This window comes from Gemmatimonadota bacterium (genome assembly GCA_009835325.1).
Classification (GTDB): Bacteria; JAAXHH01; JAAXHH01; order JAAXHH01; family JAAXHH01; genus JAAXHH01.
The window spans coordinates 1-41,753 of record VXWP01000101.1 but is presented as its reverse complement, the minus strand read 5'-3'; the positions used below and the strand labels follow the sequence as shown (position 1 = coordinate 41,753).

31 protein-coding genes and 1 tRNA gene are annotated in these 41,753 nt (G+C 61.5%); 8 read left to right on the top strand and 24 right to left on the bottom strand.

Annotation, left to right across the window (positions count from 1 at the left end):
* Nucleotides 1-47: 47 nt before the first annotated feature.
* The 5 genes from F4Z81_14260 to F4Z81_14240 all read right to left on the bottom strand — a co-directional run bounded on the left by F4Z81_14260 (nt 48) and on the right by F4Z81_14240 (nt 6,635).
* Complete coding sequence (locus tag F4Z81_14260; GenBank protein ID MXW06208.1) at nt 48-656, bottom strand: heme-copper oxidase subunit III; 609 nt, start codon at nt 654-656, stop codon at nt 48-50.
* Nucleotides 657-659: 3 nt separating this feature from the next.
* Nucleotides 660-3,026 (bottom strand): response regulator, encoded by a 2,367-nt coding sequence (locus tag F4Z81_14255; protein ID MXW06207.1) that lies wholly within the window; start codon nt 3,024-3,026, stop codon nt 660-662.
* A 367-nt stretch (nt 3,027-3,393) separates the two neighbouring features.
* Nucleotides 3,394-3,491: transfer RNA gene (locus F4Z81_14250), tRNA-Sec, on the bottom strand.
* Between the two features lie 25 nt (nt 3,492-3,516).
* Complete coding sequence (selB, locus tag F4Z81_14245; GenBank protein MXW06206.1) at nt 3,517-5,472, bottom strand: selenocysteine-specific translation elongation factor; 1,956 nt, start codon at nt 5,470-5,472, stop codon at nt 3,517-3,519.
* 47 nt (nt 5,473-5,519) lie between these two features.
* Nucleotides 5,520-6,635: an NDP-sugar synthase gene (locus F4Z81_14240; GenBank protein ID MXW06205.1), complete on the bottom strand. Its 1,116-nt coding sequence runs from the start codon at nt 6,633-6,635 to the stop codon at nt 5,520-5,522.
* A 112-nt stretch (nt 6,636-6,747) separates the two neighbouring features.
* Here F4Z81_14240 and tatC point away from each other — a divergent pair, with 112 nt between their 5' ends.
* Complete coding sequence (gene tatC, locus F4Z81_14235) at nt 6,748-8,058, top strand: twin-arginine translocase subunit TatC (GenBank protein ID MXW06204.1); 1,311 nt, start codon at nt 6,748-6,750, stop codon at nt 8,056-8,058.
* Nucleotides 8,059-8,111: 53 nt separating this feature from the next.
* Here tatC and F4Z81_14230 read toward each other — a convergent pair whose 3' ends face one another.
* From F4Z81_14230 to F4Z81_14205, 6 genes are all read right to left on the bottom strand, one after another.
* Complete coding sequence (locus F4Z81_14230) at nt 8,112-10,922, bottom strand: TonB-dependent receptor (GenBank protein MXW06203.1); 2,811 nt, start codon at nt 10,920-10,922, stop codon at nt 8,112-8,114.
* A 32-nt stretch (nt 10,923-10,954) separates the two neighbouring features.
* Complete coding sequence (locus F4Z81_14225) at nt 10,955-13,756, bottom strand: TonB-dependent receptor plug domain-containing protein (protein ID MXW06202.1); 2,802 nt, start codon at nt 13,754-13,756, stop codon at nt 10,955-10,957.
* A gap of 201 nt (nt 13,757-13,957) precedes the next feature.
* Complete coding sequence (locus F4Z81_14220; GenBank protein MXW06201.1) at nt 13,958-15,349, bottom strand: alanine:cation symporter family protein; 1,392 nt, start codon at nt 15,347-15,349, stop codon at nt 13,958-13,960.
* 64 nt (nt 15,350-15,413) lie between these two features.
* A complete protein-coding gene (locus tag F4Z81_14215; GenBank protein MXW06200.1) occupies nt 15,414-16,241 on the bottom strand; it encodes a hypothetical protein in 828 nt (275 codons plus the stop codon).
* Nucleotides 16,238-17,119 carry a hypothetical protein gene (locus tag F4Z81_14210; protein MXW06199.1) on the bottom strand — a complete coding sequence of 294 codons (882 nt, stop codon included), beginning with the start codon at nt 17,117-17,119 and terminating at the stop codon, nt 16,238-16,240. Before F4Z81_14210 ends, F4Z81_14215 begins: the two co-directional genes overlap by 4 nt.
* Before the next feature lie 39 nt (nt 17,120-17,158).
* A complete protein-coding gene (locus F4Z81_14205) occupies nt 17,159-19,498 on the bottom strand; it encodes a tetratricopeptide repeat protein (protein MXW06198.1) in 2,340 nt (779 codons plus the stop codon).
* A 199-nt stretch (nt 19,499-19,697) separates the two neighbouring features.
* On the opposite strand from F4Z81_14205, the gene recA reads away from it, so the two are divergent.
* The 3 genes from recA (at nt 19,698) to F4Z81_14190 (ending at nt 22,707) form a co-directional block, all read left to right on the top strand.
* Entirely contained in the window at nt 19,698-20,777 is a 1,080-nt protein-coding gene (gene recA, locus F4Z81_14200; protein ID MXW06197.1) for a recombinase RecA, read from the top strand.
* A 377-nt stretch (nt 20,778-21,154) separates the two neighbouring features.
* Entirely contained in the window at nt 21,155-21,955 is an 801-nt protein-coding gene (locus tag F4Z81_14195; GenBank protein ID MXW06196.1) for a site-specific DNA-methyltransferase, read from the top strand.
* On the top strand, nt 21,952-22,707 hold the full coding sequence (locus F4Z81_14190; protein ID MXW06195.1) for a hypothetical protein: 756 nt from the start codon (nt 21,952-21,954) through the stop codon (nt 22,705-22,707). Before F4Z81_14195 ends, F4Z81_14190 begins: the two co-directional genes overlap by 4 nt.
* 79 nt (nt 22,708-22,786) lie before the next feature.
* Here F4Z81_14190 and mutY read toward each other — a convergent pair whose 3' ends face one another.
* From mutY to F4Z81_14135, 11 genes are all read right to left on the bottom strand, one after another.
* A complete protein-coding gene (gene mutY, locus F4Z81_14185; protein ID MXW06194.1) occupies nt 22,787-23,917 on the bottom strand; it encodes an A/G-specific adenine glycosylase in 1,131 nt (376 codons plus the stop codon).
* Nucleotides 23,918-24,114: 197 nt separating this feature from the next.
* A complete protein-coding gene (locus tag F4Z81_14180) occupies nt 24,115-24,507 on the bottom strand; it encodes a hypothetical protein (GenBank protein ID MXW06193.1) in 393 nt (130 codons plus the stop codon).
* Nucleotides 24,504-24,785, bottom strand: a complete 282-nt coding sequence (locus F4Z81_14175) for a hypothetical protein (GenBank protein MXW06192.1) — start codon at nt 24,783-24,785, stop codon at nt 24,504-24,506. Before F4Z81_14175 ends, F4Z81_14180 begins: the two co-directional genes overlap by 4 nt.
* A gap of 200 nt (nt 24,786-24,985) precedes the next feature.
* Nucleotides 24,986-26,236 carry an FAD-binding oxidoreductase gene (locus F4Z81_14170; protein ID MXW06191.1) on the bottom strand — a complete coding sequence of 417 codons (1,251 nt, stop codon included), beginning with the start codon at nt 26,234-26,236 and terminating at the stop codon, nt 24,986-24,988.
* Nucleotides 26,237-26,239: 3 nt separating this feature from the next.
* The gene (ytxJ, locus tag F4Z81_14165) at nt 26,240-26,614 is read right to left on the bottom strand and encodes a bacillithiol system redox-active protein YtxJ (protein ID MXW06190.1); all 375 of its coding nucleotides are present in this window, start codon (nt 26,612-26,614) and stop codon (nt 26,240-26,242) included.
* A 36-nt stretch (nt 26,615-26,650) separates the two neighbouring features.
* Nucleotides 26,651-27,856, bottom strand: coding sequence for an MFS transporter (locus F4Z81_14160; GenBank protein MXW06189.1), 1,206 nt, complete (start codon nt 27,854-27,856; stop codon nt 26,651-26,653).
* The gene (locus tag F4Z81_14155; GenBank protein ID MXW06188.1) at nt 27,853-28,503 is read right to left on the bottom strand and encodes a DUF1028 domain-containing protein; all 651 of its coding nucleotides are present in this window, start codon (nt 28,501-28,503) and stop codon (nt 27,853-27,855) included. Before F4Z81_14155 ends, F4Z81_14160 begins: the two co-directional genes overlap by 4 nt.
* The gene (locus F4Z81_14150; protein MXW06187.1) at nt 28,500-31,415 is read right to left on the bottom strand and encodes an anaerobic glycerol-3-phosphate dehydrogenase subunit C; all 2,916 of its coding nucleotides are present in this window, start codon (nt 31,413-31,415) and stop codon (nt 28,500-28,502) included. Before F4Z81_14150 ends, F4Z81_14155 begins: the two co-directional genes overlap by 4 nt.
* Nucleotides 31,416-31,565: 150 nt before the next feature.
* Nucleotides 31,566-32,372, bottom strand: a complete 807-nt coding sequence (locus F4Z81_14145; GenBank protein ID MXW06186.1) for a phytanoyl-CoA dioxygenase family protein — start codon at nt 32,370-32,372, stop codon at nt 31,566-31,568.
* 24 nt (nt 32,373-32,396) lie between these two features.
* Nucleotides 32,397-33,725, bottom strand: coding sequence for a glycerate kinase (locus F4Z81_14140; GenBank protein ID MXW06185.1), 1,329 nt, complete (start codon nt 33,723-33,725; stop codon nt 32,397-32,399).
* A 102-nt stretch (nt 33,726-33,827) separates the two neighbouring features.
* Entirely contained in the window at nt 33,828-34,058 is a 231-nt protein-coding gene (locus tag F4Z81_14135; GenBank protein MXW06184.1) for a twin-arginine translocase TatA/TatE family subunit, read from the bottom strand.
* 315 nt (nt 34,059-34,373) lie between these two features.
* Between F4Z81_14135 and F4Z81_14130 the strand changes: the two genes are divergently transcribed.
* On the top strand, nt 34,374-34,982 hold the full coding sequence (locus F4Z81_14130) for a hypothetical protein (protein MXW06183.1): 609 nt from the start codon (nt 34,374-34,376) through the stop codon (nt 34,980-34,982).
* Here F4Z81_14130 and F4Z81_14125 read toward each other — a convergent pair.
* A complete protein-coding gene (locus tag F4Z81_14125; GenBank protein MXW06182.1) occupies nt 34,945-36,441 on the bottom strand; it encodes a HupE/UreJ family protein in 1,497 nt (498 codons plus the stop codon). The genes F4Z81_14130 and F4Z81_14125 overlap by 38 nt on opposite strands.
* Entirely contained in the window at nt 36,420-37,631 is a 1,212-nt protein-coding gene (locus F4Z81_14120) for a hypothetical protein (GenBank protein ID MXW06181.1), read from the bottom strand. Before F4Z81_14120 ends, F4Z81_14125 begins: the two co-directional genes overlap by 22 nt.
* Before the next feature lie 347 nt (nt 37,632-37,978).
* Between F4Z81_14120 and F4Z81_14115 the strand changes: the two genes are divergently transcribed.
* The 3 genes from F4Z81_14115 to F4Z81_14105 are packed head-to-tail and all read left to right on the top strand — an operon-like array spanning nt 37,979 to nt 41,611.
* Nucleotides 37,979-39,514, top strand: a complete 1,536-nt coding sequence (locus tag F4Z81_14115; GenBank protein MXW06180.1) for an aminotransferase class I/II-fold pyridoxal phosphate-dependent enzyme — start codon at nt 37,979-37,981, stop codon at nt 39,512-39,514.
* 28 nt (nt 39,515-39,542) lie between these two features.
* Nucleotides 39,543-40,424, top strand: coding sequence for a phytanoyl-CoA dioxygenase family protein (locus F4Z81_14110; GenBank protein MXW06179.1), 882 nt, complete (start codon nt 39,543-39,545; stop codon nt 40,422-40,424).
* Entirely contained in the window at nt 40,421-41,611 is a 1,191-nt protein-coding gene (locus F4Z81_14105; protein ID MXW06178.1) for a mandelate racemase/muconate lactonizing enzyme family protein, read from the top strand. Before F4Z81_14110 ends, F4Z81_14105 begins: the two co-directional genes overlap by 4 nt.
* The last annotated feature ends 142 nt before the right edge of the window (nt 41,612-41,753 follow it).

The following is a 41,753-nucleotide window of genomic DNA, read 5'->3' as shown; positions in this document are numbered from 1 at the left end:
GGGCACGCTCGATGTCGACCGGTCCATTCACGTTCAGTTGCCGTGCTTCACACAAGGTAGACCAGTACGTAGAGGATGGGCCAGATGAGGACGACGAAGAGCCAGAACATGTAGCCCAGCACCACGCCGGTGTGCTTTTCGGCGGTGTATGCGCCGGCGGAGGATCGGACCCAGAGGTATAGCAGCACGAGGACGGTTACGAGCACGTGGACGGCATGCAGTCCAATGATCGTGTAGAACATGGCGCCGTACAGGCTCGAGGTCATGCTCAACCCGAATTGAATCAGCCGGATCCATTCGAACCCCTGGACCGTGAGGAAGATGACGCCCAGCACGCACGTGATCATCAGCCAACGGGTCAGCTGGCGGGACGCGTTCCGCTTCACGGCCCGGTACGCCCGGTGCATTGAGTAACCGCTCACCAGAAGAAACAAGGTGTTTATGCCCGTGATCCCGATGGGCAGCCGAGGCTGGTCGGGCGGGGGCCAGTCCGCCACGAGACCGGACCGCAGCCAGAACAGGATGAACAGCAGCGTGATGAAGAGGATGAGTTCGCTGGCGATGAAGAGGTACATGCCCAGGATTTCCATGGGCATGCCCGGCTGCGTTTCCGGTTCGACTGATCGTGCCGGCGGTTGACCAGGCTGCTTCGTCAAGGGTTACTCCTTGCTCTGTACCGGCGCGGGTTTGGCCATCCGGTAACCGACGCGGGATTCCGTGAAGATGTACCGGGGGTTTCCTGCTTCGTCGCCCAGTTTGCGCCTGAGGTTCTTGACGATGGACCGTACGACCCTCAAATCCCCTGAATTCCGCGACTGCCAGACGTTCCTCAGAAGCTGGTCGTAGCTGACCACCTTGCCGGCATGGGTCGAAAGAACCCGGATCAAGTCGTACTCGGTGGCCGTCAGGGTCAACGGCCTGCCCTCCAGGACAACCCTTCGTTCATCGTAATCAATGACCAGATCGTCAACCTGAAATGGTGCGGGCGGTCCGGCGTTCTTGCGCAGTGCGGCCTGGATCCGCGCGATCAGTTCCGTCGGCGAGAACGGCTTTACCACGTAATCCGCCGCACCAATCTCCAGCGCCTTGGCGATCGTCTCGTCTCTGCCGTATGCCGACAGGAAGATCACCGGACGTTCCGACAGCGCCGTCACGTTCTGCATCAATTCGATGCCGTCGGTACCGGGCAACAGCAGATCGAGCAGGACAAGATCCGGCTGCCGGTCGTTCACCAGGTTTTCGACCTGTTCGGGCTCTCCGGTCAGTATCGGACTGTAACCCGCGTTCACCAGAATACCCCTGATGTATCCCAATGCCTGTGGGTCGTCATCCACGACGAGTATGCTCGGCTGTTGACCACCGGGGGGTGAGGAGCCGGCAAGCCTGCCGTCCGGTACGGCCACGGCACTCGCCGGGATCTCTTCGGCCACGGGTATCGTGAAAGTAAACCGCGTTCCAAGCTCCATCCCCTCGCTCTCGGCCCAGATGCGCCCGCCATGGGCTTCCACCAGCCCCTTGCAGATGGACAGGCCCAGGCCCGATCCCAATCCGGCTTCGTCGCGGCCGCTCCGGGCATACTTCCTGAACAGGTGAGGAAGCCGTTCCGCGGGAAAGCCCCTGCCTTCGTCAACAACCGACACCTCCACCTGATAGTCCTTCAACTCAGCCTGCACGGTAATGGTGGACGAGTCGGGCGAGTGACGGGCAGCATTGGAAAGGAGATTGCACAGCACCTGTACGACCCGCTGCTGGTCCGCCCGCACTCTCGGAAGATCCGGCGGCAGGTCGATCTTGACGATCTGGCGATGCTCCCCGCTGAGGAATGCGCTTCTGGCCTGGTCCACGATTGCCGCCAGGTTCGCCGGTTCAGGAGATACGGAGAGCGAACCCGTCTCGATCTGCGCCGCGTCCATCAGATTGCCGATCAACTCGCTCAGGTTGTCGACCTGCGCGTCGATGATTCGAAAAAACTGTTGAGATACCGCGGGCTGTAGAACGGAAGCGTTTCCGAGGGCCGTGGCCGCGCAACCCTTGATGGATGCAAGCGGAGCCCTCATTTCATGACTCACCGTGCTCAGGAACTCGGCCCGTTGGCGTTCCAGGTCTTCCAGCGGCGTCATATCCTGCATGGTGACCACGACCGACTGTACCTCGCCCTGCTCCGATACGATGGGCGTGGCGTTGATCAGCGTAGTGACTTTTCTGCCATCGGGGACCTCGAGTACGATTTCCTCGGCGCGAACGGTTGTCGCCTCGCGCAGCAGCCGTACCAGCGTGTATTCCTCCAGTTCGATTTCACGCCCGTCCGCACGCTTCACGTTGATGACGTCAAGCAGATCCACGATCGACAGGCCCGGAGTCTCCAGGTCGCCGACGATTCGGCGCGACTCCTGATTGAACGACACGGCCTTCCCGGTCCGCGCGTCAAATACCGCCACACCGACGGGGGAAGTGTCGATCAGCGCCTCCAGGTCAGCCCTTGCCTGTTGCTCATCACGGTGTTTCTTGGCGTTGGTTATCGCCGCGCCGGCCTGTGAAATGAACATAGAAATGATCCGCTCGTCTTCCGCGGTGAACTGCTGCCCGGATTCCTTGTCGAGCAGGTAGAAGAATCCTACCTGGACGCCCTGGTGGCGGATCGGAACGCCCAGGAGAACATGTTCCATTATCGGATGAATGGTAAGACCGAGCGACTTGAAATGAGCCGACATGTTCTTTAACCGGAGGGGCTGCGTAACGCCCTTCAAATACTCCCAGATTTCGGACCCCTGCGGCAGATCCATGAGCTCCTGATACTCGCGTTCACTCAGACCATGGGCGACGAAGTCCAGTAACTGTCCCGATTCGTCCATCATGGTGATTCCGCCCATCCTTGAACCGGTCAGCGCGCAGGCTCCCGCGACGACTTCCTGCAGGACCGTGTTGACGTCAAGACTCTCGCTGATACGCAGGCTGGCCTCGCTCAGTTTTTCCAGCTGCTCCTGCAGCTTCCTGTTACTATCCTTTAACCTGTCAGCGTCCGGCATCGATCTGCTCCTCTGTATGCACGGTATCCGAAATCGCTCTGCTGACCGGCTGAACCGGCATCGCCCGCGCCCAGCCGAATACGACCATCCTGATCCTGACCGGATAGATGATCATATTGAATTTACACGATATGAATAGATCATCATATGAAATTCATATACCGTGACTTTTTATTCACAATCTTTCCACTACCCGTGTTTCGTCACCATAATTTCAACACCGTGAATAACAACGGGATGGTCGTTGAGACGGGCGTCCGGGTTCGCGGTGGATACCCATAAAGGAGGAGATGGCGGCGGTGAATAAAACGAGGGAGAAGAAGGCGCCGGAAGTTCGGTATTCAACCGTCAATCGTGATGCGGATTCTGGGGGGAGCGTGTGGGAATCGAACCCACCACGGACCTGTTTAGGGCCCGCCATCGGATTTGAAGTCCGTGAGGCGCACCAGCAACCCATACACTCCCCTGTGTGCTGCTTCTGTATTCTTTTTCAGTCCCCTTGCGCCAGCCTGTGGGTGCCGGATTCCCGGTTGGTAACTCCCAGGTCGCAGAAGTAGTCCAGCAACGCGGTGGCGTGCGCCCTGGAAATGCCCAGGTGGCTGCGGAACTCGGACGCACGCACGGTGCCGTGGGACTCCAGGTAGGCCACCAGGCGCTGCCTGACCGACTCAAGCGCCCGGTGATGCATGATTTGCCGGTCCGCGAATTCGACGAAGACTTCCTGGTCCAGGGCATACCCGGCCATGCTCCTAATCATATCCGCGTCCGCGTCCTGATCAACCTGTAATTCCTTCACGATTATCGACCGATCTTCCATGACCTGCGGCAGATCGTTCATGTTGAAGACAGCGGGAGGTACGGACTCGCCCAGTTCCTCGAACGCCTCGAGTGTGCGTTTTTCCCGGGCGTTCAGCTTGACCGTGTGGGTGGCCAGCCGGACCGACCGGCCGGACAGCACGATCCGGCCTTCCGCGTCGAGGTCGTTGAGCAACCCGTCATAGACGGTGTTGGGAGGTTCCCAGGACAGCTGCTGCCTCGGGGCGTCCTTGGGCAGCGTTTCCTTCAGCCGTTGGGTGCGGTGCATCTTTTCGAGCAGTTTGACCAGTTCGTCCATCAGGCCCGCGTATCCTTCCCGGTGCAGATACCGGTGGTCCGGGAACCGGACGAGTTCGCCCCTTTCCACCAGCCGCATCAGGCTTTGTTCCAGCACTTCGGCATTAAGGTTCGTGAAGCGAACGAGGTCCTCCATGGACTTGAGTTGCTGTGCGCCGTGTGCGTGCCCCATGACCCGTTCGATCAGGACATCCGGTTCCGCGCCGGTCACCGCTTCCAGGTAGTCCAGCACGGGCCGGCGGAACCGGCGGTTCTTCTGGGGATAGACCTCCACGAACCGGCCGCCGCCGAGCAGCCGCATGGATGAGAACCCGCGGATGATGAAGCGCTCGTTGCGTTCGGCCACGATGGGTTTCTCCAGGCGAAGCTGCACGTAACCCGTCTCGCCCGGTGCGAGTTCGTCCCGGTCGAGCAGGATCAGCCTGCCGATGGTCTCGCTCGTGCCCTTGTGCAGGCGAACGCGCTGCCTGTTCTTCAGCGGCTCTTCCAGAGACTCCAGACACTGCATCGTGGCATCGGTCATCATGGTCGGGAGCAGGTAACCCGGCGCGCCCAGCTCATCGCCCCGCTGAATGTCAGCCGTCCTGACATTCGAGACGTTCAGCGCGACGCGCTGTCCTTTGACGGCACGTTCCACGGTGTCGTTGTGGGTCTGCATGCCCCTGATCCGGAGCGGCGTCCCGGCCGGAAGCAATTCCGCGTCCGAATCCCGCGAGAGGCTTCCCGACAGGACGGTACCGGCAATGACCGTTCCGAAGCCCTTCATGCTGAACACCCGGTCCACGGGCATGCGGAAGTATCCTGCGTCGTCTTCGACCGACAGTCCCACCAGCCGGTCTTCGATGATCTCCTTCAGCCGGCCGATCCCCTGGCCCGTTACCGACGAAACCCGGACGACCGGTGCGTCCTCCAGGAACGAGCCGGTCACGAGCGACTTCACGTCGTCCTCCACGAGCATCAGCCACTCTTCGTCGACCAGGTCGCATTTCGTCAGGACGACGATGCCCGCTTCGACCCCCATGTATCTCACCGTACCCAGGTGTTCGACAGTCTGGGGCATGACGCCCTCGTCCGCGGCCACGACGAAAAGAACAAGATGTATGCCGCTCACTCCGGCGACCATGGTCTTGAGAAACCGCTCGTGGCCCGGGACATCGACGATGGGGACTTCCCGCCCGTCGCCCAGCGGCATGAAGGCGAAACCGAGATCGATCGTCATGCCCCGGTCCCGTTCCTCCTTGAGGCGATCGGGATGAACGCCGGTCAGCGCTTCCACCAGGGCGCTCTTGCCGTGGTCGACGTGGCCGGCCGTGCCTAAGGTGAGATGAGACATAGTTGCTTGAGGATCGTGGTTGTGAAAGCAGTGTGAACGGGCGTTCGTCAGGTTCCAACACTTGACGCGTGCCTGGACCGGACGACGATTACGCGGTCCGCGCTGCCATGCAGGATGGCCCGGTTCTCGATGCCGGCGTATTTGCCAATGACTGCATAGGAGATCGATGCGCCGTCGCCGACATCGGCGCCCGTCATGATCACGCTGTGTTCGATGGCCGCGCCGTGTCCTATGCGTACACCGGGGCCGATACTGACGCCGGGGCCGATGCGGCAACGTTCGAGTTCGGCCGTGTCGTCGACGATTACCGGCGGTCGCATCACGAGGTTCGGAGAAGAGAAGTTGTCGTCCATGATTTCCGGCAATGCCGACCTCGTGCTTTCCGGGCCTGAAGCGAGCATCCGTTCATTCGATGCCAGGTACGCCTCGGGCGATCTCACGTCGAATGGCGGATGTTCGAGGTCCAGATTCAGCACGGTTTCGCCGCGGCCGGCGAGATCAACCAGCGCCGCGCCAAACAGGCCATTCAGTGTATGGTCATGGGTGCTTTTGTTTACCAGGACTTCGCAGGTCCGGGCCGTCATCAAATAGATACGGGTATGCTCAGCGATATAACGCGACGTGCCGGAGGTGTGGCCGGTGATTCGCCCCGCACGGATCCCACATGGGCGGTGCTCTCGGTACGACTGAACCAGTTGCGCGTAAACCTCGGATTCCAGCAGTTGAGGACCTGTTGATACCAGAAACGGCGCATCTTTCGTAAACGCCGTCACCTCCCGGACGAACCGACAAAGACGCTGTCCGGCCGGTGCGTCCCGGGCGGTCCGTGCATCCCGAGCTTCCCATGCATCCCGCGAGTCTCTTTCTTCCCAATACGCCAGGGACATGCCCCACCGCGCGCCGTCGCCACAAAACTCCGCGATCTCCCCGGTGTCCCGCCCGGCCGCGATCAGCGATTCCCGGACCCCGGCCCGAGCGTATTCCGCCAGCATCCATTCGACAAGCGGCTTGTTGGCCAGGGGAAGGAGCAGATCCGGGCAGCTATCCCATTCGGCAGGCCCGGCCGCATCGCGATCTTCGGTCAGAATGACGCCTCTAACCAACCCGTTGTCGTCCATGCTTCGGCGGCTCCCGGCGGCAGGTCGCGACCTGTCAAAACCCATGGTCCGCAACCCGCTGCGACTCCTGCGGAATCCTCTGAAACGACTCGACTAAACTAAGTTTGGAACCCGCCTTCGTCAAGGCCATTGGAGGCGGAGGACACGGGGGATTTGCTTGACAGGAACGATGGTCCGGACTTACTTACCGCCCGTTGTTTGGAAGTACCTACCGGCGAGAGGAACAGTCATGTCCCCAGCGAAAGGCCGCAGCGGCGAGATGTCCTTCCTGGAACATCTCGAAGAGCTTCGCCGGGCCATACTGAAGTCCGTCCTCGCCATCCTGGTCGGCATGGTCCTCTGCTTCACCTTTGCCGATTACATCATCAATTTCCTGCTCTCGCCGACCTTCCAGGAAAACCTCAAGACCGAGATCGAGATTCAGGCCATCCGGCCGGCCGGCATGTTCACGGCCAGGGTAAACATCTCGCTGCTGTTGGGATTCGCCCTCGTACTGCCCTACGTCCTCTACCAGCTCTGGACATTCATATCGCCCGGTCTGCTCGACAAGGAGAAGAAGTACGTTCCCCTCGTCATCTTCTTCTGCTGCGTGCTTTTCCTAGTCGGCGCGGCCTTTGCTTTCTACGTCCTGATCCCGGTCATGGTCCGGTTTTTCGTGCAGCTCCATGTACCGGACATCAAGCCCCAGTGGGACATTGGGTTCTATATCGGACTCGTAAACAAGATGGTGCTCATCATGGGCGTCGTGTTCCAGATGCCGGCGGTGGTGGCGTTTCTGACCTGGCTTCGCATCCTGAACGCAGGCGTGCTCAAACGGGTGTGGCGCATCGCCCTGGTCGTCATATTCATCGCCGCGGCCGTCATCACGCCCACGGGCGATCCCTACACGCAGACCCTCGTGGCGATTCCGCTGGTGGTGCTCTATTTCATCAGCATGGGGATCGCCGCACTGATCGGCCGAAGCCGGAGGAAAGCCGAAGAGGCGGAAGATGAGGAGGAGGGGGATGACGACGGTGACGGTGGCGGAGAAGACGGAGGCGGTGAAGACGAAGGGGAGCGGCCCGCACTGACCACCGGCGAGCCCGATACCCCGACCCTTCCCCGGGATTCGTCGACTCCGGCTGGCGAGCAGCGCACCGGCCGAGGCTACTGGCCCGATGACGACGAGTTCATCTACGACTACGATGTAGAGATGGGGAACTCCGAAGAGCCGGATGAGGATGAGAAGGCGGATCGCAAGGGTGGCGAGGATTCCGAGGGGGCGGACCAGGACGACCGTAAAGGCGATGGTGATCCCGCGGATAGTGACGCGGGAGACCAGGAAAAGGCGGAATCGGGCGAGATCGGCGAGTCGGACGATTCCGGCGGGGAAGACTCCAGCGAATCGGACGATTCCGATGACGCGGGCAAAGAAGATCGGCAGGATGCTACGGACTCAGACCGTTCAGACGATGGCAAGAAGAACTGAAACTCTGGGAATCAGACAGGCCGGAAGCTGAAACCGACCAGCATGCCCACCGCTCACAGAAAGTGCGACACCCGCAGGTACAGGTACCGGCCCATGTAATCGTAGGTGGAGAAATCCGACGTCCCCAGCAGCCCGTTGAAGATCACCGCGGGCGGCTGGTTGAACACGTTATTCATCCCCAGGGTCAGCACGGTGCCGCCCACCCCGGTAAACAGCCTGTACGTTCCACGAATGCCGAGCACGCTGTTGGACGCCACGTCCCTGTAGGCCGGCGTCTCGACGACGTCTGCCCGGTACAGGCCCTTGCAGTCGTTGTCCTCGCACTCCACGAAACCACCGATGTATTCCCACGTGAGTCCCGCCGAGGCGCGCCGCCACTTGAGGTCCAGCGCGGCACTGTGGCGCCACCGGGGGAACACGCCCACGTCGTAGTATCCCCTGGCCTTGATCACTTCCGTGCCGCCGGCCGCGGGAATGAACTGGTCGTACCGGAACAGCAGGTTGGCCTCCACCCGTGCCGACAGGATGCCCAAGGGGGTGTTGCCGTTGTAGGCGGCCTCCAGGTCCAATCCGGCGGTCTCGGTCTCGCCGACGTTGGTGTTGGTCTGCACGATGTGGGAGATCAGCTTCGTATCTGCGTCCCGGACGATCTGGCCGCAACTGGCGGGGTTGTCCTGTGAGTAGCAGTTGCTCAAGATGACCCCCGCGGGGAGGGATCCGATTTCGTCCTCGATCCGGTTCCGGTAGTAGTTCAGGTCGACCTGGAGGTCCGGTGCGAAACCGGGACGATAACGCATGCCGGCCGTGATCATCCCCGCGCGCTCCGGTTCGAGCTCGGTCGACCCGCCCTCCCGTGCCCGCAATTGGGCGCGGGTGTCCCTCAACCCGGACGGGACGCCCGCGGCGGCGCAGTTCCGCCGCTGCTGCGAGGTTAGTTCTCTCGGGTTGCCCGCTTCGTCCACCACGCTGCAGGGATCGCTCACCAGGGGAAACACATCGTTCGCACCCAGGAACATCTCGGCGATGCCGGGGGCGCGGAAGGCGTTGGACCATGTGGTCCGCAGCGTCAGACCCCGGGGAAGTTCCACCCCCGCCCCGGTCTCATAGGTCAACCCGGCACCGAAGGTATCGTAGTGAAACACTCTTCCCGCCGCGTTCAGGTGCAGCCCGATACCGTTCCCGTGGTAAACCGGCAGCCGGGTCTCGCCATACAGGGCGCGGACCGAAAAGCCTCCTTCGGTCGCTTCGGTTCGAAACCCCGTCGTGTTGCCCGAAGCCGTAATGGGGTCGGGCGTATAGGCGCCGGACTCCCAGCGCGACGACACGCCCGCGGCCACGGACAGCGGTCCGTGCGTGAGTTCCGCCAGGTCGCCCGCCAGGTTCCACTGCAGGATCTTCTGCCGCGTGTAGCCCCTGGCAACGCCGGTGTACTGGATGTAGGCCAGCATCTCGGGCGTGATGGTCCCGGCGCCGTGCAGGATATCGAGGGGGACGCAGTTCCCCGTGCATGCCTCGTCCGGACCCAGCGCCCGCATTAGGTTGCTCCGGATGAACCGGCCCCGGTTGACCGTGGTTCCGGATGTGCGTCCGAAGGCATAGAAGACGTCCGAGTCGAAACTCGCGAGGCGGCTCTTGAGGCCCAGTACGATCCGGAAGGTGCTGAGGTCCTGGTTGAAGATGCGATTCCCGGCTTCCACGAAGCGGCGCCGCACGTCCACGAAGTCCCGCCCGAACGCATTGTACCGGTTGTCCGCCGAGACCGGGGTGCCTTCTTCGATGGTGAAGAGCGGGGTTGGTGCGAGTTTCTGTTCGGATTGCCGGTTGGTGTACACCACCTCGAAGAACGGCCGCAGCCAGTCGCTCAACCGGTGCGTGCCGCCGAGGAACGTGGTATACCGTTTTTGTGGCGTGAAGATGTAGTTCTCGGGCTGGTAGTTGTAGAGGTCGCCGGTGCCGTCCAGCGAGTTTCCCGCGTAATTGAAGGGCCGCCAGCCCATGGACGGATCGAGGAAGTAGTCGCCGGCCTCGTCGCCCGCTGCCGCGTTGACCGCCTTCCAGGCGTCGTTCCCCGCCGCGCCCGACCGGTCGACGATATGGCCTTCCGGCGTCGCCGAGCTGCCGCTCGTCGTGAAGGATCCGTCGTTCCTTCCCCAGTCGTAGCTCTTGTCGGATTCGCTGAAACCACGCTCGAAGGTCCAGACCGGCCGCTGGTCGTGATATCCGGCGGAAAAGAGGATATCGCCCCGGTCTCGTCTAAGGCCCGCGGTAAAAGCCAGGTCTATGGCCGCGCCGTCCCCGGCGCCCGATACGCCCTGGTAGGCCTCGAATTCCACGCCGTCCAGGTCCGACCGCGTGATGATGTTGACGACCCCGCCCACGGCGTCGGAACCGTAGACCGCGGAGGCGCCGTCCTTGAGTACTTCAATCCGTTCGATAACGGTGGAAGGAAGGGCGTTGAGATCGACCGCGGCGTCCGCGCCGAGGCCGCCGGGCACGAACCTGCGGCCATTGACCAGGACCAGCGTCCTGTGAGCGCCGAGTCCGCGGAGGCTGATGCGGGTGGCCCCGTCACCGCTGTAATTCGCCTGGGTATTGGTGGCGTTGGACTGGACCGTGAGCGACTGGAGGACGTCCCCCACGGAGGCGAGCCCCCGGGCCCGGATCTCCTCGCGGGCGAGGATGACCACCGGGGCCGTCGAGCCCTCCGCTTCGCCCCGTATCCTGGACCCGGTCACCGTCACTTCGTCGAAGACGTAGTCGATCTGAAGGGAGTCCGGTCCGTCCGCATCCTGGGCGAGGATCCCGGTACTGGTGGGCGCCACGAATAAACACGCCGCCAACAGCCATGTTCGTCCGTCGATCAATACCGGGACCCATCTGTTTACCGTACGTCAGTCTACAGGAAGTGGGAAAGCCTGATGTACAGGTACCTGCCCAGGAAGTCGTACGACGCCGCGTCCGACGTGCCCAGGAATCCGTTGTAGATCACCGCGGGCGGGGTGTCGAACACGTTGTTGACACCGACCGTAATCACGGAACCGCCGGCTCCGGTGAACAGTCGGTAGGACCCCTGGATACCGAAGAGGTGATGCGCATCCACGTCTCGTACCGCCGGGTTTGTCCCCACATCGTCGCGGTACAGGCCCTTGCAGTCATCGTCCTCGCACTCCTGGAAACCGCCGGTGTACTGCCATGAGACACCCGCTGATGCCCGGCTCCACTTCAGGCCGACATTGGCGTTGTGCTGCCAGTTCGGAAACACGCCCAGGTCGTAATAGCCCTTGCCCTGAACCAGTTCGAAGCCACCCGCAACGGGCAGCATTACGTCGTAGGCGAAGAGGTAATTGGACTCGAGCCGCGCCGAGAGCAGGCCGAGGGGCGTGTCGTCGATGTAATTCAGTTCGATGTCCAGCCCGTTGGTTTCCGTCTCGCCGATGTTAGTGGCGGTCGAGAAGATATTGGTGATCAGGTTGTTCGCGTCACGCTGTACCTTCTCGCAGTCCGTCGGGTTGTCCTGGGAGTAGCAGTTGCTCAGGATCAGACCCGCGCCGAGCGCGCCGATTTCATCCTCGATCTTGGTGGCGTAGTAACTCACCGCGATATCGAGGTTATCGATGAATTCGGGCTGGTACACCAGGCCGGCCGTCACCGTGTTGGCCCGCTCGGGATCGAGATCGGTGGAACCGCCGACCCTGGCCCTGAGCTGCGCCCTGGAATCTTCGAAATCCCCCGGGACGCCCGCGGAAGCGCAGTTGCGCATCTGCTGCGAGGTCAGGTTGCGCGGATTGCCGGCCTCGTCCACGACACTGCAGGGATCACTGACCAGCGGAAAGCTGTCGCTCTGGCCCAGGAACATCTCGGCGACGCTTGGTGCTCGGAAAGCCTTCGAGTAGGTCGACCGGAAGGCCAGGCCTCGCGGCAGTTCGAGACGGGCGCCCGCCTCGTACGTGAAGTCCGACCCGAAGGTGTCGTAGTCGAACAACCGGCCCGCCGCCGTAACGTTTAGGCCGCCCATATCGTTCTGGTAGACCGGAATACTGGTTTCGGCGTATATCGCGCGCACCGAGTAATCACCCTCGGTCGCTTCTTCCTTGTTGCCCGTGGTGTTGCCCGTGGCGGTAATGGGATCGGGAATGGAGCCGCCCGCTTCCCACCGGGACGAAGCACCTACGGCTACGCCAACGGGCCCAGCCGGCAAGTCGTACAGGTCGCCGGTCAGGTTGTACTGAAGGATCCGCTGCGTAGTATAGCCCCTGGCGATACCGGTGTACTGGATGAACTTCAGCATGTCTTCCGTGATCGTACCGGGACCGTGCATGATATCCAGGGGTACGCAACCTCCCACACAATCCGCATCGGGTCCCAGGGCCATCTCGACATTACTCTTGATGAACCGGCCCTCGTTGACATTGGTTCCGCTCGTACGGCCATAGGAAAAGGCAAGGTCCCCGGTAAAGCCCCGGAACTCGTGCTCCATGCCCAGTACGATCCGGTAGGTGTCGAGGTCCTGCAGGAAGTTGCGGTTGCTCGCCTCGACGAACCGCCGGCGCACGTCGATGAAGTCGCGGCCGAAGTCGTTGTACTGGTTATCCGCCGATACACTGATCCCTTCGCTGATGATGAAGAGCGGGGTCGGCGCCAACTTCTGGTCCGATTGCCTGTTGGTATACGATACTTCGAAGAAACCGCTCAGGTTGTCGTTGAACAGGTAGTTGCCGCTCAGAAAAGCGGAGTAACGGGTCTGCGGCGTATACAGGTAGTTCTCCGGCTGGTAGTTGTACAGGTCGCCGGAGCCATCGTCCGAGTTCCCGCCGAGATTCATGGGCCGCCATCCGCCTGATGGGGCGTTGTAGAAAACCCTGGCGTCCGGTCCGGCTCTTTGAATAACAGCCTGCCAGGCCTCGTTGCCGTCCTGCCCCAAGCGGTTGATAATGGTGCCCTGGGGTGTCGCCGAACTTCCGTTCGTCGCGAAGGTCCCGTCGTTCGCCTCCCAGTCGTAGGCCTTGTCCGCTTTACTGAAATCACGGTCTCCGGTCCAGACGGGCTTGCGGTTGTGGTATCCCGCGGAGAACAGGATGCTTCCCCGGCCGCTTCGCAGACCGGCGGTTAAGCTGGCGTCGATCACGTCACCGTCGCCCGCGCCCGAGACCCCCTGGTAGTACTCGAACTCCACGCCTTCCAGGTCGGACCGCGTAATCACGTTTACGACACCTCCGACCGCATCGGAACCATACACGGCCGAAGCGCCGTCCTTGAGCACCTCGATCCGCTCAATGACGGATGCCGGAATGGAGTTCAGGTCGACCGACGAGTTCGCACCGGTTCCGCCCGGTACGAAACGGCGGCCGTTGACCAGAACGAGTGTTCGGCCGGCGCCCAGTCCACGGAGGCTGATCCGGGTGGAGCCGTCGCCGTCGTTATTGGACTGGGTATTGATGGCGTTGGATTGGACGGTGAGGGTCTGGAGCACGTCGCCGATGGACGCGAGTCCCTTTTCCTGGATCTCGGTCTTGGCGAGGATGACAACGGGTGCGGTGGATTCGGCGGCTTCGCCCCTGATTCGGGAACCGGTCACGGTCACCTCTTCAGCGACGAAATCTATGTCTTCCAATTCCTGGTCTTGCTGGGCCATGGCATCGGTCGAAACCAGGGCGAACAGCCCAATGGCCAACCAGGAAAGGCACTTGCGGTATTTCATGGCGAATCTCCTTACGATTAGATGGTGGAATCGATAGTATTCCTCCTCCTATTTGTGTGGGTGAATTGGCGTGGGAGACAGGTAGTAACTACAATATGTCGTAAAGGGGTGAAGTAGTAAATACAAAATGTTTGGTTTTTTTAATAAATGGACAATCAGGCGTAATTGACCAAATCTACCGTTCTACCCGAATGTATTTCGTTATGCCGGAGACGGCCGGCCGGTCTGCGTTCCACCAGGTGACGCGGAAGTGCTGTATTTCCGGAACGCGTTCATCACCCGGGGCGCGAGCCGCAGGGTGGAAGTCATGGTCGGAATCGCCATGAGGGCGAACAGGCCATCGGCGAAGCTGATCACCGCGTCGATCGAGGCGACGGAAGCGACCACGACGAAACCCACGTAGGCCGCGTTGTACAGTTTCACATACCTGGCGCCAATCAGAAAGCTCAGGCACTTGGCGCCGTAGTAGGAGTAGGTCAACAGCGTGGTAACGGCGAAGAAGAACACGCACACGGTAAGGATATACGCACCGTAACCGGGCATGGCCGCTTCGAATGCGCTTGCGGTCAGCGTTACCCCGTTGTCCGCGGTCGTCTGCCAGACGCCGGTCATGAGGATCACGAGCGCGGTACAGGTGCAGACGATCATCGTGTCGATGACCGGTCCCATCATGGCGACCAGGCCTTCTCTAACCGGCACTCCGGTCTTTGCTGCGCCGTGGGCCAACGCTTCCGTACCGATGCCGGCCTCGTTGGAAAAGGCCGCGCGTCTGACTCCGGTGACGATGGTCGTGCCGACTACTCCTCCCGCCACCGCCGCACCGGTAAAGGCGTCCGTCAGGATGAGAGACAGATACCGGGGCACATCGCCCAGATTGTACAGGATGATCCAAAGCGCTGAGACCATGTACAGTACCACCATGGCCGGAACGGCGCGGGAGGCGACTTCAGCGATACGTGTGATCCCGCCGAAAATCACGGTGGCCACAAGACAGGACAGGATCAGCCCGGCGACGAGATCGAACCGGAAGTGGCCGTATTCGAAGGACAGGTACGGCGCGAACACGACATCCCGGACGATCTGTATCAGTTGGTTGGGCTGCAGGAGCGGGAGGCAGCCGATGACTCCAGCGACGGCGAAGAGGACGGCCAGCGGTTTCCAGAGGCCCCCCAGGCCTTCTGAAATCACGTACATCGGCCCACCCTGTATGCGCCCCGCGGTATCTCTTCCCCGGTACATGACGGCCAGCGAGCAGGTGAAGAACTTGGTCGCCATGCCGACGAACGCGCTGACCCACATCCAGAAGATCGCCCCGGGACCGCCCGTGGTGATGGCGATGGCCACGCCCGATATGTTCCCCATGCCGATCGTGGCGGATAGTGCGCTGACCAGCGCCTTGAAATGGGAGACGTCGCCGGGGTCGTCGGGATCATCGTATCTGCCGCGCACCAGGTCGATGGCGTGCTTCACGTACTGGAACGGCATGAAGCGGCTGTAGAGCAGCAGGAGGGCTCCGCCGCCGATGACCAGGTAGAATACGTAGGACCAGGCCAGGTCGGAAAAGGCGATTACGTAGGGCTCTATGAAGTCCATGCCTGGCACTCCGGGCTTCAGGTCTTGCGCGACCATACGAGCGTAACGCTTGATGGACGCGGGCTCAGCCCGTGGGCGCGTCCTGCCTGAAGCCGCGTACCATCTCGATATAGTCCCGGGAGAATAGCTGGTCCGGACGCTTGTCGTAGCTGAAGATCGCGATTATCCGGGGCCGTTTCGTCGGACCGACCGGTGACACCCGGTGCAGGGCGTACTTGCCGTTGAACAGCACCAGCGTTCCCGGCCGGATGGCTGTGCGGCGAACACGTTTTCCAGGCGCTTCGAAGACGGCGCGCACGTCGTCGTAATGTTCGTCGTGGTCCGCTCTGAGGTCCGGTACGTATTCGAATACCCCGCCGGCATCGGGCGCCTGGATCAACAGCGTGATATTGCCGTTATTGGAATCGAAGTGCCACCCGTTGCTATCTCCCTCGTGCGCGATCTGAAGCGTCAGGGCGAGATGGGGACAGGCGCTCGTATACAGGGTATCGAACCCGAGCACCCTTCGCACGAATTCGGTCAGGGCCGGCCAATGGAATACGCTGCGCACGAGACTGTCGTTTGGGATCTGGTAGTTGAGGACCTGGCGGTAGCGGTTGACATGCTCGACGGTCCGGGGATGGCCGGGAGGCCAGGTCCGGTCGACGTGGTCGTTTCCCTCGTAGCTCGTGCGCGGCCGGTCGTAGTAGAAACCGATCGAGGTCAAGGCGCTGGTCTCCCGCACCATGCCGGCCAACGCCGCGGGATTCAAAAACCCTTCGAGTACGCAGATGGATTGCTCCTCGAGTCCGGATCGGCAGGAAGCGAGGAATGCCTGGCCGTCGCGGCTGTCGAGGTTCTCCAGCGGATACCGGTCGACATCAACCAGCGTGTCGGGACTCGCGGGTTTCACAGGCTGCGGATCTCCCAGAGTTCCACCACCATTTCCGATGGATATCCGATGGGATCGAAGTCGTCCGTCTCCCTGGCGTCGTATCCCACTTCGCCGAACAGGTTCTCGATGGTTCGGGAGGAATGATGCTGCGCTTCCCCGATCGTGTGGTAGAGGTAGACCGCGGAGGGCAGTATGACGGGATAGCCCATCTCGTACAGCGCGTAGGCCAGATCGCCTTTCCCCAGACGGGAAATGACGTCATCGGCATGCTGCGTGATTCGAGATGCTCCCTGCTCTATGTCCACGTCGAATCGGAAGGCGAAGTGACTGCGGAGATATCCCTGGTCGTGCAGGAAACGGCCGACGCGATCGATGGCGGCGGACAACTGTCCGAGCTGGCCCGGCGTGTTCAGGCCGTCGGGCAGGTCCAGCGCGAGGTGACGATTCAGGTGGTTGAAGAACAACTTGCCCACCCGGATGGTAAACAGACGGCGTTCCCGTTCCAGTCCCTCATCGAAGCGATCCGGATGCCTTTCAATGTGCCGGAAGGCCGACCGGTAGAACGCATAGGAAAGGGCGTCGAATTCGCCCGACTGCAGCGCCGTTTCACTGTCCGGGTGAACGAAGGCTTCCAGTAACTCCTGCCTGGCCGGCCTGCCGTACACCGTCCTGATGTACTTTTCCGCGTCTTCCCGGACGTCGTCCAGCGCGCCGCTGTCGGGGTCCAGCGCGCCGCGGTCGGGTTCCAGCACGCCGCTGTCGAGTTCCAGCGCTCTCCATTCGCTGACGATGGCTTCGGACATGAACGCGGTGAAAGCGCTCCCTACCGGCCACCAGGCGGCATACTCGCGGAACGGCCTTTCCCCGACGACCTGTTCGAGCGTTTTTTCCGTCATTTCGCGCAGGTTTCTCTTCCGGGCATGCAGCGGCGCCGGTTATCCCGATCTGTTCAAAAAAGTCTCCACCTGGGGAAGCAGCATGGGGTCCTCGGAGAGACGAATATACGCACGTAGCGAATCCCGGGCCTTCTCGAAATCGCCTATCCGGAAGTACGCGATACCCAGGCGGAAATGCCCGGCGCCCAGCTCCGGAGCGAAGCGGACGACTTCCCGGTAGCTCAGTATGGCCTGATGGTAGCGATGAAGCATATCGTTGACAAGGCCAATATTGAAATGCGCGGTCGTGAACCGCGGACGCAGCGACACAGCCCGGTCCAGGGCGCGCAACACCCGGTCCGCGGCCTCCGTTTTCGCACGCATCGCCGTCAGCGCCTCGAACGGAGCGGAGCCGTCCCGCGCGCCGGACAGGCGTACCGCACCCTCCCATGCTGTGAGCGCGGACTCGAAGTCGCCGCCGGAAGCCCTTGCGATGGCCAGGATGGCGTTGGGCAGCGGGTCCGCGGTCTCCGGGTCAATCGCCTGCTCGACCGCTGTCGCCGCCTCCTCCCACTTTCCTTGGGCCAGCAATACAGCGGCCACGGCCAGCTGCGCGGCGTTCCAGCCAGGCCGTGCCGCAAGGGCTTCCCGAAAGTGTGAAAGCGCGGTTTCAAGATCGTAACCGAAGGCGGCTTCGACCCCTTCCCGGTACGCCGACCGTGCTGCACCGCCCACGGCGGAAGAACGGGCGGCCACCCGCCGGAGCGGCATCCAGTCGAAGCCCGCGCGGTTCGAGGTATCGCGGCCGGCCCATCCGGCCGCGAGTCCGTGCCAGGTCTCGATCACGTCGTCCAGGGCGGCGTCCCGGCTGTAAGAGAGCGCGAGGTTGTTGTAGGCTTCCGGGAAATCGCCGCGAAGCGCGATGGCCCTGTTGAACTGTTCGCTGGCCTCTTCATCCTTCCCCTGCCTGAGATAAACGATGCCGAGGTTGTTGTGGACCTCGGCGATGCCTACTTCGGCGCGGATGACCTTCTTGAACTCCTCGACCGCTTCGTCCAGCCTGCCCGCCTCCGCGTACAGCAGTCCGAGGTTGGTACGGGCGTCGTAGAAACGGTCGTTTAACGCGAGCGCCTTCCCGTAGGCGTCCATGGCTTCTTCTGTGCGGTCCGTGTTGGCATACACGGTGCCCAGGTTGTTGTAGGCTTCGAAGAACTGCCCGTCGACGGCGATCGCCGTTTCATAGGCTTCGACCGCCTCTGCCTGGCGGTCCTGCAGTGCAAAGATGTTTCCGATGTACAGATGGGCCTCCGCAAGCCCGGGATCCTCGGCCAGGGCCTGTTCGAAGGCCTGCATCGCCTCCGCGTACGCGCCCTGTTCGTAATAGGTCAGCCCCCTCACATGGACATAGGGCGGTGGCCGGCGTCCCTGCCGGCTGCCGGGCGACGGGGGTCCGCCCATCCTCCCGAACCTGGCGCGGTAGGCCGTGATGCTCTGGGTCTTCGACCGGTCCACGGCGCTTACGGTACTGCCTTCCAGTGCGCTCTCGAGCCGCCGGTCCAGCACGGGGTTGTCCGCCAGCAGTCCGAAGGCCTCGTCGTATCGCCCCGACCGGGAATAGACCAGCGCCATATTGTACCTGGCCACGGAATGCGTGGAATCCTGTGCCAACGTCCGGTGATACGACGCCTCGGCCTCCTCCAGCCGTCCCTGCCGGAAGTATATGTTGCCGACCCCGGTCAGCAATGCCACGTCATCGGGTGCAAAAACCAGCGCTTCCTCGTACGCGTCCAGCGCCTGGTCGTACGCACCGGACAGTTCGCTGGACCGGCCCAGGCCCATCAGGGCATTCCGGAGTTGATAGCGGTTCTGCTCCGGCAGGTCGCGGGCGATACTCACGGCCGCGCTATAGGCTCTCGCCGCTCCTTCGTGGTTCCCCTTGCGGGTATAGATCGCGCCCAGGTTGAGCCGCCAGTTGATTTCTTCGGGCGACAGCACGACGGCCTGCAGCGCTTCCCGCAACGCCTCGTCGTATCTGCCCAGGTAGTAATAGGCCACGCTCAGGTTTCCAAAGGCCTCGGAGTCCGTCAGGTCCAGGGCCAGCGCCCGGCGGTAGAAGGCGATGGCGCCTTCGTAGTCGCCTTCGTTCATTAGTGCGAGACCGGATGCTTTCACGCTCGCGCTGTCGGCGTCGTCGGAAATGGTTCTCGGCGCACCCGCTCCCGCACAGCCCGATGATGCCCACTGGAGGCAGACGGCCGCTGCTCCGAGACAGATGATTTTCCTGAATGCATTCATTTCACGCTCCGTAAATGTCGACGGGGCCAGCGACGGAGACGGGGGTGTATAGTCATAATATACGGCTTTCGAAGCCCTTCCTCTCCAGTTTTTTACCATGTGCACGGCAACAGGCCGGATTGGCGCGATATTTCTTTACTTTCGGGTCGTTCGGGAATACATTTTTCCAAGTTTCCTCACCCGGTTTACGACCATTTCATTATAGTCAGGCGAAATTCGCTTGACACTACACAAATGTTTGGCATATTGGACAGGGTATGCCAAAAAGACGTTCACTTGCATCAACGAAGGGGAGATCGCGGACATGAACGATAACGATCCGGGAAGGGAGAAGGCGCTGAGCGGCGCCATATCGCAGATTGAGCGGCAGTTCGGCAAGGGTTCCATCATCAGGATGGGAGACGAGAACCCCCAACTGTCCGTCGAGTCCATACCAACGGGATCGCTGACCCTCGATCTGGCGTTGGGCATCGGCGGCGTGCCGCGCGGCCGCGTGGTGGAAATATACGGTAACGAGTCCTCCGGAAAGACCACGCTGGCCAAGCATATCGTGGCCGAGGCCCAGAAACTGGGCGGGATGGCCGCCTTCATCGACGCGGAACACGCGCTGGACATCCGCTACGCGCGGGCCCTCGGCGTGGACATGGACAAACTGCTCATCCATCAGCCGGATACGGGCGAGCAGGCCCTCGACGTGGCCGAGATCCTGGTCCGCAGCGGCGGCGTGGACGTGATCGTCATCGACTCTGTCGCCGCGCTGGTCCCGAGGGCCGAAATAGAAGGAGAAATGGGTGATTCTCATGTCGGCCTGCAGGCCCGCCTGATGTCGCAGGCGCTGCGAAAGCTGACCTCGGTGATCAACCGGTCCAGGACCTGCCTGATCTTCATCAACCAGATCCGCCAGAAAATCGGAGTAATGTACGGCAATCCGGAAACGACGACCGGAGGGCTGGCCCTGAAGTTCTATTCCTCGGTCCGGATCGAGGTGCGCAGGATCGGGAACATCAAGGGAGACGACGCCTCGGCGGGGATCCAGGTACGGGGTACCGTGAAGAAGAACAAGCTGGCGGCGCCCTTCCGCGAGGCGCAGTTCGATATCATCTACGGGGAAGGGATTTCCAAAGAGAGCGACCTGATCGAACTCGGGGTCAACAACGGCATCATTGAAAAGAGCGGGACCTGGTTTTCCTACAATGACGAAAGGCTCGGGCAGGGCCGCGAGAACGTGCGGCAGTTGCTCAGGGAACAGGGGGACCTCGCCGGGGAGATCGAAGAGAAAGTCCGTGCGATATTCGCCCCCCCGGGCCAGGACGAATCCGTCGAAAACAACGGCGTCGCCGGGAAACCGGCCGCCCGTCCCGAACCCTCTGTGAAGCGGCGCTGAATCGGCGGCGGCGCCCGGCAGCGCCCGGTAGCGCCAGGTAGTATGCCGTGCCGGACGGGATTGCGCCGGATGGGTAGTACCCGTCCGGCGCGCACGTTATGTGGGTGCCGAAAGCTAAATATACATTTGGACTACATTTAAATGTTGGGCATCACAGAAACATTTAGGCAAGCAGCTTCCACAGGCTCATCGAATCCTAAAAATGTGGGTGGAATGTGAACGACGAAAACCTGCAGGCGATGTTATTTGAAGGGCACCAGATAGCGCGTTTCGAGCGATCCCTTCAACGGTGTCCACAAGCAGGGAATGAGCGGCGAGAACCGCATATTCGAGTGAACTCACCTAACGGTACGCCATTTAAGACTATAAAGCGCCCTATGGTGATTTGCGGCGATGCCACGAAAGCTCTGAAGCTACTCCCTGATAAATCCGTACAAACAGTTGTCACTTCACCTCCGTATTGGTCATTACGTGATTACGGGGTTGCTGAACAGATTGGGCGGGACGACAGCTTACGAGGCTTTGTTAAGAGCATTGTTTGCACCTTCGAGCAGATAAAGCGTGTCCTGCGCGACGATGGCACGGTTTGGCTGAATGTTGGTGACTCCTACACCTCCGGCAACCGGAGATATCGAGCACCAGATCGTAAAAACCGTGCACGTGCGATGGCAGTTCGGCCGCCGACGCCGAAAGGACTCAAGCCAAAGGACTTGATAGGTGTTCCCTGGAGACTGGCGTTTGCTCTTCAGGATGCGGGTTGGTGGGTTCGCAGTGAGGTCATATGGTACAAGCCGAATGCCCATCCAGAGTCCGTTCGAGACCGCCCGACTAAAGCGCACGAAACTGTTTTCCTCTTGTCCAAAGAAAAGGACTATTACTACGATCACGAAATCGTCAAGGGACCGCATAATCGTCGCCTGCGAACGGTTTGGGAGATCCCTACTGAACCGTTGAAGCGAGTTAATGGGAAAGCAGATGATCATCCCGCAATGATGCCTCTTTCGCTTGCTCGATGCTGTGTAGCCATCACAACCCGCGACGACAGTATCGTACTTGATCCGTATGCGGGTTCGGGGACTACTCTTCTTGCGGCAAGTGAACTCGGTCTTAGTTGGGTTGGGATTGAGATAAAGCCCGACTACGTAGACCTGATTGAACGAAGGTTGAGTGCGCCATGACGCTTGATGAACTCAAAGCGACGCTCGATTCGTTTTCTCCTGTCAAGATCGAATTTGTTGCAAGAGTCATGGAGTCTTTGGCGAATCCTCCGAGTGCAAACATTCGATCTAGTGGGACATGGCTGACAAGCGAACCGAATTGGATTGAGTACTTTGGGCTTGCGTTATCGGTACACCATGGGGCTACAACCGAGCCATTGGGACTTTCGTCCTTTGAAACAGTGTTTAGAAACGCCTGTGAACACCTGCACTGGTCAGTCGATCCTCCAGGCTCTCAAACTCAGCGATTCATTGATATGGTCGTTCGTCCGGCGTCGGGCAACCAGCGGAGATTGTCTCTTAAGTCCACCGCCGCCATGGGCTTATCCGATACGACATTGCACATTTCCAAACTGACGGAGGCCGCGTGGATTCAGGACACTCGCACCGCAAGAGATCGGCGAGACCGTACCCTTGAATTGTTCAGACAATACCAGGAAACCGTTGATCAAATCGTCATGATACGAGCGTTTCGGGATGACGTAGGCAACGCGCCGCAGAAATACCAGCTTGTTGAGATTCCGGTCAGCATCTTTGACTCTATTCAGCAGGCTCCCTTACAGGTCTTCGAACGTGACGCGCCAGTTATCGAATGTACCGTAGATGAACGTGTGGAGGCCGTGGTGGCAATTGACCGGTCCGATGCCAAGATTACTGTAAGGCGAGTTCAGCTTTCGGCCTGCACCGTTCACGCGGAGTGGGATAGAGCTTAGACGGGGATACAGAATGGATGTTGACCTATTGGTCTCGACCTCACGCCTCGAGTTTTAGGAACGAGGTAGTTTACGTTGTTCATTCCACTACCGTTATGGATTCGATGAGTCGTATATGCGCTTTGGGGAAGGCATACCGTTCAAATTCACCGAACCGAATCCAGCAGAAGTCATTACCGTCGCGATGTCGCGCTTCTCCACTGAGGTACGTACAAAGGTAGCCCTGTAGCGTCATCTCGAAATGGGTAAAGGCGTGCTTGACGGTCGCGAACACGTGGCCGACACGGATTTCGATGCCCAGTTGTCGTTTGATTTCGTTATGTAGTATCCTCTTGCTGACTGCCTTTTCCTTCGAAATCCCGCCCGGAAACTCCCACAATCCACCCAGCAGGCCCTCCGTCGGCCGCCGGACGATCAGCACCTTGTCGTCCCGGCGTACGATGGCGGCGGCGACATGATGGTGAGGCCGTTGCTTGCGCGGCTGTCTACGCGGCAGCACCGAAGGGTCCGGCAGCAATTTACGGGCTTCGCAAAACGGGTTCACGGGACATGCACCACAGCGGGGCTTGCGCGGCGTGCAAATCGTGGCCCCCAGCTCCATCATGGCCTGGTTAAAGTCGCCCGCCCGCCCCCGGGCGAGGAGTCGACCGGCGATACCATCTATTCGCTTTCTGGCCGCAGAGGAAGCCGGGTTGTCGGTCAGGTGGAACAGGCGGCTCAATACGCGAACGACATTGCCGTCGACGACCGGGCAGTCCCTCCCGAAAGCAATGCTCAATATGGCGGCAGTCGTGTAGGGTCCGATGCCCGGCAGGTCCGAGATTCGCGCGGGATCTTCGGGTATCTGCCCACCGTGTTCGTCGACGATCAGGCGGGCGGCACGATGTAGGTTCCTCGCCCTGGCGTAGTACCCCATGCCTTCCCATGCCTTCAGGACGACCTCGAGCGGGGCCTTGCTGAGGTGCTTTACCGTGGGGAAACGATCCATGAATCGGTCGTAGTAAGGCCGAACCTGGTCTACCCGCGTCTGCTGGAGCATGATTTCAGAGACCCAGACCGCGTAGGGGTCTTTGGTCTGCCTCCACGGCATGTCTCTCCGATAATTGCGGTACCATTCGATCAGTGATTGGCGAAAACACTCCAGTCTACTTGAATCCAAATGCTGTAATAGTTTAGTACTTCTAGTTATGTTCTGCGTAATTGGTCTCATTTAGTGGCGTTATTTCAGTAATTTAAGTAACAAGGGCAGAGACCTGATAGATAGGATTTGAGTTCCAAACACAATGCTTGATTTGCCTGTACTTCAACCATAAGACCTAGTATTAGGATCCTGTCTCATGTATAAACAGAAGAGGCCCTACTAACTAAAATAGGGCCTTAGCGTTCTAGTGTTTTTAAATGAACTATCTATTTCAATATTTGCACAATGGTGTTTAACACTAAACCTGTAGCTGCGATCCAAAGAGCAATCATGGTGTTTCTATTACTTTTCTTTAACTGACGGTTATCAGTGTACATCCGATAAAGTTCTGTTGCCGCGTCAAACATCATTCCTTCTTGATACTTGATGTAAAAGCATGTTTCGTTTCTGTCTTTGGTTAAAGTCTCCTGAAACTTTGCGGGTGCTAAAAAAGATCTGTCTTCGCCTGCATTCCATACGCCTTTAAAACAACAAGGTAAATACTGTTCAGGTATTTTCTTTTCAACACGTTCGTCTTCAGTCCAACAAAAATGGCGTCTGATACCCTCAATATCGATATGGTACTTACTTAGAAAGTGGCAATCTAGGCAACGCTTCACGTTATAACCTCTCCTTTCAATTCGTCGCCTGTATCCCAACCTCTTAGAGTCAATTCATAGCTCGATCCACTTGGTTCTATATACCCTTCATTAAGGAGATAAGATACTATAGCTTCAAACTGTTTCTTCCACCTACCAATCAAAGCGGAAGAATGCCAGTCTCCAATACGAACATACTGACTGCCAAATTGATCATATTGAAGACTGATATATCCTTCTTTAGTGTTGTGAGCTTTTAGAAGTAACTCCATAGCTTCTTCTTTAATGTTAAATGCCATTTTCTGCTCCTTCTCCGTTTGTTTAAAAACCCCTAAGGCACAAAATAGACGCTAAACATTTCGTTGTGTCAACTTTTTTGTATTTAAAGGAATGCTTGCACTTCTTTCCACGATTATTTCTTTCAACCCAACAAATCAAGATACATTAGTAGTGGAAATAAACTGGTGGAGAAAGTCCTTAGGAGTTAAAACAACACTCTTCAATGCCTACGGGATTGCCCCGGCAGGCTGTATTCGCCGTGTGTGATCCGGTTCCGGTTGTAGGCCTCCGTCTCCTGGGGATCGAACCGACTCGGCGAGAAGTCCCCGATATCGATTTCGGGCCGCCCGTCCGCGACGCATCCTGCCAGCAATTCCCCGGACGCCGGGTTGTAGGCGAAGCCACCGGAATGAAAGGCGACGCCCACGTACAGCCCCGGAAAACGCTCCACGGGTCCGAGGACCGGTTCGCCGTCCGCGGAGAAGGACAGCAGGCCCGCCTTCTCGATTTCCCAGCCGGTATGGCCGGTATGGTTGGCGCGGTCCGTCTGACCCGTCCGGTCTGTCCACCCGGCCACGGGGACCAGCGGGAGCAGGTTTTCCCGCGCGGCCTCGTCGAGCCCATGCGGCGGGGTAATCGTCGACATCAGGAAATCGCGGCCGGGCACGTGAAACTCAGGCGCCTCGGGGTTCTCGATGCCCGCAAGCAAGCGCTGCCCGTAATGCGGCCGAAGGTATCCCCCGTAGGGATTGGCATTGACCGCCGGGATCCGGACCGGGGCGGGCAGCGGCGCCGTGACGTAACGCTGGTGCACGAAGGACTTCAGGGGCAGCTGCACCCCGATGGTTTCCAGTACCTTCAGGGTCCATACGTGAACGGTACTCACCACGGCATTGGCTTCGATGCGCTTTCCATCGATGACAACGCCTGCCATGCGTCCCCCATCCACGATGAAGTCGGAGACCATGCATCCCTCCCTGATCTCCACGCCCAGGGCACGGCAACCGTCCGCCAGGGCCGGGAGGTAGTGATCCGGCTCGCTGTAGCCGCCCAGGGGATCGAATAGCCCGACCGGTTCACCGGTCAGTGCCAGGTCCGGCCAGGCCGCGGCCATCTCGGTACGGTCCATGATGGTGTATTCCACACCCAGGCGGTCGTACAGGGGCAACAGCCGTTCCCTTTCCGGCCAGCTCGCCGCGTCGAACAGGTTCAGACACCCCACATCCTGGTACCGGTAGCCATCCAGTTCCCCGGACATTTCCCTGAACCGGGTCAGGCTGATCTTGCGGGCCAGGATGCCGGTTTCCGACCAAAGCAGTCCCGTAATGATCCCGGCGGCCCGGCTGCTGGCGCCATCTCCCACGCGTCCCTTTTCGACGACCGTGATGCTTCCATACGACTTGAGGGCGAGATGATAGGCCGTGCTGAGGCCGGTCACCCCCGCGCCCACGATGACTGCGTGTCTCGACAATGCTCAGTCCTCCAGTGCGTTCTTTATGTCCTTGCCCGTGATGGAAAAATGGGAAGCGTGCCAGGTCACTTTCCCGTCCCGGAGCAGCAGCAGCTGCGGCGACTCGTGCGTGATGCCCAGGCGGGATTCGATCTCATTGGAGAGATCCCGGTTCTCGATGACCATGACCTGGGTGAACAGCGGCGTGGACGGGTCCGTGTCCATGTCCTCGTCCACGTTCTCGAAATCGTCCGCGAAATCGTGGTATTGATCGGCGGCCCGGGCGCTCACCGGGCACACCGTACTGTGCTTGTAGACGAAAACGGGACGTTCCGACGACGAGGCGATGACATCGTCCAGCGCTGAGAGTCCGGTCAGGCGCACGACACGGTCAGACATGAAGACCCTCCTTGAAATCTTGGGATCCCGCAGGGATCAGGTCACTTCCTCTACGGCCGCGGCCGCCTTGCGCACGCGGGTAGCGGCCCTTCGGAATTCGCGGTCCCGCGGCAACATCAGGGCCAGCGCCACGGCGGCCAGCGGGATCAGTGCCAGCACTTCAAGGGTCGCCACCACGCCGATGCGGTCCGCGACACCGCCGAAGACGATCAGCGCGCCACCCGCCGCGCCCCAGCTGAAGCCCATGGGGAAGCTGGAGGCCGTTCCCGCGCTGTCCGGGACGAGCTCCTGGGCCATGGCGACGGAAACAGAATTGGACGCCATGTTCATGAAGCCGGCAAGAAACAGCCAGACCGGGAGCAGCGGACCGGTGTCGTAGAGCGAAAGGAACAGAAAGGGGGTGGAAAGCAGGATCGTGGACCAGATCACGCGGCTCCGTCCCAGCCGGTCCGAAAGCCAGCCGCCGACGAACCCACCGATCACCGCGCCGCCCTGGAATACGAAGAGCAGGTCGCCCCCCTGCTGCAGGGTAAGGCCCCGGTCCTTGAGCAGCAACACGAAAAAGGTGGCGAAACCGACCCCGGAGATGGTACGGATGATGCCCACCACCGTGAGATTGACCATGGGCCACAGGTTCGGTCGGAACGAAGCGCCCACATCGGCCAGGCGGGTGACGCGCCTGTCCTCGTTCCGGATGGGGATGACCCGGGCCATGGCCAGTACGGCGATTACCGTGGGAACCGCGAGCCAGACCAGGCTTTCGAGACCGAAGCGTTCCACGATACGGGGCACCACGAAGGGACTTGCCGCCAGCCCGGCGGTCCCGCCGACGATGAAAAGCGACACGCCGTATCCGCGTCTCGAACCGCTGACGTCGCCGGCCATGGAGACGCTCTGCGGGTGGAAACTGGCGGTGCCGAACCCGCCCAGGATAATGAACAGCAGCAGCACGAGAAAGGAGGGCGCCAGTCCCACGGCAGACATGAATACAGCGCAGAACACCGGACCGAGGATGATGAAATACCGTTTCTCCATCCTGTCCCCCAGGATGCCCATCAGGGGCTGGACCAGTGAGGAGGTCATGGCCGGAAGCCCGGCGAGCAGGCCGGCCTGCGTGAGGGAAAGCTGCAGTCGCGTAACGAGCGCGGGAAGAATGGGCGTCAACAGGGAGGAAAAGAGGTCCACCAGGAAGTGAACCACGGTGAGCAGGACAAGCTTGGCGCGCTGCATGTCGGACTTCATGGATTGAGCCTTCCATGGAGCAGGTACAGGCGCTTCAGTTCCTCGATGGGCGCGGCATGGTCGTCGACCCGCAGGTCCACGAGGTAGTCGGAAGTACCGCCGCAACCCCCGCCTTCCCTTGCCACCAGCAGGGCAGCCGACTGCATGCCCCGCCGGTCGCCAGCGGCTTCCTGGCCGGCCGTGAGTACGGCGAGCAGTTTCGCCGCGAAATCTTCCTCGCCGGGTGCCTCGAAGGTTTCCGCCATGACGGCGACCACCTCTTCACCCGCGAGGATGTTACCCAGGCAGACGTAGCCCGGACCGGTTACGTGCCCCGCCCACTCCTGGCACTGCTCCCCGGTGAAGGCCGCCGCCGTGCCGTCGAGATCCACCACGCCGACCTGGCGGGACTGCCGGCCGGTATCCGTTCCGATCAGGCGTTCAAGGGTATCGATGGCGCCGACGTCCTGTTCGAGCAGGTCGAGCCCCCTGGGGCCGAAGGACGCGTTGGCCCAGGCCTGCGTGGCGATGGCGCCGGCGTTGAACCGCGCCCAGGGAACCACGGATCCCACGGCGAGATACTTCGACTGGGTCGCCACGCCGAGATCTCCCGTATCGGGGTCCAGGGCGACAATGGAAAAAGTGGAGTAACAGGGTGCGCGGTTCAACGCTGGTTGCTCCGTCGGTCGCCGAGGGCTCTTCTGATCAGTTCGATCGGATGGAAGGCAGTCCTGCCTGTGCCGTCGGCGATCTGGTGCCGGCAGGAAGTCCCGGTCGCGGCGAATTCCGTTCCCTCATCGGCGGCGCGGACGGCGGGGAAGAGCCGGTCTTCGCCGATTTTCATGGACAGGTCGTAGTGCTCCCGTTCGTAGCCGAAGCTGCCGGCCATGCCGCAGCACCCGGTGTTCAACGTCGTGACCTCATACCCGGGCACCAGTTCCAGGGCGGCCACAGTGGAGTTGGTTCCGGCGATGGCCTTCTGCTGGCAGTGCCCGTGCAGACTGATCGTCCGGTCAATGGGCTCGACCGGAAGCGAAAGGCGGCCGGCCCCGTGTTCCCGGACCAGGAACTCGTCGATCATGAGCATGCCTTCTGCGAGCCGGTCGGCCCGCGGGTCGTCCACGAGGTCGCGGTAGTCGTCCCGGAACGTCATGACGCAGCTGGGTTCGCATCCCACGATGGTCCATCCGCGGTCCACGTACCGGGCAAGCTGGGCGATGTTGTATTCGGCGGCTGCACGGGCCTGGCGCAGCATGCCCTTCGAGATCAGGGGCCTGCCGCAGCAGGCGCGGGGTTCGGCCAGCACCACGCGGTAGCCGGCGCTCTCCAGGACTTCCACGGCGGCCATGCCGATGTGGGGCTCGCTGTAGTTGACGAAGGTGTCCGGGAAGAAGACGACTGTAGGCCGATCGCGGTCGGCCTCCTCCGTCGAACCGCCCGGACCGCCCGAACCGCGCTGATAGAACCACTGCTCGAACGTAACTTCGGCGAACTCCGGAAGGGACCGCCGCCTGTCCACGCCGATCGTCCGTTCAAGGATCCGCTTATGCCAGGGATGGTTCACGATCCGGTTGCTCAGCGGCGCAAAGGCGGAACCGAGCCGGTTGAGGGTTTCGATGCGGCCGAACAGGCGATTGCGCAAGGGCAGCCCGTGTTTCTCGTAGTAGTGGGCGAGGAATTCGTACTTCATCTTGGCCATGTCGACGTTGGAGGGACACTCGCCCTTGCAGCCCTTGCATTCCAGGCAGAGGTCGAGGGCTTCGTAGACCCGGTCGCTTGTGAACCCCTCCCCGTCCAGCTTGCCCGACAGGGCGGCCCGGAGCACATTCGCTCGGCCCCGGGTGCTGTGCTCCTCGTCGAGCGTGGCGATGTAGGACGGGCACATGGTCCCCACCAGCTTTTTGCGGCAGGCGCCGACCCCGTTGCAGAGCTCGATGGACCGCGAGAACCCGCCGTCGCCCGAGAAATCGAAATACGTGTTGATCTCTTCCGCCTGGTATGCCGGGCCGAATCGCAGGTTATCGGTCATCTTCTGGTTCGCGATGATCTTGCCCGGATTCATGATGCCGTTCGGGTCGAACACGGCCTTGACCGCCTTGAAGGCCTCGTACAGCCGCGGGCCGAATACCTTTTTGTTCCACTCGCTCCGCACGAGCCCGTCGCCGTGCTCGGAGCTGACCGCGCCACCATAGGCCAGGACCAGGTCGCGGATTTCTTCGGCGATCGCCCGCATGCGCGTGACGCCCTCGGCTTCCTTGAGATTGATGAGTGGCCGGATGTGGATCGTTCCCACGCTGGCGTGGGCGTAGTAGGACGCCACCGTACCGTGTTTGTGGACGATGTCGCGAAAGTCGCGGATATAGTCCGGGAGCTTCTCCGGCGAGACCGCCGTGTCCTCCACGAAAGTCGCCGGCTTGGTGTCCCCCTTCATGCCCATCAGCAGTCCCAGTCCGGCCTTCCGGATGGCCCAGGCGTCCGACTGGGCGGCGGCGGTCGTGGCCCGGACGCAGGCGTAGCCCAGGTTCTTCTCCCGAAGGAGGGAATCGAGGGCGTCCAGGCGGTCCGTGACCTCGCCTTCCGTTTCCCCATAGTACTCGACCATGAGGATGGCTTCCGGATCGCCTTCGATAAAGTCGCGCTGATGGGCGGCCGCGGGGGATTCCTTGGCCAGGTCCAGTATGGTCTTGTCGGTGAGTTCCACGGCGGAAGGATCGGTCTTCAGGATCTCGACCGTCGCTTCCATGGATTCGATCAGATCCGAGAAGTGGCAAATGCTGAGGGCCTTATGGGCCGGAAGCGGCACCAGGTTGACGCGCGCCTCGGTCACGGCGGCCAGGGTACCTTCGGACCCGACGATCATTTTGCAGGGGTCGAAGGGACCGTCACCGGTGAATTCATCCAGGTTGTACCCGCCCACGCGCCGCATGATCCGGGGATACCGGGCTTTGATCTCGTCGCGGTTTTCGTGGGCGATGTGGCGGATTTCGCGATAGATCCGGCCCTCCAGGCCGCCGGTTGCGGCCTTCTCGCCGTATTCGCGGTCGCCGACCGGCTTGAAGACCGTCCGCGTGCCGTCGCTCAGGACCACATCGAGTTCAAGGACGTGGTCGATCGTCTTGCCGTAGATGATGGAATGGGAACCGCAGGAGTTGTTGCCGATCATGCCGCCGACGTTCGCCCGGTTGCTCGGGGAGACGTCCGGGGCGAAGTGCAGTCCCATCGGTTTTAGGTGGGCGTTGAGTTCGTCGAGCACCACGCCGGGCTGGATCCGGGCCCACTGCTCCTCGACGTTGACCTCGAGGATCCGGTTCATGTGCCGGGAGAAATCGACCTGGATGCTGCGGCCCACCGCCTGGCCGCCCAGGCTGGTGCCCCCGCCGCGGGGCGTGACGGGAATGCCTCTTTCGTAGGCGAAACGGAGGATGCGGGAGACCTGGTCCGCATGGGCCGGATACGCGACGCCCAGCGGCTGGATTTCGTAGATGCTGGCGTCCGTGCTGTACAGGACCCTGGCCGTTTCGTCGAATCGGAACGCGCAGTCGGTCTCTTTCGCGATCTGTTCCTGCCAGGCTGTGTCCATGTACCTTGCCTTTACGACGTTCCGGGCCGCTGCCGGGTCAGTGCCGCTGTCTGGTCCGGTCCGTTGCCAATACAGACCCGCTGCCGAGTCCGGGCGGCGACGAGCCAGGCCCGCTTCCGGGTCAGGTCTGCTGCCGGAGTAGCGAACGGATCATTCAGTTAACGAGACCACTTCCCTCTGGGCGACGTCCTTGACCTCCGTGAAGGATGCGAGGGCCATCAGTTCATTGGTCTCGGGTGAAAGCCGGGCCTTGAGCGTGTCCGTCGTCCACGGTCCGCCACCGCTGTACTGGGGCGCGTACCGAAGCACGAGTACGATACGTTTCCGGTCGGTTGGCTTCCACCGGAGGGTACCGTGCGTGAGCAGCTCGGAGATGATCACCGCATCGCCCGCCCTGGGGGTGATGTTGATCGTGCCTGGCGGTGCGTCGTCTTCCAGGTCGCCCCCGTCGAATACCGAATCGGGGCGGTCGAAATGGCACTTGTGGGACCCGGGCACGACCACGAGTCCGCCGTCGCCGGGATTCACGTCGGTGAGATAGGTGAATACGACGAAATCATCGCAGTAAATACGGCCGTCCCGACATTCGTAGCGCGTGCTTTGCCAACCGTAGGCTTCGCGTGCGCAGTGGAGCGATCCTGGATCGACGACTCCGCCGGGCTGGTTCACGAGCATGGACCCCCGGACGAAACGGGGTTTGCCTGACGTGAACTCCTTTACGATGGGCCAGTAGCTTGGCTGGAAGACCAGCCGCTCCAGTGCCTTGTCGAAGGCGAATCCGTTGTCGTAAATACGGCCGTCCCTGCTTCCGAAGTCCGGCGGGAGATCTTCGGCGGGCGTCCGGATGTACCGCTCCGCGGCGTCAAGCGCCTCGGCGAGCGCTGCTTCTCCGAGGGCGCCTTCCAGGTGCAGAAAACCGGTCAGGTCGAACAAATACCTCTGTGCTTCGTTCATCATGGTCGATCCCTGCCTTTTGCGTCCTCAACCGACGAGCAATAGACGCAGGTCCATGACATTGGTATGGGTAGGGCCCGTCATGACGAGGTCGCCCAACGGTTCGAAAAAGTGATAGGCGTCGCTGCGGTCCATGCAGGCGACGGCGTCCAGCCCCATTTCGGCGGCTCGGGCCAGCGTATGCCCGTCCGCCACCGCGCCCGCGGCGTCGGTCGGACCGTCCGTTCCGTCCGTTCCGGCGCTGAACACGACGGTCCGTTCCAGTCCCTCGATGCCCGAAACGGTGGCCAATACGAATTCCTGGTTCCGTCCGCCCTTCCCGCCGCCCTTCAGCGTGACCGTGGTCTCGCCGCCCGAGATAACGCACGCCGGACGCCGCACCGGATCGCCATACGCTTCGATCTCCCTGGCCATGGCGGCGTAGACACGGGCGACCTCACGCGTCTCGCCGTCGATCGTACTGGACAGCACGAGCGGGTTGTAGCCTCTCCTCACCGCCTCGGCACGGGCGGAATCGAGTGCCTGCCGGTTGTTGGCGACCATGACCGACTGCGTACGACCGAAGACCGGATCACCGCGCCCCGGCGTTTCGGGTACGGTCCCTTTCGACCCCGCTTCCAGGTGGCGATTCACCGTGTCGGGCAGTCTATCGCGCAGACCGTACTTTTCGAGAATCGACCGGCAATCGGCAAAGGTGCTTTCATCGGGCACCGTGGGCCCCGACGCGATGATGTCGAGCGGGTCCCCGATGACGTCCGAAAGCACCAGGCTCACCAGCCGTGCGGGCGACGCCAGCCTGGCCAATTGACCACCTTTTACCCGCGAGATATGCTTGCGAACCGTATTGGTCTCGTTGATCGTCGCGCCGCATTGCAGCAGTAGTTCCGTTACCGCCTGTTTCTCCTCCAGCGTCACCCCTTCCGCAGGCAACGGCAGGAGGGCGGATCCCCCGCCCGAAAGCAGGCAGAACACCAGGTCGTCTTCGCCGAGGGGCGTCAGGAGCTCAACGATCTTTTTCGTTCCAGCCACGCCCGCCGCGTCGGGAATGGGATGGCCCGCTTCGACCACCTCCACGCGCCGCAACTGCGTAGAATGGCCATACTTGACGTTGATCATGCCCCCGGTGAGCTGGTCGCCGAGTAGCGATTCCATGGCGCCGGCCATTACCGAACCTGCTTTGCCGGCTCCGACGACGTAGACGTTTTCGAACCGGTCCAGGTCGCAGCATCGGCCACCGATATTCAGCTGGTTTCCTTCACGTACGACATGGCGCCGGATGGCCGCCGCTGGATCTACGGCTTGCAGGGCCGCGTCGAATATGCACCTTGCGTCTTTGCGAAGGGCGGCAGTGGACATGTCCAGTAGTCGTGAAAAGCGCTGTGGGCTCCGGATCATGCAAAACGGGCGCACCGTCCACCGGCCGGCACGCCCATTCGTCAAGCCTGCTGTTCCGTTGTCCTATGACCGGTCCAATTCCTTTGTCGGCGGTGGCTTTCGCGGGGGCGGTTCCTTCTCGTCGATGTCGATGGCGCGCTGGATTTCGGTATTCGCATTGTTCACGACCCGCTTGAACTCCCGAACACCCTTGCCCAGTCCCCTCGCCAGGGCCGGAATCCGGTCCGCGCCGAACAGGAGCAGGACGATCAGGAAGATCACCATCAGTTCCTGCATGCCGATATCACCGATCATGCCGCTAAACTCCCGGAGTGAGCGCAAGAACGCCCGCTTGCCCGAACAGACCGCGTTGCGCGGCCTCCCGATAGTAAGACCTGATGCGGAAAATGTACAGGACGGGCCGAAACCGGGCAAGCGATTTATGCGGAAGGGCCGCGAGGAAGGGCCGCGAGGAAGGGCCGCGGGCGAGGGCCTCGCCGGCCCGTTTCCCAGTCCTTCCTTGACGGTCGGTCCTGCGTGGATCAGTTTACACGGATACAGACCGCAGGCCGGTTAGGCAGACCGCGGGCCGGCTACGCGGACCGTGGACATGCGCATCGGAGGGACCGGATGGACAGGCCGATCGTCAACCCGGGCAGGCTTCACTGGACGGGACAGCACTGGATCAACTACATACGTCTCCCGAACGCCGTGGAGAACACCGCGATGGTAAGCCTCTGGCATACGCACTACAGTTCGGCCGGCGAAGGGACCGTGGCCTATGTGCTGATCGAGCATGAATCGCCGTATCGCAGGATCTGTACCGACAACCCGGAAATGGCCGCGTTCATTCAGGACTGGATGAGCGGCCGGGGCGGCATGTACGACACGGAACTGGAGGTGGTCTCTGCTGCTTTCACGCGAACCGGCAGCGTGCTCGAGGCGCCCGCGTGGACGATCGAAACGGCGGATGAGCTGGTCATCGCCCGCTGGGGCGGCCTGCAGCCCCCCGAACTGCTCGAAGCGCCCGGTCCGGGATTCAGGGATGGATGGGACGTTTTCTCCAGCCTGTTCTTTGCCCGGTCCGCCCAGATCATATTCAACGGCCACATGATACCGGGCGAACCCTATCCGGTCGATGTTTGGAAGCCCAGTCTCGGCGGCGAGCGCAGCTCATGCGTGTTCGCGCTGTCCGAGACCTTCATTCAAGCAGTCCGCCAGGACGGCCCGGACGAATGAACGCCCATCCCGCGAAGGCGGCGATGATCAGCATCAGTACCAGGAGTCCAACCACCCCGTACAGCGCGCCGTCCGGCGTCGTGGCCAGCACATCGAATTCCCACAGGACGGCACCCCGTTCCACCAGCCAGTGCCAGGCCGTATGACCCGCGAGGACCGAGAGGATGACCGCGCCGATCCGCCTGGGTTGCCCGGCCCACCCGGTCCGTCCGGCCTGCTCGATCTGCCCGGTTTGCCCGGTTTGCCCGGTTTGCCCGGTTTGCCCGGCCTGCTCACTTTGCCTGGCCTGCTCACCCGGAAGGAACCTGAAGAGCATCCGAAGTACCGGGACACAGACCAGGACCACGAGCAGCTGACCTAGTTCGACTCCCACGTTGAACGCCAGAAGCGAGACCACCAGGTGATCTCCGCCGAAAGGCAGCATGTCCCGCAACGCGTAGGCGAAACCGAATCCGTGCACGAGTCCGAACCCGAATACGGCCATCCAGCGCCGGCGCAGACCGGGCGAAACGATGTTCTCCAGCGCCATGTAGACGATGGAGGCGGCGATCACTGTTTCCACGAGAGGTACGAACCAGAGGGCGGCGGGCGTCAGGCCCAGGGTGGCGGCGACCAGCGTGACCGAGTGCGCGACGGTAAAGGCGGTAACGAGGATCACGAGTACGCGAAGGCGCTGAAAGGGGATGATCAGGCACAACAGGAACAGGAGATGGTCCATGCCGTCGAGGATGTGGGTGAATCCGAGCTGCACGAAACGAAACGCGGCCTGGTGCCAGCGGGGATCGAGTACGACACGGCCCGGATTCCCGGTATACTGATAAAGACGTTCACCCCCTGAAACGGGCAGGAAGCGCAGTACGGTCGAGACCCGCATCCCCAGCCTTTCGAGTCCGGGAAAGATAGAAAACTCCGAACGATCCGATGTGATCCGGTACTCGAAAAGCACGTCCAGCATGACCTGTTGCCAGAAGATCTGTGTACCGACCGGGAGCGGCGGCCCCCTGGTCGAAGCCAGCGCGGTATCGTAGGCGTGAAAGGATGGATCGGAAGGAAGGGAGGCCCTGACGGCCACCAGTTCGGGCACGGCCAGGCGCGTGCCGTCTTCGTAGATCGACACCTCCTGACCGAGCCACAGCATGGCGGCGTCCCTCAGGGATTCGTCGGCGCGGGACAGGTCCAGGTAGCCGGGGCCGGTCAGGGGAAAAGTGACGTCGAGCATGGCCTCGAGGGGAACCCGCACGAGCAACCTGAGGCGCTGGCCTTCCGGCTTGATGAAAGCGCGAACCGTGATGTCGGTGGGGATATCGTGGCCGAATGCGCCGGTCGACGGCACGGCTGCCGTGAGTCCGGCTATGGCGAGCGACAGCAGGACGCGGACGGCAACCCGGCCGGTCGCCGCCCGTCGTCCCGCTAGAGGAGAGACCCGATCAGTCGTCCCTACCGGGAGGCAGAGGGCCATATCACGCCCTGGTCCTGCTGCTCGACCGGGCCCTCACCCATGTAGGTGAACTTCTGCACGCGCTTGCCTTCGTAGGTCTCCGTGGTGTAGATATTGCCCTTCGAATCAGTCGCGATGCTGTGGGTGCCGAAGAACTGGCCCGGCTGGCGGCCGCCGTCTCCGAAAGTGGTCAGCACTTCCATGGTTTCACGCAACAGTACGTACACCTTCATGTTCTGGCCGTCCGCCACGTACAGGTATTTCTGGTCCGCATCCTTTGAAAAGGCGACGTCCCAGGTCGACCCGGCGCCCAGCGTGTTGGCGGAGAGTGCTTTTTCCATCACGAAGGTACCGTCCGTCCGGAATACCTGGATACGGTTGTTGGGCCGGTCGCAGACATACACGTGACCGTCGTTCGAGGGATCGGCCGCGTGGACGGGATTGCGGAACTGCTGCGCCGGCGGCGCTTCGGGGTCGTATCTACCTATATTGGCGTCATCCGGCTCGTTGCCGTAGGCGCCCCAGTACCGCTTCAGGGCCCCGGACTCGATGTCGAGCACCGCGACGCGCTTGTTCAGGTAGCCGTCGGCCACGTAGGCCTCGTTCGCGGAGGCGTCGAAGGAGATCTTGGCCACTCGCCCGAAATTCCCCGGGTCCATGCTGTTGCCGGTCCACTCCGGATCCGCCTCGTCGAAGGAATCGGCCCTTCGCGCGCCCGGTTCGCCGAACTGTTTCAGGAAGGTGCCGTCCTGGGCGAAAACCAGGATATGGGCGTCGTCGCCCCCGTTGCCGCCGATCCAGAGATTACCCTTCGGGTCGACGGTTATCCCGTGATTCGAGCCGGGCCAGTCGAATCCTTCTCCCGGTCCGCCCCAATGGTTCAACAGATCGCCTTCGGGACTGAACTGGAGTACCGGCGGAGCCGGAATGCAGCATTCGGCCACGGGCGGGTCCTGGGCGGCGCCCAGTTCCGTGCTCGGGTTGCCGTTTCCGCGGTGTATGATCCAGATGTTGTCGTTGGCGTCGACGGTTACGCCGATGGCGGAACCCAGGATCCAGTGGTTGGGCAGCGGCTTGGGCCACAGGGGGTCCACCTCGAACATCGGCGCCATCACGGCGTCGGCGTCAGCGGTCTGCTCGGCCACTTCCATGTCCGCACACGCGACCGCCAGGAACGCTATTCCTGCCGCGGTCAGGGCGGCCGTGGCCATGGGTATGAAGGACCTTCGAATCATGATTCCTCCCGGGTATCTCCTGCGCTCACTCCGCGTTAAGCCAGCACACGCCCTTCATCGGTCATTCGCTTGAATTCCGGCCGCATGGCCGGCGCGATACGACGGGCGGTCTGGTATGGCGGCAGTCTGCCTGCAGGCGAAGATGGAAAGTGCGTACCATTCACGGTCTGCATAGGTTTCGGTATAGGGCGAAGTTACCCCGTGCCCCAAGGGTGGTCAAGCGAATATTCGCCGGTTGCGATCGCGGGGCCGGTCATTTATGCATCGACAAATATACATCGACAAACACGAGGCGGGATTCTATAATTTAAGTGATCCTGAAAATGCAACCTATCGGAACCGGAACCATGCACGCCAAAGCGCCCTGGGACATGACGGTCAACCGCAGGATACTCGAAATGGAGTACGCCGTGCGCGGACCGATTCCCCAACGGGCGGCCGAACTGAAGCAACAGGGAAGACGCATCATCCCGTGCAATCTCGGCAACCCACAGGCCCTTGGCCAGCAGCCTATCTCCTTTTACCGGGAAGTGCTGAGCCTGGTCGAACATCCCGTTCGCATCGAGCGGGAACGCAGACTCAAAGCACTGTTTAACGGCGACGCCCTGGGTGGACTGGATGGACCGGGCAGACCAGGCGGATCGGGCGGTCCAGGCGGACCGGGCGGACTGGAACAGGACGATTTCCTCTCCGATTACGTGCTCGATCTCAGTGAACGCTACCTGTCGCAGGTGGAGACCGGCATGGGCGCCTACTCGGACAGCAGCGGCCCGCGGTTCATCCGGGAAGCCGTGGCGGATTTCATAGACCGCAGGGACGGCGCGGACGATGCGGACTGCGGCGCCGTTCCCCGTTCCGACCCGGAGCAGATATTCATCACCAACGGCGCCAGCGAAGGCGTGCGGTACGTCATCGACCTGATGATCGACGACACATCGGACGGCATCATGATCCCCATTCCTCAGTATCCGCTGTATTCCGCGGCCATCAAGCGATGCGGCGGCGTGCAGGTCGACTATTTCCTTGATGAGGAATCGGGTTGGGCCCTGGACCGGGACCTGCTGGAATCTTCCCTGGATGACGCACGCGGGCGCGGCGTGGACGTCAAGGCCATCGTGGTCATCAACCCGGGCAACCCGACCGGCGCGGTACTGACCGAAGAGACCGTGAGGGAGGTGGTTGCCTTTGCCGGCGACAACGGCCTGGCCATCATCGCCGACGAGGTCTACCAGGAGAACGTCTACGGTGGGGACGCGGGGTTCGTATCCATCGCCCGTGTGCTGGGACGAAGCGGTGTGCCGCTGTTCAGCGTGCACAGCACCTCGAAGGGCTACTACGGCGAGTGCGGCCATCGGGGCGGCTATCTCGAGATCAGGAACGCTCCGCGCGTTCGGAACACCGAACTGTCGTTTACCGATCTCGTGCTCAAGCAGGCGTCGGTGAACATCTGTTCGAACACGGTCGGCCAGTTGATGATGTATCTGCTGGTCAATCCGCCCCCCGAGAACGCCGAACCCTATCGCCGCTTCACGAATGAGCGCAGGACGATCCTCGAAGACCTCCACGAAAAGGCGGTCATGATCAGGTCGGGGTTCGATCAGATGGAAGGCGTTTCCTGTTACGGGCGAACCGGGGCGATGTACCTCTTCCCCAGGCTGGACAGGCTGCCGGAAGGAACGAACGACTTCGACTACTGCATGGCACTCCTGGAGCGGACCGGGCTGGTCACGGTCAACGGCGAGGGATTCGGGCAGCAACCGGGCACCAGTCACTTGAGGATCGCGTTCCTGCCGCCCCGGGAGGTGATCGAGGAAGTCCTTCCCAAGTGGATCGCGTTCCACAATGCATATGTGAACTGACGGGCGGGTTAACTGACGGGCGGGTTGCATGCTTTCGGATAGAGAGAAGTGGCTTTTCGATCTGCACGGTTATCTCGTCCTGCGCCAGGTCGTCACGTCCGAGGACCTGGATCACATGATCGCGCGGTGCGACGAATGGCACGGGATGGAAGAGGAAGAGCTTCCGCCGCCGCTCTGTTCCTATGAGGATCCCAGGGAAAATCCGACGGCCGCGCGGGCCATTCTCCACGCCGAGTATGCCGACCCGGTATTCGACCGGCTCGTGCTGAACCTGCCGGTCATGCGCCTGGTGCTCGCCCTGACGAGGGAGCGGCCCCAGCACCTGCTGTCGGCCCTCACAGTGAACCTGCCGGACAGCGACGAGATCACGCTGCACAACGGCGCTTCCGGGGCGTGGAGGAACCCGGCCAACGACTACCAGGCCGCGGACGGCGAAGTGTTCGCCACCTTCATCAACGTGGCCATTTCCCTGGTTGACGTGCCCGAAGGGGCCGGATTCGTTTGCATTCCCGGCAGCCACAAGACCTATTTCGAACGGCCGGAACTCATCGACATCCGCTCAGGCCCGCCGACGGTCGTCAACGTGCCCATAAACGCGGGGGACGCCGTCGTCTTTACCGAAGCCCTCTGCCACGGCGCGCTGCCCTGGCCCTTGCGCGATCCGCCGCGGCGCACCATGTTCCAAAGGTACTGCACGTCCTACGCGTCCTGGACACCCGGCGCGGGTCCCATCGAGGAGTACCGGCACCTGCTGACTGACGGCGTTTGCGAAATGAAACGCCTGGGCGGATTCCAGGGACCGAAGGACATCGTCGAACGCCTGCTGGACGAAATGACGGCCTGGGAGGCGGCCGGCCGGCCGGCGGGATGGGAGAGCCGGCTGCAGCAGAATACAGGGAGTCCTGCATGAAGATCACCGACCTGAAATGTGCCGTGATCGGCCAGAACCCCGTGGTACGGATCACGACGGACGAAGGGATCCACGGGTTGGGGCAGATCGAAAACTCCAAGCCCTACATGAAGCCCCACGTCCTGTTCTACCGGGACCGCATTATCGGCCAGGATCCCACGGACGTAAGCCGCGTCGTCTCGAGCATACGAAGGCTGGGCAGTTTCAAGCCCTGGGGCAGCGCGGTAAGCGCCATCGAGATGGCCCTCTGGGACATCGCGGGCAAGGCGGCCGGACTGCCGGTTTACAAGCTGCTCGGGGGCAAGATGCGGGACCGGGTACGGGTGTACAACGGCGCCGTTCGGTTTCCCATGAAGGGCGCCTCCGTGGAGGACTACGCGGAGGACATGGCCCGGATGAAGGCGGCGCCCGAGGGGTTCACCATCATCAAGCAGGGCATCAGTTTTCACAGCCAGATGCCGTCGCAGGTCCCCGATTTCTTCTACGGCGACCTGCAGCGCCGCGGCTTTCACGGCAATCGCGGCCCGCTCACTGAGAAGGGCCTTAATCACATCGTAGCCTGTATCGAGGCCATGAAGGCGGTCCTCGGCGATGAAGTCGGCCTGGCTCTTGACTGCGGCCCCGGCATGCTCGTTCCGGACGCGCTGCGGCTGGCGAAAGCCGTGGAACACCTGCACGTCATGTGGCTGGAAGACATGATCACCGGCGACTATACGCCCTTCGTCCTGGCCGACCTCTACCGGGATGTGAATTCGAGGACGTCCACCCCCATTCACACAGGGGAACAGATCTATCTGCGGGAGAACTTCGTCGATCTCATCGAAAAGAGGGCCGTGGACGTGGTGGGTCCCGATCCGGCCGACGTGGGCGGGATCGCGGAACTGAAATGGATCGCGGAATACGCCGACCTCCACGGCGTGCTCATGGCGCCCCACGGCGTCATAGACGGCCTGATCGGCCTGGCCGCCCTGGTGCACGCTTCGGCCGCCATGCCGCCCAATTACATTGCCTTCGAATACCCCGTTGGCAACCCGTCCTGGTGGTACGACATCGTGGAGGGTTTGCCGGAAACGATCGTGAAAGACGGCTTCATCGACGTTTGGGACGGCCCCGGCCTGGGGGTCGACCTGGTGCCGGACAAAGCGCTGCCCTACCTGAAGGAAGAAGACCAGGGCTTTTTCGACTAGTACACCGTGGATCGCCGGAGCGGCCCATGTATGTGCGCCATCTGAAAGTAAGAAACTGGCGGAATTTCCCGCGGATCGACGTCGATCTGCAAAAACGGCAGTTCGTCGTCGGCCCCAACGCGTCCGGAAAGTCCAACCTGAT

Coding starts and splice junctions, on each gene's coding strand:
- F4Z81_14190 (MXW06195.1), top strand. CDS start 21,952: ATGACGCTTGATGAACTCAAAGCGACGCTCGATTCGTTTTCTCCTGTC.
- F4Z81_14195 (MXW06196.1), top strand. CDS start 21,155: ATGGTGATTTGCGGCGATGCCACGAAAGCTCTGAAGCTACTCCCTGAT.
- F4Z81_14240 (MXW06205.1), bottom strand. CDS start 6,635: ATGGGTTTTGACAGGTCGCGACCTGCCGCCGGGAGCCGCCGAAGCATG.
- F4Z81_14130 (MXW06183.1), top strand. CDS start 34,374: ATGGACAGGCCGATCGTCAACCCGGGCAGGCTTCACTGGACGGGACAG.
- ytxJ (MXW06190.1), bottom strand. CDS start 26,614: ATGTCTGACCGTGTCGTGCGCCTGACCGGACTCTCAGCGCTGGACGAT.
- F4Z81_14115 (MXW06180.1), top strand. CDS start 37,979: ATGCAACCTATCGGAACCGGAACCATGCACGCCAAAGCGCCCTGGGAC.
- F4Z81_14160 (MXW06189.1), bottom strand. CDS start 27,856: ATGAAGTCCGACATGCAGCGCGCCAAGCTTGTCCTGCTCACCGTGGTT.
- F4Z81_14105 (MXW06178.1), top strand. CDS start 40,421: ATGAAGATCACCGACCTGAAATGTGCCGTGATCGGCCAGAACCCCGTG.
- F4Z81_14120 (MXW06181.1), bottom strand. CDS start 37,631: ATGGCCACGGCCGCCCTGACCGCGGCAGGAATAGCGTTCCTGGCGGTC.
- F4Z81_14145 (MXW06186.1), bottom strand. CDS start 32,372: ATGATGAACGAAGCACAGAGGTATTTGTTCGACCTGACCGGTTTTCTG.
- F4Z81_14220 (MXW06201.1), bottom strand. CDS start 15,349: ATGGACTTCATAGAGCCCTACGTAATCGCCTTTTCCGACCTGGCCTGG.
- selB (MXW06206.1), bottom strand. CDS start 5,472: ATGTCTCATCTCACCTTAGGCACGGCCGGCCACGTCGACCACGGCAAG.
- F4Z81_14140 (MXW06185.1), bottom strand. CDS start 33,725: ATGTCCACTGCCGCCCTTCGCAAAGACGCAAGGTGCATATTCGACGCG.
- F4Z81_14255 (MXW06207.1), bottom strand. CDS start 3,026: ATGCCGGACGCTGACAGGTTAAAGGATAGTAACAGGAAGCTGCAGGAG.
- F4Z81_14135 (MXW06184.1), bottom strand. CDS start 34,058: ATGATCGGTGATATCGGCATGCAGGAACTGATGGTGATCTTCCTGATC.
- F4Z81_14150 (MXW06187.1), bottom strand. CDS start 31,415: ATGGACACAGCCTGGCAGGAACAGATCGCGAAAGAGACCGACTGCGCG.
- F4Z81_14210 (MXW06199.1), bottom strand. CDS start 17,119: ATGACGGAAAAAACGCTCGAACAGGTCGTCGGGGAAAGGCCGTTCCGC.
- mutY (MXW06194.1), bottom strand. CDS start 23,917: ATGAGACCAATTACGCAGAACATAACTAGAAGTACTAAACTATTACAG.
- F4Z81_14175 (MXW06192.1), bottom strand. CDS start 24,785: ATGGCATTTAACATTAAAGAAGAAGCTATGGAGTTACTTCTAAAAGCT.
- F4Z81_14225 (MXW06202.1), bottom strand. CDS start 13,756: ATGAAATACCGCAAGTGCCTTTCCTGGTTGGCCATTGGGCTGTTCGCC.
- F4Z81_14125 (MXW06182.1), bottom strand. CDS start 36,441: ATGGCCCTCTGCCTCCCGGTAGGGACGACTGATCGGGTCTCTCCTCTA.
- F4Z81_14110 (MXW06179.1), top strand. CDS start 39,543: ATGCTTTCGGATAGAGAGAAGTGGCTTTTCGATCTGCACGGTTATCTC.
- recA (MXW06197.1), top strand. CDS start 19,698: ATGAACGATAACGATCCGGGAAGGGAGAAGGCGCTGAGCGGCGCCATA.